The 56,404-nt window shown below is 62.4% G+C and carries 49 protein-coding genes and 3 pseudogenes (1 of these 52 cut by a window edge); 33 read left to right on the top strand and 19 right to left on the bottom strand.

Translation table 11 applies throughout. The features are described 5' to 3' along the window. The first annotated feature begins 241 nt into the window (after positions 1 to 241). The 3 genes from BQ8794_RS32530 (at position 242) to BQ8794_RS32520 (ending at position 1,885) form a co-directional block, all read left to right on the top strand. Positions 242 to 412 carry a hypothetical protein gene (locus BQ8794_RS32530; RefSeq protein ID WP_077383756.1) on the top strand — a complete coding sequence of 57 codons (171 nt, stop codon included), beginning with the start codon at positions 242 to 244 and terminating at the stop codon, positions 410 to 412. Positions 413 to 511: 99 nt separating this feature from the next. Beyond that, positions 512 to 1,345 (top strand): helix-turn-helix domain-containing protein, encoded by an 834-nt coding sequence (locus BQ8794_RS32525; protein ID WP_077383753.1) that lies wholly within the window; start codon positions 512 to 514, stop codon positions 1,343 to 1,345. Between the two features lie 120 nt (positions 1,346 to 1,465). Further along, on the top strand, positions 1,466 to 1,885 hold the full coding sequence (locus tag BQ8794_RS32520) for a VOC family protein (RefSeq protein WP_077383865.1): 420 nt from the start codon (positions 1,466 to 1,468) through the stop codon (positions 1,883 to 1,885). Positions 1,886 to 2,252: 367 nt separating this feature from the next. Here the strand turns inward: BQ8794_RS32520 and BQ8794_RS32515 are convergent, their stop codons facing one another. Next, the gene (locus tag BQ8794_RS32515; RefSeq protein ID WP_077383751.1) at positions 2,253 to 3,725 is read right to left on the bottom strand and encodes a cobyric acid synthase; all 1,473 of its coding nucleotides are present in this window, start codon (positions 3,723 to 3,725) and stop codon (positions 2,253 to 2,255) included. Next, positions 3,725 to 4,339: a dimethylsulfonioproprionate lyase family protein gene (locus tag BQ8794_RS32510; protein WP_077383749.1), complete on the bottom strand. Its 615-nt coding sequence runs from the start codon at positions 4,337 to 4,339 to the stop codon at positions 3,725 to 3,727. The genes BQ8794_RS32515 and BQ8794_RS32510 overlap by 1 nt, the downstream gene beginning before the upstream one ends. Positions 4,340 to 4,490: 151 nt before the next feature. Here BQ8794_RS32510 and BQ8794_RS32505 point away from each other — a divergent pair, with 151 nt between their 5' ends. From BQ8794_RS32505 to BQ8794_RS32485, 4 genes are all read left to right on the top strand, one after another. Then, positions 4,491 to 5,657 carry an isobutyryl-CoA dehydrogenase gene (locus tag BQ8794_RS32505; protein ID WP_077383747.1) on the top strand — a complete coding sequence of 389 codons (1,167 nt, stop codon included), beginning with the start codon at positions 4,491 to 4,493 and terminating at the stop codon, positions 5,655 to 5,657. A 16-nt stretch (positions 5,658 to 5,673) separates the two neighbouring features. Further along, positions 5,674 to 6,042: a four helix bundle protein gene (locus tag BQ8794_RS32500; RefSeq protein ID WP_077383745.1), complete on the top strand. Its 369-nt coding sequence runs from the start codon at positions 5,674 to 5,676 to the stop codon at positions 6,040 to 6,042. A 37-nt stretch (positions 6,043 to 6,079) separates the two neighbouring features. After that, positions 6,080 to 6,964 (top strand): 3-hydroxyisobutyrate dehydrogenase, encoded by an 885-nt coding sequence (gene mmsB / locus BQ8794_RS32495; protein WP_077383743.1) that lies wholly within the window; start codon positions 6,080 to 6,082, stop codon positions 6,962 to 6,964. Positions 6,965 to 7,990: 1,026 nt separating this feature from the next. Next, positions 7,991 to 10,027: an ABC transporter ATP-binding protein/permease gene (locus tag BQ8794_RS32485; RefSeq protein WP_143744809.1), complete on the top strand. Its 2,037-nt coding sequence runs from the start codon at positions 7,991 to 7,993 to the stop codon at positions 10,025 to 10,027. Positions 10,028 to 10,135: 108 nt separating this feature from the next. Here the strand turns inward: BQ8794_RS32485 and BQ8794_RS32480 are convergent, their stop codons facing one another. The 3 genes from BQ8794_RS32480 to BQ8794_RS32470 are packed head-to-tail and all read right to left on the bottom strand — an operon-like array spanning position 10,136 to position 13,804. Then, positions 10,136 to 11,515, bottom strand: a complete 1,380-nt coding sequence (locus BQ8794_RS32480) for an aspartate aminotransferase family protein (RefSeq protein WP_077383739.1) — start codon at positions 11,513 to 11,515, stop codon at positions 10,136 to 10,138. Positions 11,516 to 11,566: 51 nt separating this feature from the next. Then, positions 11,567 to 11,689: a capsid protein gene (locus tag BQ8794_RS32475; RefSeq protein ID WP_077383737.1), complete on the bottom strand. Its 123-nt coding sequence runs from the start codon at positions 11,687 to 11,689 to the stop codon at positions 11,567 to 11,569. A 45-nt stretch (positions 11,690 to 11,734) separates the two neighbouring features. Beyond that, positions 11,735 to 13,804: a prolyl oligopeptidase family serine peptidase gene (locus BQ8794_RS32470; protein WP_077383734.1), complete on the bottom strand. Its 2,070-nt coding sequence runs from the start codon at positions 13,802 to 13,804 to the stop codon at positions 11,735 to 11,737. 135 nt (positions 13,805 to 13,939) lie between these two features. On the opposite strand from BQ8794_RS32470, the gene BQ8794_RS32465 reads away from it, so the two are divergent. Next, a complete protein-coding gene (locus BQ8794_RS32465) occupies positions 13,940 to 14,476 on the top strand; it encodes a hypothetical protein (RefSeq protein WP_077383732.1) in 537 nt (178 codons plus the stop codon). A gap of 25 nt (positions 14,477 to 14,501) precedes the next feature. On the opposite strand, the gene BQ8794_RS32460 is transcribed toward BQ8794_RS32465, so the two are convergent. Then, complete coding sequence (locus BQ8794_RS32460; protein ID WP_077383730.1) at positions 14,502 to 15,662, bottom strand: MFS transporter; 1,161 nt, start codon at positions 15,660 to 15,662, stop codon at positions 14,502 to 14,504. Between the two features lie 205 nt (positions 15,663 to 15,867). Further along, positions 15,868 to 17,736, bottom strand: coding sequence for a phospholipase D-like domain-containing protein (locus BQ8794_RS32455; RefSeq protein WP_077383729.1), 1,869 nt, complete (start codon positions 17,734 to 17,736; stop codon positions 15,868 to 15,870). Positions 17,737 to 17,964: 228 nt separating this feature from the next. Here BQ8794_RS32455 and BQ8794_RS32450 point away from each other — a divergent pair, with 228 nt between their 5' ends. The 3 genes from BQ8794_RS32450 (at position 17,965) to BQ8794_RS32435 (ending at position 23,741) form a co-directional block, all read left to right on the top strand. After that, the gene (locus BQ8794_RS32450) at positions 17,965 to 19,542 is read left to right on the top strand and encodes a trimethylamine methyltransferase family protein (RefSeq protein ID WP_077383727.1); all 1,578 of its coding nucleotides are present in this window, start codon (positions 17,965 to 17,967) and stop codon (positions 19,540 to 19,542) included. Positions 19,543 to 19,720: 178 nt separating this feature from the next. Beyond that, on the top strand, positions 19,721 to 22,303 hold the full coding sequence (locus tag BQ8794_RS32440) for a GcvT family protein (protein ID WP_077383722.1): 2,583 nt from the start codon (positions 19,721 to 19,723) through the stop codon (positions 22,301 to 22,303). 70 nt (positions 22,304 to 22,373) lie between these two features. Further along, positions 22,374 to 23,741 (top strand): M24 family metallopeptidase, encoded by a 1,368-nt coding sequence (locus tag BQ8794_RS32435; protein ID WP_077383721.1) that lies wholly within the window; start codon positions 22,374 to 22,376, stop codon positions 23,739 to 23,741. Positions 23,742 to 23,747: 6 nt separating this feature from the next. On the opposite strand, the gene BQ8794_RS32430 is transcribed toward BQ8794_RS32435, so the two are convergent. Then, the gene (locus BQ8794_RS32430; RefSeq protein WP_077383863.1) at positions 23,748 to 24,548 is read right to left on the bottom strand and encodes a phosphate/phosphite/phosphonate ABC transporter substrate-binding protein; all 801 of its coding nucleotides are present in this window, start codon (positions 24,546 to 24,548) and stop codon (positions 23,748 to 23,750) included. Positions 24,549 to 24,633: 85 nt separating this feature from the next. Then, on the bottom strand, positions 24,634 to 25,638 hold the full coding sequence (locus tag BQ8794_RS32425; protein ID WP_077383719.1) for a fatty acid desaturase: 1,005 nt from the start codon (positions 25,636 to 25,638) through the stop codon (positions 24,634 to 24,636). A gap of 228 nt (positions 25,639 to 25,866) precedes the next feature. Here BQ8794_RS32425 and BQ8794_RS32420 point away from each other — a divergent pair, with 228 nt between their 5' ends. Further along, complete coding sequence (locus BQ8794_RS32420) at positions 25,867 to 26,709, top strand: helix-turn-helix domain-containing protein (RefSeq protein ID WP_077383717.1); 843 nt, start codon at positions 25,867 to 25,869, stop codon at positions 26,707 to 26,709. Between the two features lie 89 nt (positions 26,710 to 26,798). Next, positions 26,799 to 27,815, top strand: coding sequence for a betaine--homocysteine S-methyltransferase (gene bmt, locus BQ8794_RS32415; protein ID WP_077383715.1), 1,017 nt, complete (start codon positions 26,799 to 26,801; stop codon positions 27,813 to 27,815). 110 nt (positions 27,816 to 27,925) lie between these two features. Here bmt and BQ8794_RS32410 read toward each other — a convergent pair whose 3' ends face one another. The 4 genes from BQ8794_RS32410 to BQ8794_RS32395 all read right to left on the bottom strand — a co-directional run bounded on the left by BQ8794_RS32410 (position 27,926) and on the right by BQ8794_RS32395 (position 33,126). Beyond that, positions 27,926 to 30,073: a VWA domain-containing protein gene (locus BQ8794_RS32410; protein ID WP_077383713.1), complete on the bottom strand. Its 2,148-nt coding sequence runs from the start codon at positions 30,071 to 30,073 to the stop codon at positions 27,926 to 27,928. A 2-nt stretch (positions 30,074 to 30,075) separates the two neighbouring features. After that, positions 30,076 to 30,636, bottom strand: a complete 561-nt coding sequence (locus tag BQ8794_RS32405; protein ID WP_077383861.1) for an RNA polymerase sigma factor — start codon at positions 30,634 to 30,636, stop codon at positions 30,076 to 30,078. A 136-nt stretch (positions 30,637 to 30,772) separates the two neighbouring features. Next, positions 30,773 to 31,444, bottom strand: a complete 672-nt coding sequence (locus BQ8794_RS32400; RefSeq protein ID WP_077383711.1) for a hypothetical protein — start codon at positions 31,442 to 31,444, stop codon at positions 30,773 to 30,775. Positions 31,445 to 31,551: 107 nt separating this feature from the next. Next, the gene (locus tag BQ8794_RS32395; RefSeq protein ID WP_077383709.1) at positions 31,552 to 33,126 is read right to left on the bottom strand and encodes a trimethylamine methyltransferase family protein; all 1,575 of its coding nucleotides are present in this window, start codon (positions 33,124 to 33,126) and stop codon (positions 31,552 to 31,554) included. 270 nt (positions 33,127 to 33,396) lie between these two features. On the opposite strand from BQ8794_RS32395, the gene BQ8794_RS32390 reads away from it, so the two are divergent. Beyond that, positions 33,397 to 34,095 (top strand): corrinoid protein, encoded by a 699-nt coding sequence (locus tag BQ8794_RS32390; RefSeq protein ID WP_077383707.1) that lies wholly within the window; start codon positions 33,397 to 33,399, stop codon positions 34,093 to 34,095. 138 nt (positions 34,096 to 34,233) lie between these two features. Here the strand turns inward: BQ8794_RS32390 and BQ8794_RS32385 are convergent, their stop codons facing one another. Continuing rightward, entirely contained in the window at positions 34,234 to 34,443 is a 210-nt protein-coding gene (locus tag BQ8794_RS32385) for a hypothetical protein (RefSeq protein WP_077383705.1), read from the bottom strand. A 274-nt stretch (positions 34,444 to 34,717) separates the two neighbouring features. Next, positions 34,718 to 34,858, bottom strand: coding sequence for an entericidin A/B family lipoprotein (locus tag BQ8794_RS32380; RefSeq protein ID WP_077383703.1), 141 nt, complete (start codon positions 34,856 to 34,858; stop codon positions 34,718 to 34,720). A gap of 57 nt (positions 34,859 to 34,915) precedes the next feature. On the opposite strand from BQ8794_RS32380, the gene BQ8794_RS32375 reads away from it, so the two are divergent. After that, complete coding sequence (locus tag BQ8794_RS32375; protein ID WP_077383701.1) at positions 34,916 to 35,545, top strand: DUF1638 domain-containing protein; 630 nt, start codon at positions 34,916 to 34,918, stop codon at positions 35,543 to 35,545. Between the two features lie 8 nt (positions 35,546 to 35,553). Here the strand turns inward: BQ8794_RS32375 and BQ8794_RS32370 are convergent. Beyond that, positions 35,554 to 36,475 (bottom strand): annotated as a pseudogene (locus BQ8794_RS32370) (NAD-dependent epimerase/dehydratase family protein). A 123-nt stretch (positions 36,476 to 36,598) separates the two neighbouring features. On the opposite strand from BQ8794_RS32370, the pseudogene BQ8794_RS32365 reads away from it, so the two are divergent. Further along, positions 36,599 to 37,171 (top strand): annotated as a pseudogene (locus BQ8794_RS32365) (DUF4893 domain-containing protein). Between the two features lie 320 nt (positions 37,172 to 37,491). On the opposite strand, the pseudogene BQ8794_RS32360 reads toward BQ8794_RS32365, so the two are convergent. Continuing rightward, positions 37,492 to 37,770, bottom strand: a pseudogene (locus tag BQ8794_RS32360) (LysR substrate-binding domain-containing protein); the annotation flags it as partial. Positions 37,771 to 37,891: 121 nt separating this feature from the next. Here BQ8794_RS32360 and BQ8794_RS32355 point away from each other — a divergent pair. Then, positions 37,892 to 38,797, top strand: coding sequence for an alpha/beta fold hydrolase (locus BQ8794_RS32355; RefSeq protein ID WP_244555183.1), 906 nt, complete (start codon positions 37,892 to 37,894; stop codon positions 38,795 to 38,797). Between the two features lie 180 nt (positions 38,798 to 38,977). Here the strand turns inward: BQ8794_RS32355 and BQ8794_RS32350 are convergent, their stop codons facing one another. Then, entirely contained in the window at positions 38,978 to 39,868 is an 891-nt protein-coding gene (locus BQ8794_RS32350; RefSeq protein WP_077383695.1) for a LysR family transcriptional regulator, read from the bottom strand. Between the two features lie 134 nt (positions 39,869 to 40,002). Between BQ8794_RS32350 and BQ8794_RS32345 the strand changes: the two genes are divergently transcribed. The 13 genes from BQ8794_RS32345 (at position 40,003) to BQ8794_RS32285 (ending at position 53,170) form a co-directional block, all read left to right on the top strand. Next, positions 40,003 to 40,986: an aldo/keto reductase gene (locus BQ8794_RS32345; protein WP_077383859.1), complete on the top strand. Its 984-nt coding sequence runs from the start codon at positions 40,003 to 40,005 to the stop codon at positions 40,984 to 40,986. A gap of 93 nt (positions 40,987 to 41,079) precedes the next feature. Beyond that, a complete protein-coding gene (locus BQ8794_RS32340) occupies positions 41,080 to 42,234 on the top strand; it encodes an aldo/keto reductase (RefSeq protein ID WP_077383693.1) in 1,155 nt (384 codons plus the stop codon). Between the two features lie 31 nt (positions 42,235 to 42,265). After that, entirely contained in the window at positions 42,266 to 42,865 is a 600-nt protein-coding gene (locus BQ8794_RS32335) for a flavodoxin (RefSeq protein ID WP_077383691.1), read from the top strand. A 61-nt stretch (positions 42,866 to 42,926) separates the two neighbouring features. Then, positions 42,927 to 43,667, top strand: a complete 741-nt coding sequence (locus BQ8794_RS32330) for an SDR family oxidoreductase (RefSeq protein ID WP_077383690.1) — start codon at positions 42,927 to 42,929, stop codon at positions 43,665 to 43,667. A 34-nt stretch (positions 43,668 to 43,701) separates the two neighbouring features. Next, entirely contained in the window at positions 43,702 to 44,880 is a 1,179-nt protein-coding gene (locus BQ8794_RS32325) for a (R)-mandelonitrile lyase (protein ID WP_077383688.1), read from the top strand. 354 nt (positions 44,881 to 45,234) lie between these two features. Further along, a complete protein-coding gene (locus BQ8794_RS32320; RefSeq protein WP_244555182.1) occupies positions 45,235 to 46,194 on the top strand; it encodes a fatty acid desaturase in 960 nt (319 codons plus the stop codon). A gap of 243 nt (positions 46,195 to 46,437) precedes the next feature. Next, positions 46,438 to 46,737, top strand: coding sequence for a virulence factor (locus tag BQ8794_RS32315; RefSeq protein ID WP_077383686.1), 300 nt, complete (start codon positions 46,438 to 46,440; stop codon positions 46,735 to 46,737). Then, entirely contained in the window at positions 46,730 to 47,329 is a 600-nt protein-coding gene (locus tag BQ8794_RS32310; RefSeq protein ID WP_077383684.1) for a methylenetetrahydrofolate reductase C-terminal domain-containing protein, read from the top strand. Before BQ8794_RS32315 ends, BQ8794_RS32310 begins: the two co-directional genes overlap by 8 nt. Next, the gene (locus tag BQ8794_RS32305; protein ID WP_077383682.1) at positions 47,326 to 48,417 is read left to right on the top strand and encodes a methylenetetrahydrofolate reductase; all 1,092 of its coding nucleotides are present in this window, start codon (positions 47,326 to 47,328) and stop codon (positions 48,415 to 48,417) included. Before BQ8794_RS32310 ends, BQ8794_RS32305 begins: the two co-directional genes overlap by 4 nt. A 79-nt stretch (positions 48,418 to 48,496) precedes the next feature. Next, complete coding sequence (locus BQ8794_RS32300) at positions 48,497 to 49,471, top strand: methyltetrahydrofolate cobalamin methyltransferase (RefSeq protein WP_077383680.1); 975 nt, start codon at positions 48,497 to 48,499, stop codon at positions 49,469 to 49,471. Further along, positions 49,422 to 51,551 (top strand): ASKHA domain-containing protein, encoded by a 2,130-nt coding sequence (locus BQ8794_RS32295; protein WP_077383677.1) that lies wholly within the window; start codon positions 49,422 to 49,424, stop codon positions 51,549 to 51,551. Before BQ8794_RS32300 ends, BQ8794_RS32295 begins: the two co-directional genes overlap by 50 nt. A 190-nt stretch (positions 51,552 to 51,741) precedes the next feature. Beyond that, the gene (locus BQ8794_RS32290) at positions 51,742 to 51,927 is read left to right on the top strand and encodes a hypothetical protein (RefSeq protein ID WP_077383855.1); all 186 of its coding nucleotides are present in this window, start codon (positions 51,742 to 51,744) and stop codon (positions 51,925 to 51,927) included. 262 nt (positions 51,928 to 52,189) lie between these two features. Then, entirely contained in the window at positions 52,190 to 53,170 is a 981-nt protein-coding gene (locus tag BQ8794_RS32285) for an alpha/beta hydrolase (RefSeq protein ID WP_077383675.1), read from the top strand. Positions 53,171 to 53,423: 253 nt separating this feature from the next. On the opposite strand, the gene BQ8794_RS32280 is transcribed toward BQ8794_RS32285, so the two are convergent. Continuing rightward, positions 53,424 to 54,323 (bottom strand): LysR substrate-binding domain-containing protein, encoded by a 900-nt coding sequence (locus BQ8794_RS32280; RefSeq protein ID WP_029351948.1) that lies wholly within the window; start codon positions 54,321 to 54,323, stop codon positions 53,424 to 53,426. 228 nt (positions 54,324 to 54,551) lie between these two features. On the opposite strand from BQ8794_RS32280, the gene BQ8794_RS32275 reads away from it, so the two are divergent. The 3 genes from BQ8794_RS32275 to BQ8794_RS32265 form a co-directional block, all read left to right on the top strand. Further along, positions 54,552 to 54,740 carry a hypothetical protein gene (locus tag BQ8794_RS32275; protein ID WP_077383673.1) on the top strand — a complete coding sequence of 63 codons (189 nt, stop codon included), beginning with the start codon at positions 54,552 to 54,554 and terminating at the stop codon, positions 54,738 to 54,740. Between the two features lie 324 nt (positions 54,741 to 55,064). Beyond that, on the top strand, positions 55,065 to 55,211 hold the full coding sequence (locus BQ8794_RS36155) for a hypothetical protein (RefSeq protein ID WP_198032808.1): 147 nt from the start codon (positions 55,065 to 55,067) through the stop codon (positions 55,209 to 55,211). Between the two features lie 351 nt (positions 55,212 to 55,562). Then, on the top strand, positions 55,563 to 56,404 hold the 5' portion of the coding sequence (locus BQ8794_RS32265) for a GlxA family transcriptional regulator (RefSeq protein ID WP_425293609.1). Its footprint extends 97 nt past the window's final position; only the first 842 of its 939 coding nucleotides appear in the window; it begins with the start codon at positions 55,563 to 55,565; its stop codon lies beyond the right edge, outside the window.

Here is a 56,404-nt window from a genome sequence, read left to right as displayed (position 1 = left end):
CTTCCCACCCCCCTCTGTCCTGCCCTCCCTTTGCCAAAATTTGGCATCTCCCCCGCAAGGGGTCCGCAAGGGGTCCGCAAGGGGGGAGATTGGATGTCGCTTCAGCTTTCGCCAACCATCAACGCTGGAAGGCAGCGCAAACCTGAAGCAATGCCTTGAACCCGCTGCGCCCCGCTGATTGGTGTGTGAACGGGGCGCCTGATAGGATGCGGTTGTAAGAATCATGTCGGAGGAGCCACACATGAATCTCAGTGCGCCTACGCAGCTTATTTTCATCATATCCCTTGTTATCGCCATCATCGGCCTTCTCGCCGCTCTCGGCGTTTTTGCGTTCATTCCCCTGGCCGCGGTGTGGATTGTCCTCATCGCTTATATCGTGCTTGCCGGCGGCTGCCTGGTTCGCGGCGCCTAATCCCTCAGATCTCAGGCAACTCGGAGCGCCCGGCCACAGGCCGGGCGCTTTTGATTCTGAGGGCTGGTCTGCTACCATCCGCGGGCGGAAGGAAAGCCCATGTCTGCCCAGAGCGAAGACGGCAGCAACCACCACAGCCCTGGCCTCGACCGGTTCGAGATGGTGCGGCATGCGCCCGGCCCTTGGCTCCAGGGTTCAGTCACTGACATCTGCGGCTACCGCGAAACCATGCCCGGCCGGTTCCGCAACGTCGAGTATGCATCGCTGACCGTGCCGCTGGTCATCAGCTTTGCCGAACCCTTCGCCATCGGACTCGGCAAGGAGCCGGGCGACAACGACCGCTTCGCCAGTTTCGCCGCCGGCCTCTATGCCGGTCCGGTGGTGATCGAATCCCGAGGCGGCGCCTGCTGCGTCCAGGTCAATTTCACCCCGCTCGGCGCCCGACGCTTCTTCGGCCTTGCGATGAGCGAACTGACCGACCGCATGGTCGGCCTCGACGATGTGCTCGGGATCGAAGGCATCGCGCTGCGCGAAAGACTTGGCAATGCGCACGCCTGGAGCGCACGTTTTGCCATCGTCGAGACGTTCGTCGCCGCGCGGCTGGCCAAAGCCCGCGAAACCCAGGCCGAAATCGCCTGGGCCTATGACCGGATCATCGTCTCGGGCGGTCGCATTCGCGTCTCATCGCTCGCCGACAGGCTGGGCTGGAGCCGCAAGCATCTCTTGGGAAAATTCTCCAACGCGATCGGCGTCGGCCCCAAGACGCTGTCGCGTATCGTCCGCTTCAACCGGGCGCTGGGCCTGTCGAGGCAGGGCAAATCCGATTGGGCTGATATCGCCGCCGATTGCGGCTATGCCGACCAGGCGCATCTGGTGCGCGAATTCCGCGACTTTGCCGGCGAAACGCCGACGGCGCTGGCCGCCCAGGCATAGGTTCTGAAACGGCTCTTGCGACGCCCAAGGGGGCGCGCGGGCAGGTAACATTTCTTCAAGACGTGGGAACAGCCTTCGCCCAGACTGGATTATCGTCCAATCCAATTGAAGGAGATCGTCATGACCATGTCAGTCGAACCGCCCAGGCTCTATCCGACCTTGCGCTACCGCAATGCCGCCAAAATGATCGACTGGCTGGGTGAAGCCTTCGGCTTTAGCGTTCATGCCCGCTACGGCGAAGGCGACATCGTCCAACACGCCGAACTGACTTTCGGCTCCTCGATGATCATGCTGGGCACTGCACGCGACGACAAGTTTGGCCAGATGATCGGCGCGCCGGGCCCGGGTGGCGGCAAATCGATCTATGTTGCCGTCGACGATGCCGATACCGCTTATGCCCGAGCCAAGAAGGCCGGCGCCGAAATACTGGAAGAGCTGACCGACCGCGACTATGGCAGCCGCGAATTCATCTGCCGCGATCCGGAAGGCAATGTCTGGTCGTTCGGAACTTACTGGCCGAAGGTTGGTGAAAAGGCCTGAATTGGCAGTGCTGCTGCAGGCGAAGCAGGAGCGAAGCGACGTCGCGGTCAACGCTGGAGATTGGCGAAAGCCGAAGTGACAGCCAATCTCCCCCCTTGTGGGGGAGATGTCCGGCAGGACAGAGGGGGGCGCTGTCCCGCCGGCCTGTCAACCGTTAGTAGCTACGCCGGCAGAGTGGTTAGTGGCTGAGAATGAAGTTATAGCAAAGGCTGGCGATCCTTCGCGCCCCCCTCTGCCCTGCCGGGCATCTCCCCCACAAGGGGGGAGATCGGCAGCGTCGGCGACAGCGCCAACGTTCAACGCTCCCGCCAGGGCATGCGCTTCGTCAGCGCAACATCTGACCTGTCAAAGCTCCTTCGCCGAGCAGCTACCGCGCCAAACCAAAAATCGTGTCGCAGTCGAGGTGGGTTTCCAGCTCGGCTGCGATCTCGTCGAGCGCCCGTTCGACCTTGGCGCGATAATCGATGCCGCCGCCTTTGACGCCGAGATTTTCCAGGAATTTCGCCCGAAAAGCGTCGGCGGAAAACAGCCCGTGCAGATAGCTGCCCGACACCTTGCCGTCGGCCGAGACGGCGCCGTCATCGACGCCGTTGATGACGGCGGACGGCCGCAGCGTGTCGGGACCGGTGGTGCGGCCGAGATGAATCTCGTAGCCCTTGAGCGGCAGATCGAACTGGACCGAGCGAGCGCTGACATTGCGCACCGTCTTTTCCGGCTCCATCACCGTTTCGACGTCGAGCAGGCCGAGCCCGTCCGTCTCGGTAACGCTGCCCTCGATGCCGTCGGGATCGCGCACGACACGGCCGAGCATCTGGAAGCCGCCGCAGATGCCGACCACATGGCCGCCGCGCTTGCGATGGGCGGCAAGGTCGCGGTCCCAGCCGTTTTCACGGAATCTCAGGAGATCGCCGATCGTCGACTTTGAGCCGGGAATGATCACCAGCCCAGCGTCGTCCGGCAAATGCTGGCCGGGCGGCACGAAGACGACCTCGACCTGCGGCTCGGCCTTGAGCGGGTCGAGGTCGTCGAAATTGGCGATGCGCGAAAGCATCGGCACGGCGACCTTCAGCGCGCGCTTCTCGCCGGACGCCAGGCGTTCGAGCACCACGGAATCTTCCGAGGGCAGCCGCGCCGCCGCCTTCAGCCACGGCACGACGCCAAAGCAGCGCCAGCCGGTGAAGCTCTTGATCGCCTTGATGCCGTCGTCGAACAGCGAGACATCGCCGCGGAACTTGTTGATGAGATAGCCGACGATCATGCGCCGGTCCTCTTCAGGCAAGATCAGATGGGTGCCGGCGACCGAGGCGATGACGCCGCCGCGATCGATGTCGCCGACGAGGATCACCGGCACGTTGGCGCGCGTCGCAAAGCCCATATTGGCAATGTCTCGGCTCCTCAGATTGATCTCGGCCGGCGAGCCGGCGCCTTCGACGATGACGAGGTCGGCACCCTCGCCGACCTTGGCCCAGGAGTCGAGCACGGCAGCCATCAGACGGGCTTTCAGCGCCTGGTAGTCGCGTGCCCGCGCCTCGCCGAACACCTTGCCCTGCACCACCACTTGCGCGCCGATATCGGTCTGCGGCTTGAGCAGCACCGGGTTCATATGGACGGTGGGCACAACGCGACAGGCGATCGCCTGCAGCCATTGGGCACGGCCGATCTCGCCGCCGAGTTTGTCGCCCGGTATATCGGCGACGGCGGCGTTGTTCGACATGTTCTGCGGCTTGAACGGCCGCACCTTCAGCCCACGGTTCCTCGCCGCGCGGCAGAGGCCCGCGACCAGCACCGTCTTGCCGACATCGGAGCCTGTGCCCTGCAGCATGATCGCCTTGGCCGCCATTAATTCCTGCCCTGTGAAACGCTGCCGCTGATCGTGGATTTCGCGGCCAGTGGTCCGCCGCGCCAGATATAGAGCGCCAGCAGAGGCTCCTTGCCGGTGCGCATAGCATGGCTGACATCAGAGGCATGGTGGATCACCTCACCCGCCTCACGCCTGCGAAAGTCGCCTTCGCCCATGCGCCATTCGGTGCCGCCGGTCAGCGGAATGTAGATCTCCTCGGCGACATGATGGTGGTCGGGATAGACGATTTCAGGCCCGAGGATCAGCAGACCGGCCGCGACCTCGTCGTTGACGAAATGGCCGCGCATGCCGAAGACCTCCAGCCAGCCGTAATTGTCGATGAATGTCTGGCCGAGATCCGCCTCGCTGTAGGTCTGCCCCCAGCACAGATCGCCGCGACGCTCCGCAAGCAGCCGCGCCAGCGGCTGGGTGTTGGCCGGAGCGAGCTCGACGATGCGGTCGAGCTGGCGCAGGCAGGCGAGCGGACGCGGCTCGAGCCGACGCGCCGGCATGGCCCAGAAGATCCGGGCCACCGCATCGCGCACCAGCGCATCATCGAATGTTGCGAGAGTGGCGTGGAAACGCTCAAGCAGCTCATCGAAAATTGTTGTCACGCCTTGCCCCAGACACGCATTCTCGCACAGCCGCCCCCAAATCGTTGGATGGAGATGGTCGGCTTGCGCGGCGGCATCATTGGTCTAGATTGAACCGCGCGCAAAGCCAAAAACGACAGGCCAGCAGGCCGAAGACATCACGGAGCACGCCATGGACGCCGCTGTCGATGCGGGCACCAGCCAGTTCGAACTCAACGAGGACCAGCGCGCCATCCAGGAGATGGCCGAGGCCTTCGCTGCCGATCGCGTGGCACCGAACGCGCTCGACTGGGATCGCAACAAGCATTTTCCGGCAGACGTGATCCGCGAGACTGGCCCGCTCGGCCTTGGCGGCATCTATATCAGTGACGATGTCGGCGGCTCAGCGCTCGGCCGGCTCGACGCGGTGCTGATCTTCGAGGCGCTTTCGCGCGCCGATCCGGCCTTTTCCTCCTTCATCTCGATCCACAACATGGTGGCCTCGATGATCGACCGCTTCGGCAGTGACGAGCAGCGCCAACGCTTCCTGCCGAAGCTGACTTCGATGGAATGGCTGGCCAGCTATTGCCTTACCGAGCCAGGCTCGGGATCGGATGCTGCGGCGCTGAAGACGCGCGCGGTGAAGAGTGGCGGCGACTATGTGCTGAACGGCGTCAAGCAGTTCATCTCGGGCGCCGGCGACAGCGACCTCTACATCGTCATGGCGCGCACCGGCGCCGACGGGCCGAAGGGCATTTCGACCTTCGTCGTGCCGAAAGATGCGCCCGGCCTGTCTTTCGGCGCCAACGAGCACAAGATGGGCTGGCACATGCAGTCGACCCGCCAGGTCGTCTTCGAGGACTGCAAGGTGCCGGCGCAAAACCTGCTCTCGGACGAAGGCGCCGGCTTCGGCATCGCCATGGCCGGGCTCGACGGCGGCCGGCTCAACATCGCCGCCTGTTCGCTGGGCGGGGCGCAATCGGCGCTCGACAAGGCGCTGTCCTACACCGCCGAACGCAAGGCCTTCGGAGCCAAGATCAACCAGTTCCAGGCGCTGCAATTCAAGCTGGCCGACATGGAGACCGAACTGCAGGCTGCACGGATATTCCTTTACGCCGCTGCCTCGAAGCTCGACCGCAAGGCCCCTGACGCCTCAAAATGGTCGGCGATGGCCAAGCGCTTCGTCACCGACATCGGCTTCAACGTTGCCAACGACGCGCTGCAACTGCATGGCGGCTATGGCTACCTGCACGATTACGGCATCGAGAAGCTGGTGCGGGATTTGCGTGTCCACCAGATTCTCGAAGGCACCAACGAGATCATGCGCGTCATCATCGCACGCGCCCTGATCGGCCGGTAAGGCAATAGGCAATAGGATGACCGGCAAGATCAATTGGTACAAGGATCTTATCGTATGGCAGCAGGCGATGGATCTGGCCGTCGCCACCTACTCCTTGACCAAGGCATGGCCAAAAGAGGAATTGTATGGGTTGACCAGCCAAATCCGCCGCTCAGCAGCCTCTATCCCTGCAAACGTCGCGGAAGGTTACGGCCGAGACGACAGAGGCTCTTCTCAGCAATTTCTCCGGATAGCCCAAGGGTCGCTGAAGGCGTTCGAGACGCACCTCCAGATCGCTGAACGCATTGGCCTTGCTACGCATGATCAAGCTTATCAGATGCTGTTAGCGACCGAGGGCATCGGAAAAATGCTTCGCCAGCTTATTAGCAAACTCGCGCCAGAATAGGCTGCCTACTGCCTTACCCAAATCACGGAGTGCCATTATGACCACCATCGCCTTCATCGGCCTCGGCAATATGGGCAATCCGATGGCAGCCAACCTCGTCAAAGCTGGATATGCCGTTCACGGCTTCGACCTGATCCCGGAAAATCTCGTCATCGCCAAGGAGCATGGGGTCGTCGTCATGGCCAATGCCGTTGCCGCGGTGAAGGAGGCCGATGTGGTCATCACCATGCTGCCGGCCGGCAAACATGTCCTGTCGGTCTATGAAGACATCGCGCCCAAGGCGAAAAAAGGTGCGCTGTTCATCGATTCCTCGACCATCGACGTCGAATCGGCACGAAAAGCCCACGCCATTGCCGTCAGACACAAGCTGCTGTCGATCGACGCGCCGGTTTCCGGCGGCACCGGCGGCGCCACCGCCGGCACGCTGACCTTCATGGCCGGCGGCTCGAAGGAAGCCTTCGCCAGGGCCGAACCAATCCTCAAGCCGATGGCCGGCCGCATCGTCCATTGCGGCGATGACGGCGCCGGACAGGCGGCAAAGATATGCAACAACATGATCTTGGGCATTTCGATGATCGGCGTCGCCGAAGCCTTCGTTCTGGCGGAAAAGCTCGGCCTGTCGCATCAGGCGCTGTTCGACGTCGCCTCGAACTCGTCGGGCCAGTGCTGGTCGCTGACCACCTACTGCCCGGTCCCCGGCCCGGTGCCGACATCGCCGGCCAACAATGGCTACAGGCCGGGGTTTGCCGCGGCACTGATGCTGAAGGACCTGAAACTGTCGCAGGAAGCCGCGCAAAGCGCCGGTGCGGTGACGCCGCTCGGCGCCGAGGCCGCCCAGCTTTATGCGCTGTTCAACGCTCAGGGGCATGCCGCTGCCGACTTCTCCGGCATCATAAATTTCCTGCGCGGCACCCCGGCGTAATGCATGTCGCCCAAAAGCTTGCCCTTCAGACGCGACGCGCTTTAAGCCTCGAACTCGACCGGCCTCGGTTTCCGGCAAAGAAACATCGCAAATTTAGATTTGCTTAAACTATCGATAACCACCCGGTAACGATGTCCCTGTAGAACGGAGTGCGAGGCGGCATATCGCATCCGCCCGGCGCTCCGGATCAGGTCTCGCGTCCCGGAGCCCGTAAGTTTCGCCAAGTGTTCAGTCAGCGAAGCGCCATGCGTATCTGGCAAAGCCGCGTTCCCGATGGAGCGCGGTTTTTGCATTTCGCATTCTTCAACGACAGTGAGACGATTCGCCCCCGCGTCTCCAGATGGTCGTCGGCCTCGTGGCGAGCGCGATCTGAGATTCCGCTGCAATATGAAAGCCTCGGTCGAAAACGACCTCTTGTCGTACATTCGTGATTGCGACTCTGATCTCGCCAGGAGGTCGCTATAGCAAGAACCCGGTCATCCATTCCGCGCTGTAGAATCCTGCGGCAAGAATGATAGCGATGGCAACCAGTCCGGTCCAAACACCCCGCATAGCGAAGGGCGACAAAATTGCTATTGCGAGGATACCAACCCAGACCAATGCTGATCTCAGGTAGATTTCCTTGTTCGCATAGTTCCAGGAGCCGCCCTCCATCGGTCCCTCCGTCATTCCCCAGGGATAGCACCTCTGCGCAGCCGGTGGTGGCCAGCAACAGGAGGAAAGCGCAAAGAGATGCTTGGACTACCATTTCAATGAGGCTGGGCTTGCGGACCATCATGGCCATTACTGTATGTCGCCGCAGTTCCGCCTTCCACCCATGCCGGTCATGCCGAATTTATGAGTTCACAGCCTAACCCCTGAAGCTCATCAGTCCTGTCGGCAAGATTGTCGACAGGCTCACGAAGTGGCAGCCGATCAAGGAAGACGCCAGGAAACGAAGCCGACCGCATCCGCGCCGACGTGGAGATCAAGCGGCTTGAGCGGACATCATTGAAACCTTATGATTTCTAAGCCGTTATCGCCGGTATGTCCGGGGCAAAATCCAAGCCGAAATCGGTCTCCAAATCACGCGATGCCGAAAAGCCGCGCCAGGAGAAGCAATCGACTGTCGAAGTCGCGTCTGAGATCGTCGGCGCGGCCCCGTCGCCGCAGGATTTCATCGAACCCGATCCGGAGCTGACCCCTGAGGAGGCCCCTGAGGAGGCCGAGCAGGCGCGCAAGAGATACTTGCTGAGGCGTTTCTGGATCAGCGCGCGCGGCTACTGGGGCCGCGGAGGCGACAGGCGGGCTTGGCCGTACACGATCGGGTTATTGCTCCTAATCGTCATCAATGTCGGCTTCCAGTATGGGATCAATGTCTGGAATCGCGCAATTTTCGACGCCCTTGAGCAACGCAATGCGCGCACCGTCTATGTCCTGAGCGCCGTTTTCGTGCCGCTCGTGCTCGGAAGCGGAAGCCTTGTCGTTGCACAGGTCTTCCTTCGCATGACGATGCAGCGCCGCTGGCGTTCCTGGCTCACCAACGCGGTCATCGCGCGTTGGCTTGCAAGCGGCCGCTACTTTCAGTTGAACCTCGTCGGCGGCGACCACCAGAACCCCGAAGCCCGCATCACGGAGGATTTGCGGATTGCCACCGAATCCCCGGTCGACTTCATCGCCGGTGTCATCAACGCGTTTCTGTCGGCCTCGACCTTCATCGTGGTGCTCTGGACGATCGGCGGGGCCCTGACCCTGACGATCGCAGGTTCGACGGTGACCATTCCCGGCTTTCTCGTCATCACCGCGGTAGTCTATGCCGCGATCACATCCACCTCGATGGCGGTCATTGGCCGCCATTTCGTCCACCTCTCCGAGGAAAAAAATCAGGCGGAAGCCGAATTCCGCTACACGCTGACGCGCGTGCGGGAAAACGGCGAGAGTATCGCATTGCTCGGCGGCGAGGAGGAGGAGCGTAGCGGCATCGACAAGACGTTCGCCTATGTGCTCAGGCAATGGGCGCTCCTTACAGGTCAGCACATGCGCACAGCGCTGGTATCGCAGGGGGCGAGTCTGTTTGCGCCTGTCGTGCCGATTTTGCTTTGCGCTCCAAAGTTTCTCGAAGGCAGCATGACACTTGGCGAGGTAATGCAGGCTGCCTCTGCCTTTGCCATCGTGCAGGGCGCGTTCGGATGGCTGGTCGACAACTACCCCCGTCTCGCCAATTGGAACGCCTGTGCTCGGCGCATCGCCTCGCTGATGATGTCGCTCGACGGGCTCGAGCGCGCGGAACAGAGCAACACGCTCGGACGCATAAAGCGCGGCGAAGCTGCAGGCGATGCGATGCTCAGCCTGAACAATCTGTCCGTATCGCTCGACGACGGCACCGCCGTGGTCAAGGAAACCAAGGTCGTAATCAAATCAGGCGAGCGGGTGCTCGTCGCCGGCGAATCCGGTTCAGGCAAGAGTACGCTGGTGCGGGCCGTCGCAGGTCTTTGGCCGTGGGGTGGCGGCAGCGTCAACATCCACGCCGACAGACGGCTGTTCATGTTGCCGCAACGGCCTTATGTCCCCACCGGGACGCTTCGCCGCGCTGTCGCCTATCCAGGCGCCGCCGATCGCTGGACGCTGGACAAGATCAAGGCTGCCCTCGACAAGGTCGGACTCGATTATCTGAACGACAAGCTCGAGGACGACGCGCCATGGGACCAGACCCTGTCGGGTGGCGAAAAGCAGCGGCTCGCCTTCGCGCGTCTTCTGCTGCACAGTCCCGATATCATCGTGCTGGATGAAGCAACGTCAGCACTCGATGAAAAGAGCCAGGACAAGATGATGGAGATGATCGTTCACGAATTGCCGAAGGTCACCATCATAAGCGTGGCGCATCGCGCTGAGTTGGAAGCCTTTCATAGCCGCAAGATCACATTGGAGCGGCGCGAGGGCGGCGCAAAGCTTGTCAGCGATATCGATCTTGTCCAGCGCAAGAGAAGACGGAACTTGCTTGTGCGATTTATGGGGCGCCGGCTCGCCGTACCAAAACGCAGCACGACCTTGAGCAAAGCGGCGCTGCCCGAGACAAAAAAGTGAAGTCCGCCGATCGGGCCTCGGTCCTTGGTGAGCGGCTCCTCCGGCTGGCAGAATCCGGCATTCAAACGCCGGGCGTCGGGTTGCAGGGCGCCCGGCGATCGTTCTATCTTATTGCTTGCGCAAATCCGCTTGCGCCAGATCAAGCGCCTTGGCGATGCGGCCGCAGGCCAGGTCGATCGTCTCGCGCGTCCAGATCAGCGGCGGCGACAGGATCATCGTGTCGCCGGTGGCGCGCAGCATCATGCCCTGGGCAACTGCGTGGTCGCGGACGGTCACGGCCGCGCTCCCGGCCGGCAGGAAGCGCTCCCTGGTCGCCTTGTCGCTGACGATCTCGATCGCCCCCATCAGCCCGATCGAGCGCACCTCGCCGACCAGACCGTGCCCGCCGACGTGCTCCCGCAGCGCCTTGGCGAAATAGGGTCCGGTGTCGTTCTTGACCCGATCGACCAAACCTTCCCGCTCGATGATCTCGAGGTTCTTCAGCGCCACGGCGCAGGCCACGGGGTGGCCGGCATAGGTATAGCCGTGATTGAACTCGCCGCCCTTCTCGACCAGCGTCGCGGCGATGCGGTCACCGACCAGCAGTGCCGACAGCGGCTGATAACCGGAGGTCAGCGCCTTGGCGGTGGTGATGGTATCGGGCTCGATGTCGAATGTCTGAGCTGCGAACCACTCGCCGGTGCGGCCATAGCCGGTGATGACCTCGTCCAGCATCAGCAGGATATCGTATTTGCGGCAGATCCGCTGCACTTCCGGCCAATAGCTCATCGGCGGTATCTTCACGCCGCCTGCTCCCATCACCGGCTCGCCGATGAAGGCGGCGACCTTGTCGGCGCCGGCTTCGAGGATGGCATCCTCGACGGCCTTGGCCGCGCGCAGGCCGAAATCATGGTCGCTTTCGCCGGGCAGAGCCAGCTCATAGGCATAAGGCATCATCACATGAACGATGTTGGGAACCGCGCCGTTGAGCTGCTTGTGCATCGGCTCCATGCCGCCCAGCGACGTGCCGGCGATGGTCGAGCCGTGATAGGCGCTTTTGCGCGAGATGATGCGGTTCTTCTCCGGCTTGCCTTCCAATGCCCAATAGTGGCGCACGAGGCGCAGCGCTGTGTCGTTGGCCTCCGAACCGGACGAGCCGAAGAACATCTGGTTGACATGCTTCGGCGCCAGTTCCGCCAGCTTTTTGGCCAGCAGCACCGGTGTCGGGGTCGAGCATTTGAAGAAGGAGTTGTAGTAGGGCAGTTCCTTCATCTGGGCGTAAGCGGCGTCGGCCAGCTCATCGCGGCCGTAACCGATGTTGACGCACCACAGCCCGGCCATGCCGTCGAGGATTTCCGTGCCTTCGGAATCGTAGATGAACGGCCCGTTGGCGTGGGTGATGATGCGTGAGCCGGCCTCGCGCATCTCCTTGTGGTCGGTAAACGGATGAAGGTGATGCGCAGCATCGATCTGCTGAAGCTGCTTCAGCGAATAATTCTGATAGGTCATGTCTAATCTTCCTCTTGAACCAATCCGGCAATTGCAGCCGGGGCGGATTCGTCAGAGGAAGGCGGGCGGCGAATAGCCGATGCGGGCGCAAAGCCGCAAAAGCTCGGCGCGCAGCGTGCGCGGCGACGGCGTCACCGCCACCCCAAACGCGCATGATGCCTTCATCCGAGCCATGCAGCATCTTAGGCGGTCTGATGCGATCAGTTCAAGCCGTTCCGTTCAAGCCGTTCCAGTCAGCGCCCGTTGCAGGAAGACATACTTCATCGCCGCCTGTGCCGCTTGCGGCCGGCGATCGCCGCGCCCGCCATGGCCGCCCTCGGTCTCCTCGAAAAACAGCGTCTTCGCGTGGCCGGCAGCCTGCAGCCGCGCCGCCATCTTGCGCGCATGGCCGGGATGGACGCGGTCGTCGGCCGTCGATGTCGTCAGCAGCACCGGCGGATAGGCGGCATCGGGCTCGACATGCTGATAAGGCGAGTAAGCCGCCAGCGACGCGGCCTCTTCCGGCTTCGCCGGATCGCCATACTCGGCCATCCAGGATGCGCCGGGCGGCAGCTCGGTGTACCGCAGCATGTCGAGCAGCGGCACGTCTATGATCACCGCACCGAAAAGCTCCGGATGCTGGGTCAGCGAAACGCCGGTCAGCAGGCCGCCATTCGAGCCGCCCTGGATGCCGAGCGTCGCCGGCGTGGCGATGCCGCGTTTCACCAGGTCTTTCGCGACCGCGGCGAAATCGTCGAAGGCGTTCTGGCGATTGGCCTTGAGCGCGGCCTGATGCCAGTTCGGGCCGAACTCGCCGCCGCCGCGGATATTGGCCTGCACATAGGCATTGCCCTTTTCCAGCCACAGCCGGCCGCGCACGCCGGCATAGCCGGGCAGCAGCGGCACTTCGAAGCCGCCATAGCCGTAAAGCAGCGTCGGAACCGGCCCGTTCTGGTCGCGCCGCCTGACGACGAAATAAGGGATTCTGGTGCCGTCCTTCGAGCGTGCCTCGAACTGTTCCGAGACCAGCGACGACGCATCGAAACGCGCCGGCTGCGATTTCACCGTTGCCAGCGTCGCAGCGTTGTCGTCCGACCAGATGATCGAACTCGGCGTCAGGAAATCGGTGAAGGAGAAGGACACGCTGGAGCCGAAACGCTCGGCGTGGCTGATGCCGACACTGCCGTTTTCGGGCAGCGCCACCGGCTGCAGCGACCAGCCGTTGCCGCTGCGATCGCAGGCGACGACCTTGCCGCGCACATTGTCCATCAGATTGATGAACAACCGGTCCCGCGTGCGGGCAATCCCGGCAATCGAGACACGATCCGCCGGCTCGAGCACGGTCTCGATAGGCCCGAGCGCATTGGTCTCGATCCAGCGCGCGAAGCCCAGCGAATAGAGGCCATCAGGCTTGCACAGCGTGCCGTCCGGCGCCGTCCACGGGCTGCGCACCCCAAAGACGAGCTGATCCCTGAACAGCACCGTGTCGGAAACGTCGTCCGGCAACGGGATGCGCCTGTTTTCACCGGAGGCCAGACGTAGAAAACTGTGCGAGGCAAAGAAATCGAGCGTCCTGGTCAGCAACAGATGACGCTTGTCGCCGTCGAATTCGAGGGAACCGCCGGCGGCGAGATCCTGCTTCTGCGCCTCGAAAATCGGCGTCGCATCCTCCAGCCTGGTGCCGCGCTTCCAAAGCTTGACCACGCGCGGATAACCAGACTGGGTTTTTTCGTCCTCTTCGAAGGCAGCCGAGACGATGACCGTGTCCTTGTCCAGCCAGTTGAAGCCCGACTTCGAGGCAGGAGCACGAAAGCCGTCCTCGACAAAGGACTTGCTGTCGATGTCGAATTCGCGCATTTCGCTGGCGTCGCCGCCATCCGGCGACAGGCTGAGCAGGCAGCGGCTGAAATCGGGGTAAAGCCGGCTGGCGCCGCTGAACACCCATTTCACACCCTCTTTGGCTGACAGACTGTCGAAGTCGATGATCGTCTCCCAATCCGGCTTCTCGGTCTTGTAGGAAGCGACCGTCGTGCGCCGCCAGAGGCCGAGCACATTGGTCTTGTCCTGCCAGAAATTATAGACGTGGCCGTTGAGCGCAGACCCGACCGCAATGTTGTCTTCGGCCGTCATCAGGTCGAGCGCAGTTTGGAAGGAGGCCTGGTAGGACGGATCGCCCTGCAATTCACCTGTTGTAACCTCGTTCTGACGGTGAACCCAGTCGAGCGCTTCCTTGCCTGTTCTGTCCTCCAGCCAGAGAAAGGGATCTTCGGCCGATGAATTCGGCTGCCTCTGTGTGTTCGGTTTGGTCATGTGGTCTCCGAAAATTGGTCAAGCTCGGTGCCACACATCGGCATGGCGCTATCGAGATTCAACTGAAACACGTAAAACGAACGGCCTCCGTAATCACCACAGCCAAGCCTTCTGCGTGGGATACAAGGAAACTTCATGCAACGTCTCTACATTGCGAATGAGAAGTTTGATCCGGTCAACGGCACAGGATGGACGGAGTACATCCTGTGGTCGGGCCTCACCCAGTTGACCGAGGTCGTCACGCTCGATGGAATGCTCTGCCCGGTTGCACTGGCAGAGACGAAGGACAGCTACTGGCCTCATATTGTGAACGAGGACTACATGCTCGATTTCTTTGTGGACCTAGACTTCCTCCTTTCGGAGTTGGCGGATCCGAGCGACTTGAATGTCCTCGGTGTGATCCGAAGACCGTCGGTGGACGTGCGTGCACTCGACTGGAACGGATTTACCTTCCTGGGCTACGACTTGTTGGATCAAGACGTCTCCATAAGCGCCTTGACCAACTGCGGAGGATTTCCTGACGTGTTTGCGAACACGGAACTGTCTGATGTTGGATTGATACCCGATTTTGATCGTGCCGTTGAAATTCGAGACCTTCTACGCAGGATGCATCCCTCTGAACACCATGCCGATTGTGACCTCTGGGCTATGTTCAGACTGCAAGGCAATTGAGGGCTACAGCACTCCGATACGTATCTCACACGATCCGCCGCCGTATGACGGTTGTAAGCGCCAGCGCCAGGCAAATGGCGCCAAGCGTGATCGGCAGGCCGTTCGCACCGAGAATATCCATGGCGCCGCCCGCCAGCGGCGGCACGGCGATGCCGCCGACGCCCCACATCAGCGAGAAGGCGGCGTTGCCAGCGACCAGCGCCGAGCCGGTGAACCGTTCGCCGAGCTCGATGATCGACATCGTGTAGATGCCGTAGGAAACCGCGCCCCAGACAAAGACGCATGGCCAGATCAGCGGCGTCTCGATGAGAGCCGGCAACAGCACGCATCCGAGCACCGTTAGGGACACACAGATAAACCGCACCAGACGCGCCGTCAGGCGTTCCGCCAGCAGGCCGAGCGGCACCTGCATGGCGATATTGCCGGCGATCATCATCGACAGCAGCGCCGACATGCGGGTTTCCTCGATGCTATAATGCGCTCCGTAGACCGGCAGCAATGCCAGCACCGCCTGTTCGAAACCGGCGGCCACGACGACCGCCGACAACAGCAGCCATGCCATCGGCATGAACCTCATGACCGAAACCTGGTGTCCGGCCTCCTCGACCTTCGGTAGCCGTCCCAGCACCAGCGCCAGGCAGGCGCCGCAAAAGACGAATGCGGCGATGCCGACGAGAAACGGCGGCCATCCTTCGGTGCCGACGGCAAGCAGGCACAGCGGGCCAGCCGCGAAACCGGCCGAAATGACCGTGGAATAGATCCCCATCACGCGGCCGCGGCGCGCCGGTGGCGCCAGCGCGATCACCCAGATCTCGCTCAGCACATAGAGCGGATTGGTCACCACGCCGATCAGGAAGCGCAGCGGAAACCATAGATAGACATTTTGCGTCCAGCCAATCAGTGCCAGCATGATCGCGGAAAGAGCTGCGCAGGTGAGCGCCGTGCGCCCTGCCCCGAACCGGCGCGCCAGCGCCGGGATGAGCGGCGACGAGACGATAAAGCCGACCGGCGTCATTGCCGCCGAGAGGCCGATCATGGCCGGCGACACGCCCTGGCGCTGCAGGATGAAGCTCAACAGCGGGTAGCTCAGCCCTTGCGCGATGGCGAACACCGAAACGGTGGCGATCACGCCGGTGATCGCCGCCCACTGCATTGTCTCGTCGCTGTTCTGTTCCGCCAGGTCCATGATCCGCACCAATAGGGAACCTGCACGATTAGCGTTTCGGCGGCGTGCCGGGAAGCACCGGCGGCAAGAACCGCTTGCGCCAGCCAGCGGATGAAGTGTTCAAGAGCCCCGGCGCTTGAAGGACCGATACAAGGCGAACGCCACCAGCAGCACGTCGACCCTGGTTGGCACGACGCGGTCCGCACGTTTGGCGCCGTTCAGGCCACTACGGAAAATACCGGGCAATCGCCCCCTTCCTGCCCTGCGCGTAAGGCTTCAGCCACTTGTCGTCGATGGAGAGCCCGTCATTGTCCGACGGTCCTTCTCCAATCGTCCTGCGCCAGGCGCGGAACTTGTAGTGGTCGAACACGTCGAGCATATGCACCGCAAAGGCCGCAGCGAACGTCTTGTCGCCTTCCACGATCACCATGTTCTCGTCGTTTTCATAGGACGCCTTGTAGCCAAGGTTGTGGCTGCCGGCGATGACGGTCGCGTTGTCGGCCATCGGATCGATGATGACGATCTTGTCGTGCACGATCGCATGGCCGACGGTCAGCACTTCCGCCTGGAAATCGCGCGCAACGGAGGCCCCCGTCAGGTTGGCCGCCCTGACGATGGAGACGTTCGGCGCCTCCCAGACCTTCTCCGGAAAGACGAACGGCGATTTGCCGTCCTTGTGCGACTTGTTGGTGACCGGATCCCTGGTCGGGGCAACGTAGTTCGGCATGGCGGTGTGGTCGCTGATTGCGCCCTGCACGATCAGCTTTGGATTCGCCGTCGCCGCCGCGACCGCCTGGTCGATGACCGAATTGTTGCCGAGCCGCGAAGGATTGAACACGAGAAAGAGCACCGCCTCCTTCGCCGCCCTGATTCGTGCGAAAACGTCTTCGAGATCGACAGGCCGCACCGAGATGTCCTTTTTGCTGCGGTCGGGATCGTTTGGCGAGAACCAGATGGTGGTCCCATTGACATGGTTCGGTGTGCGATTCATCAGGCGAAACGGCCTGCCTTGCTTCTGCGCCACACGTCCGGCGGCGCTATTGCTCGCCGGCGGCGGGAACACGTCGGCCTTCATCCGCTCCCAATAGGCATCGAACACTTCGGCCATGGCGGGGTCATCGCGGATGAAGGCGTTGTTGGACTGTCCGCAAATGCCGGTCGACGTCCAGTTGGTGCTGCCGGTCATGACCGCTTGCGGATTGCCTTGGGCGTCGCGGTAAACGGCAAACTTGTTATGGCCGATATGGTTGTTGTTGAACAGACGATCGGTCAGCACGACGCCGGCGTCGCGCAGCCGCTTTCTGAACGGCGCGTTGCCCGCGTCCCAGGCCTTGGTTTGTTCATCCCTGCCCGAATTCGACAGAATGACGTCGACGACATCTTTGGCGTCGATGATCGCGTCGCACAACTCGTCATCGCCAAGTTCATAGAGGGCAAGCCTGACAGTGCCGCCCTCGGCCTTGGCCCGTTTCATCAGGCTGGTGAGCACATCCGGAACCTCGCCGTGAAGATAGGCGCGTATCTTGCTGCCGGGACGCTGAAGCTCGGCCCTGATCTTGTCGCGCTGCCCGACCTTGATGCCGGCGTCTTCCAGCGCGCGCGACAGCCATTGCGTCGAGAGCACGCCGTTGGTGAAGGCGAGCCGTGCCTTGCCGAACATCGATCCCAGAAAAATGGTCGGGCTGACGGCACCTTGTCCGAGATAGCCGAGCGGCCGCGCCGCTCCGGTATAGGCTTTCTCGGGGCGCACCGGCACCGGATCGAGGCCGGGCCGCATGTCGCCGACCGGACGCACCCGGTAGGCGACCATTTCGCCATCCGGCCTGATTTCAACGCTGTCGCGGCGCCGCCGCACCGTAAGATCGCGCCAGAATGTCTTCTGCACCGGCCAGACGCCGGTATCCTGCGGAATCCAATCCTTGTTGCGTTGCCCCCGGAAAGGCACCCAGGACGCCAGACAGCGTTCCTCGCCGGTGCCGGGATAGATGCGGACGATCTCGAAGCCGAGACAGCCGTCGATCATTCCGTCAATATCCCAGGCAATGAAAGCAACTTCGTTGTTGGTCGCCGCACGCACGCTGACAACATCCGACACGGAAATAGTCTCCCTCAGGACGGTTTGTATTCAATGTACTTACTCAATATGACGTGATCGCAACGTGACATGTTTCACGGTTCGGGCAGAGATCTGGTTTCGCCCTGGTGCGTCCGGCTGGCGAACGTCCATGTCGCTTCCCTCGTCCTAGTGGTCGCCGCCTCCGCAATGGCGGGACGGCGGTCGGTCCATTATGCCGCCGCACCGTCGCAGCGTACGAGGACTATCATGACCGCCGCCCTTCATCCCGCCGAACCGGCATTGGCAAACGACCGCGCCCGTCGCGGCGGCCGCGCGGGCAAGCGCGCCGGCGCAGCGGCGGCATTCGAGCAGCCGCCTTTCCGTCAGCTGAAAATCCCGCTGACGCCGACCAAGCTGGTCTCCGACGACGAGCTGGAATCGATCCACCTCGCCTCGCTGCGTGTTCTCAGGGAAATCGGCGTCGACGTGCTGCACGACGAGGCAAGGCGCATCATGAAGGCGCATGGCGCGGATGTCCGCGAAGGCAGCGAGCGGGTGCGCTTCGACAGCGACATGATCCTCGAGCTGGTTTCGCACTGCCCGTCGGAATTCACCATCCATGCCCGTAATCCGGCGCACAATGTCCGCTTCGGCGGCGACAATCTGATCATCTCGATGATGGCGTCGGCGCCCAATTGTTCCGACATCGATCGCGGCCGCCGGCCCGGCAACCAGCAGGACTACCGCAACTTCCTCAAGCTTGCGCAGATGCACAACATCCTGAACTGCACGGGCGGCTATCCGGTCGAGCCGATCGACATCCATCCGTCCGTCCGGCACCTCGAATGCATCCGCGATCTGAGCGTGCTCACCGACAAGGTGTTCCACATCTATTCGCTCGGCAAGGAGCGCAATGTCGACGGCATCGAGATCACCAGGATCGCGCGCGGCATCAGCGACGAACAGCTTCTCGAACAGCCGTCGGTGTTTACCATCATCAATACCAATTCGCCGCTCAAGCTCGACGTGCCGATGATGGAAGGCATCATCCAGATGTCGAGCAAGGGCCAGGTCGTCATCGTGACGCCGTTCACCCTGTCGGGCGCCATGGCGCCGGTGACCATCGCCGGTGCGCTGGTGCAGCAGAATGCCGAGGCACTGTCCGGCATTGCCTTCGCCCAGATGGTGCGCAAGGGCGCGCCCGTCGGCTATGGCGGCTTCACCTCCAACGTCGACATGAGGTCCGGCGCGCCGGCCTTCGGCACGCCGGAATACATGAAGGCGCAATTGGTCGGCGGCCAGCTCGCCCGCCGCTACAACATCCCCTACCGCACTTCCAACACCTGCGCCGCCAACACGGTCGACGCACAGGCCGCTTATGAAAGCGTGTTCTCGCTGTGGGGCGCCATACAGGGCGGCGGCAATCTGATGATGCATGCGGCCGGCTGGCTGGAAGGCGGCCTGCGCTGCTCCTACGAGAAGACCATCCTGGACATCGATCTGCTGCAGATGGTGGCCGAATTTTTGACCCCGCTCGACCTTTCGGAGGAAGCACTGGCTATCGACGCCATCCGCGACGTCGGTCCGGGCGGCCATTTCTTCGGCACCCAGCATACCCAGGACCGCTACAAGACCGCGTTCTATTCGCCTATCATCTCTGACTGGCGCAATTTCGAGACCTGGGCGGAAGCCGGATCGCCGACAGCTATCGAAAAAGCCAATCGGGTGTGGAAGGAGCGGCTGGCCTCCTATGAAGAGCCCTACATGGACCCGGCTGTCCGCGAGGAGCTCAACGCCTTCGTCGACAAACGTCGGTCCGAAGGCGGCGCGCCGACCGATTTTTGATCATCTGTATCGGTTTGATGAACAGTCGACTCCCACTCCGTCGAGCTTCGCTCGACACCTCTCCCCCGGTCGGCGGGGCAGAGGAAGGGCGTGAGATTATTCCAGCCGGCGCCCTTCTCCGCTTTGCTTTCACGCCCCGCTCACTCGATTCAATCTCTTCAAAAACGGAACTATCGTCATGAAATCTCATGCAAAAGCGGTTGTCATCGGTGGCGGTGTCGTCGGCTGCTCGGTGCTTTACCATCTGGCCAAGGCCGGCTGGACCGACATCATGCTGATCGAGCGTTCGGAGCTCACCTCCGGTTCGTCCTGGCATGCGGCGGGCGGCTTCCATACGCTCAACGGCGATCCCAATGTCGCCAAGCTGCAGGCCTACACGGTGCAGCTCTACAGGGAGATCGAGGAGCTTTCCGGCCAGTCCTGCTCGCTGCACCTGACCGGCGGCGTGATGATGGCCGACACACCCGAGCGCATGGACTTCCTGCGCCTTGCCCACGCCAAAGGCCGCTATCTCGGCATGGACACCGAGCTGATCACGCCGTCAGAGGCCAAGGCGATGTTCCCGCTGATGGACGAGACCAATTTCGTCGGCGCCATGTGGGATCCGGTCGAAGGCCATCTCGATCCTTCCGGCACCACCCACGCCTACGCCAAGGCCGCCAGGAAGCTCGGCGCCGAGATCGTGCTGCGCAACCGCGTCGTCGAGCTGACGCAGGAGGTCGACGGCACCTGGAACGTCGTTACCGAGCAAGGCACGGTCAATGCCGAGCATGTCGTCAACTGCGGCGGCCTGTGGGCGCGCGAGATCGGCCGCATGGTCGGCGTCGAACTGCCGCTGCTGGCCATGGAGCATATGTACCTTTTGACCGAGCCGATGCCGGAGGTCGAGGAATTCAACAAGTCGACCGGCCGCGAGATGATCGGCGTTATGGACTTCAAGGGCGAGATCTACACCCGCCAGGAACGCAACGGCATCCTGCTCGGCACCTATGAAAAAGCCTGCAAGCCGTGGTCTCCGGTCAACACGCCGTGGGATTTCGGCCACGAATTGCTGCAGCCCGACATCGATCGCATCGCGCCGTCGCTGGAAATCGGCTTCAAGCATTTTCCCGGCATCGAGAAGGCCGGTATAAAGCAGATCATCAACGGTCCCTTCACCTTCGCGCTCGACGGCAATCCGCTGGTCGGCCCGGTGCAGGGCCTGACCAATTTCTGGTGCGCCTGCGCCGTCATGGCCGGTTTCTCGCAGGGCGGCGGCGTCGGGCTGGCATTGTCGAACTGGATGGTCCATGGCGATCCCGGCTTCGACGTCTGGGGCATGGACGTCGCGCGTTTCGGCGAATGGGCGACACTGCGCTACACCAACGCCAAGGTGCGCGAAAACTATTCGCGCCGCTTTTCCATCCGCTTTCCCAACGAGGAACTGCCGGCGGCACGCCCGGCCCAGACCACCCCGCTTTACGACACGATGCTGGCCAACAACGCCGTCATGGGCGATAGCTGGGGCCTCGAAACCCCGCTCTGGTTCGCACCGAAAGGCACCGAGCCGAAGGACATCGTTTCCTTCCATCGCTCCAACGATTTCGGGCCGATCGGCGAGGAAGTGCGCGCCACCCGCGAGAAGGTCGGCGTCACCGAGATCGCCAACTTCGCCAAATACGAAGTCTCCGGGCCGGGATCGGAAGATTTCCTCAACCGGCTGATGACCAACCGCATGCCGAAGACCGGCCGCATTGTGCTGACCCCGATGCTGAACGAGTTCGGCAGGCTCATCGGCGACTTCACCATCGCCAAGGCGGGCGAAGAGCGCTTCATGATCTGGAGCTCGTCGGCCGCGCAGAAGTATCATATGCGCTGGTTCGAGAAGCACCTGCCGAAGGATGGTCCAGGGGCGTCACAGGTCCGCATTCACCGCTTCGACCAGACGCTGGTCGGCTTGTCGATCGCCGGGCCGAAATCACGCGACCTTCTGCAGAAACTGGTTGATGTCGACATCTCGACCAAGGCCTTCCGTTTCATGGATTTTCGCAAGATGGCGGTCGGCGGCGCGCCCTGCATGGTCAATCGCATTACCTATACCGGCGATCTCGGTTACGAGATCTGGATGGCGCCGGCCTACCAGCGTCTCGTCTACAAGGCGATCAAAGATGCCGGCGAAGAGTTTGGCCTGGTCGATTTCGGCATGCGCGCCCTGCTCTCGATGCGCCTGGAAAAGAATTTTCCGACCTGGTTCCGCGAACTGCGCCCGATCTACGGGCCGTTCGAGGGGGCGATGGACCGCTTCGTCAAGCTGGAGAAGAACGACTTCATCGGACGGGAAGCGGCAGCCAGGGAGCAGGCAGAAGGACCAAAACTGCGCCGAGTCTCCTTCATCGTCGATGCCGCGGACGCCGACGTCATGGGCGACGAACCAATCTGGGCCAAGGTCGGCAAGGACTACGGCACGGTGGAGAAGCCGCATGGCTACGGCGCGCCGCGTTTCGATACGGACGGCAAGGAAGTGCGCGGCTCCAGGGCCGCGGAAGGCGCTTCGGCCGTGCGCGGCATCGTCGACGGCGACTGGCGCGTGGTCGGCTGGATCACCTCCGGCGGCTATGCCCATTACGTCCAGGAATCGATGGCGCAAGGCTATGTGCCAGCGGCCTTGGCCGGGGACGAGAGCGCCGGACTGTTCGAGATCGAAATCCTCGGAAGCCGACGACCAGCCCGCATCAATGTCGAGCCGCCTTTCGACCCGAGCGGCGAAAAGATGCGATCCTGAAAGCTTTGGACCCAAAGGCCCGCCCTCGGGCCTGACCCACGCGGCCGATTGATATCGGGAGGATAGGAAAATGAGCGATCCGAGCGTCGAGCGACGGTTCGGTCGTCATCGCCGGATCGCGCCGTTCGAGCCGGACGCAGCAGGCTCAATCGATGCGTTGCGCCTGAAGTCGCGGCAGAAGGCCGCTGAACTCAACCAGCATGTGCTTGGCTACGGCGCACTGGCGGAAGCCGAGTGGCACGCCGCCGGCATTGCTGCTCCCGACCTGCCCGCCATGCGCCAATACCGGCTCGACCGCATCCGCGCCGAGCTGAAGCGCCGCGGCTATGCGGGAGCCTTGCTCTACGATCCGATCAACATCCGCTATGCGACCGACTCGACCAATATGCAGCTCTGGGTCGCGCACAATCCGACAAGACATTGTTTCGTTGCCACCGAAGGTCCGGTGGTGCTGTTCGACTATTTTTCCTGCGAGCACCTTTCCGACCACTCCGGCGTCGTCGACGAGGTTCGGCCGGCAGTGTCGTGGATGTATCTCTACAGCGGCGAACTCACCGAGCAAAAAGTCCGCCGCTGGGCCGCCGGGATCGCCGATCTGGTCAATGAGCATGGCGGCGGTGTCAGTCGCATCGCCGTCGATCACATCAATCCCGAGGGCGTCGAAGAGCTCGCCCGCCTCGGCATCTCGATCGGCAATGGCGAAGCGCTGATGGAAAACGCACGCCTGATCAAATCGCCCGACGAAATCCTGGCCATGCGCCGGTCGATCGTCGCCTGCGAGGCGACGATGGGCGAGATGGAAGCAGCATTGCGGCCAGGAATTTCCGAAAACGAACTGTGGGCCGAACTCCACCGCGGCAACATCGCGCGTGGCGGCGAATGGGTCGAAACCCGGCTCTTGACGTCTGGCCCGCGCACCAATCCCTGGTTCCAGGAATGCTCGTCGCGAACGATCGCAGCCGGCGATCTCGTCGCTTTCGATACCGATTTGATCGGCCCTTACGGTTTCTGCGCCGACCTGTCGCGCACCTGGCTCTGCGGCGACACCGAGCCGTCCAACGAGCAACGCGAGCTGTTTCGCATCGCCGCCGATCAGGTCGCCCACAACATCGGCCTGATGCAGCCGGGCACATCGTTCCGCGATCTTGTCGAACGCTCGGCGGTGCCGCCTGGAGATTGTTTCCCGACGCGTTACGGCGTGCTCTATCACGGCGTCGGCCTGGCAGACGAATACCCGACGCTGCCGCATGCGATCGACTGGACCGAAGACACGCCCGACGGCGTGCTTGTGTCGGGCATGGTGCTTTGCGTCGAGAGCTATATCGGCCGGCTTGGCGGACGCGAGGGCGTCAAGATCGAGGAGCAGATCCTGATCACCGAAACCGGCAACGAGCAGCTTTCGACCTATCCCCTCGATGAGCGGCTGCTCGGCGGCTGATTGATTTTACGCGGTCGCCGCGACCGCCTCGCGCAGCGCCTCCACGATCTTTTCCGGTGTCGTTCTGGCAGTGATGAACGGCAGGCCCATGCGCCGCCTTGCCCAGCCGACGACCGTGACCGCTTCCGCTGCCTGCTCGAAGCGCCGCGCCTTGGCCCAACTCTGGCAGTCGATGGCCGCGACATCGGCCTTGCCCTCCGCAATGGCGACGATCGAGGCGCGGTGGCCACCGCTTTCGCTGCGCTCAGAGAAGATGTTCAGGCTTTCGCCCAGCGCTTCCAGGTCACGCGTCAGCGCGATAATGCCCGACATGGAATCGAGGCTGTTGAAGGTAAAATGCTTGCCACGCAGGACATCGAGCGGGATGAGGGGGCTGCCGTCGGACGGTGAGGCAACCGTTGGCGCTTCACCTGCACGCATCACGAGCGCGCTCGAATAGAGTTCACCCTGCCCGCCCTCGAACGCGTCGTAACGCGGCTGGCCGATCAGTTGAACATGCGTCGCCAGCCCAAGTTCCATCGGACCCCAGCAGGCCTGTGCGAACAGCAGCGCCGGATGCAGCCAGAGGCCGTGAAAATCCAATTCGTCCGGCGGCAGCGTCGCCGGATCGGGCGCGATGACCCTTCCGGCGGCGTCGCGGATGCCGCCTTCTACTGGCCGCAGATCGGCATTGACGCGAGCGATGGTCTGCGGCGCGTCGATGCCTTTTTGCCGGAAGGCGTCCCGCAGCCGTGCCCATTGGGCATCGACCTCGCCCCTTTCTTCAGGCCAGTCATACATCGGCAAACCGGCAACGAAATCGCTCATGCCGGGACTTTGATCGATACGCTGAGAAAAATTGACGAGGCCATTGACGCGCACCTGGGCATCGCTGCCGGCGATGCCCAAAAATTCATTCTTTCGGCGGCTCGGCCGGCACCGGCGCACTGCCAAGCCCATTGAGGCTGCGCGCCCTGACGCGCGGCTTGAACGCCCGGCCCGGTTCCGGCGTGCGCCGCAGCACCGGGTGGACGATCGGCTCCTTGGCCTTGAAGGCATATGCCCTAAGCAGCGCGAAATAGTTCGGATAGGCGTAGCCATTGTTCATCCGCAGCCACTCGTCACGGCGCTCGCGAAACAGCTTCGGCAGCCGGTACCAGGCCACCGTCGGGCTCTTGTGATGAACGAAATGCAGATTGTTGTTGAGGAACAGGAACGACAGCGGCGAACGCTCGACGATCACCGTACGGCCTTCCGGATGCTCCGACCACTGATGCTCGGCGAAGGTGCGGATCGAGATCAGCGACTGGCCCAGCCACACCGGCACCAGGATGTAGAGCCATAGCGGGATGCCGAAGCCGAACTGCACGACCGGCAGCACCACGGCGAGGCCGATGGCGTGCAGCAGCCATGCCTTGCGGATCACCTTGTCGCCGGCGAGCATCTGCCTGGCATCGTCGATGAAGAAGCCGATGCATGACAGCCACGGGCCGAGAATGAGGCGGCCGATCATGGTGTTGTTGATCTTCAGCAGGAACTTCATCGCCGGCGGCAATTCGTCATGGCGCCACAGCGCCTTGTAGTAGCTTTCAGGATCGTCAAGCGGATCGGTCAGCCGTTCGTCGGCATGATGGCGCAGATGAATGGTCTTGAACCGCCGGAAAGGCCAGACGAGACCAATCGGCACGAAGACGAAAGCTTCGTTGAGCTGCGCATTGCGGGTCGGATGGCCGTGCAGGACTTCATGCGCCAGCGAGGATTGCAGCGCCGCCGTCAGGGCCAGAACGACCAGCGCCAGCAGCGGATAGGACGGCCACAGGGACAGGCCAGCTGCAAGCCAGGTGCCGTAGCAGAAAAACGCGAGGAAGACTGTCGGCCATTCGATGGCCGGTGCATTGCGTCGTCTGTTGCTTGTCATGGATCGACCACTGCCCTTCCAGTCGCCGGAACCGTTTTGATTCCTGACAGCATTGTGTCAGGAGCATCGTGATGCTGCAACGCGACAAAGCGCACAAAATGTTGCGATTGCGCATTTTCAGCCGCATATGTTATCTATTGTAAACAAGCTGGAGGATTCATTTACGCCCAAAGTGCCACGTTGGCGGATTCGGCGGATTTTTATCCTCCTAATGGCCGGAATGACGATATGGACAAACGCGACCTGTCGACGGTCTTTCGGGAGCGCCTGAAGATGCTCCTGACACGGTCCGATCTGAACCAGTCCGCTTTCGCGACTGCGGTGGGCATCGACCGCTCGGCGCTTTCGCAGCTGCTGTCCGGCGCCTCGACACGCCTTCCCCGCGCCGAAACGCTGCTCAACATCGCCGCCGAATTCAAAGTGTCGCTCGACTGGCTGCTCGGCCTCAGCCAGGACGAAGGCGTCACCGGTGAAATCCGCGAGAGCCTGGAGATCGAGGAAGCGCCTGACGGCTTCGACCGCACGCTGCTGGCCAGATGGCATGCCGAGGCCGCGGGCACGAAAATCCGTTACGTGCCGGCCGGCATTCCCGATCTTCTGCGCACCGAAGCGCTCGTCGATTACGAGGCCGGTATCGCCAACAAGAGCCGTGAGGCCCAGGCCGGCGAGACGCAGTACCGCATCGACTACAACCGGCGGCCGGAAACCGACATGGAAGTCTGCATGCCGCGCCACACGCTGGAGATCTTTGCGCGCGGCCTGGGCGTCTGGGACCGTTTCCCTGAGGCCGCCCGCCACCAGCAGCTTCTTCACATGGCGACGCTGCTCGACGACCTTTATCCCACCTTCCGCCTGTTTCTCTATGACGGACGGATGCGTTATTCGATCCCCTACACCATCTTCGGGCCTTATCGCGCCGCCATCTATGTCGGCGACATGTATCTGGTGCTGAACGCGACCCAGCCGGTCCGCACGCTGACCAGCCATTTCGACAATCTGATCCGCGCCGCCGATATCAATGCGCACGAAGCAGCCAGCTTCACGCAAAGGCTGGCGGAGATGCGATTTTGACGGCTTGCTTACCGCGCCGACATTGACGCCATATAAAGATTTCTTTATATCCTTATCTCGACAAAGAATCCCGGAAGGCGTATTTTCCAATGACCAATCCAATTGACGCTTTGCTTGCCGAAAAGGGCGTCCTGCTCGCCGATGGCGCCACCGGCACCAATCTGTTCGCCATGGGGCTCGAGGCCGGCGAGGCTCCAGAGTTGCTGAACGAGACGGCGCCGGACACCATCACCAGTCTGCACCAGAACTTCGTCGATGCCGGCGCCGACATCATCCTGACCAACTCCTTCGGCGGCACCCGGCACCGGCTGAAGCTGCACCATGCGCAAGACCGCGTGCATGCGCTGAACAAGCGCGCCGCCGAGATCGCCCGCGCCGTCGCCGATAAAGCCGGCCGCAAGGTCATCGTCGCCGGCTCGGTCGGCCCGACCGGCGAGTTGCTGGTGCCGCTCGGCGCCATGACCTATGACGAGGCGGTCGAGGCCTTTGCCGAACAGATTGAAGGCCTGAAGGCCGGCGGCGCCGAAGTCGCCTGGATCGAGACCATGTCGGCGCCGGATGAAATCCGCGCCGCAGCCGAAGCCGCGATCCGCGTCGGCCTGCCCTATACCTATACCGGTTCCTTCGACACCGCCGGCCGCACCATGATGGGGTTGTTGCCGAAGGACATCCACGGCGTCGCCGATGGCTTGTCGCAGGCGCCGCTCGGTGTCGGCGCCAATTGCGGCGTCGGCGCCTCCGACATCCTCGCCTCGCTGCTCGACATGACCGAGGCGAAGCCGGAGGCGACGGTGATCGTCAAGGGCAATTGCGGCATTCCGGAATTTCGCGGCGCCGAGATCCATTACTCCGGCACGCCCGAGCTGATGGCCGACTATGTCAGGCTGGCCGTCGATGCCGGCGCAAGGATCGTCGGCGGTTGCTGCGGCACCTCGTTCGCCCACCTCGCCGCCATGCGCAAGGCGCTCGATGCGCATACAAGGTCGGATCGCCCGACCGTCGAAAAAATCGTCGAGCGCATCGGCCCGATGCGCAACAAGCAGGCGACGGTCAACACCGTCGAGACCAGCGAAGCCCGCCGCGAGCGCCGGCGCAGCCGCGCCTGACGCAATTGAAAAGGCCGGCAAGGTTTTCCTCGCCGGCCTGCCTCACCGCCCGTCGGTCGGTTTCCCGTATCAGAACGATCCCATCTGATGAAAACCGGCCGTCACACCCACTACCGATTGCCGCCGAGCGCCGAGGCAAGGCGCACCAGCGAGAGGAACTCGGACCGGTAGCCGAACGGGTCGGCCCCCCGGGCGGCAGTGGCAATCTCCATGATCTTGTCGTAGCCGAACTTCGCGGTCGCATCCTCGTCGCGCAGCTTCTGGCCGAAGGCCGCGACGGCAACAGAGAAGCGCTGGTCGGTGCTGGCCTGGTCGAAACCAGCAACTTCGTTGGCAGATGTCACCGGCGTGGTGATCAGCTTCGAGGCATCCTCGTTCGGCAGCTTGTAGCGGATCTTGACGAAGGCATATTCGTCGGCATTGGCGACGCCGCCATTGTTCACTGAAGCCTGGCCGTAGCGCAGCGGATCGATCTTCTCGCCGCCGCTGTCCTTCGGCGTGATCTCGTAGATCGCGGTAACCGAATGCCCCGAACCGATCTCCCCGGCGTCGATGCGATCGTTGTTGAAGTCCTCGCGGTTCAAAGCGCGGGTCTCGTAGCCGATCAGCCGGTATTCCGAGACCTTTTGCGGGTTGAACTCGACCTGGATCTTGACGTCCTTGGCGATGGTGAACAGCGTCGAAGACGCATCCTCGACCAGCACCTTCTCCGCCTCGGCCAAAGTGTCGATATAGGCGGCGGTGCCGTTGCCGTTCTGGGCAATGGTCTGCATCATCTGATCGTTCAGGTTGCCGCGGCCGAAACCGAACACCGACAGGAACACCCCGGTCTTGCGCTCCTTTTCGATCAGCCGCTTCAGATCGTCGTCGTCGGTCTGGCCGACATTGAAGTCGCCGTCGGTGGCCAGCATCACCCGGTTGACGCCGTCCTTGACGAAGGATTTCTGCGCCAGCCGATAGGCTTGCCTGATACCCGCCTCGCCGGCCGTGCTGCCGCCGGGCGCCAACGTATCGATGGCATTGAGGATCTTGTCCTTCTCCGAAACCTTCGTCGGCTCCAGGACAGTGCCGGCATCGCCCGCATAGGTGACGATCGAGACGGTGTCCTCGGGCTTCAATTTGTTGACCAGAAGCCGGAAGGCCGACTGCAGGAGCGGCAACTTGTCCTGCTCGTTCATCGAGCCCGACACGTCGATCAGGAAGACCAGATTGGCCTTGGGCTGCTCTGCCGGCTTGGCGTCGAAGCCCTTGATCGCGACATGCATCAGCCTGGTGTGCTCGTTCCACGGCGTCGGCATGACGCTGACGGTCGAGTTGAACGGGATCGAGGCAGAGTCCGGACCTTTCCAGTCATAGGGGAAGTAGTTGATCATCTCCTCGACGCGGACCGTGTCGGCCTGCGGCAAAGCACCTTCCCTGAGCGAGCGCCGCACGAAGGAATAGGAGGCTGTGTCGACATCGATCGAGAAGGTCGATACCGGGTCTTCGAGCGCGGCACGCACCGGATTGGTCTTGAAATCCTCGACGCGGTCGCGGTTTTGCTCCTGCGGCAGCATCTGGTCGGCCGGCATGGCCTGCGGCTGTACCATCAGCTTGGATTCGGCGCCTGGCATGCGGCCAGCCTGCGTGGCTCCGTCGGCTTTCGGAGGAGATATGGACATCATCACTCTGCCAGACGGCGCAGCTCCACCATCCTGTGCGAACTCACCTTTCGGCGCAGGTGCCGGCTCGGGCGCCACATTGCGGGCCAGAGCGTCCTGCTGCGCCAGGCCACCCACCGCGTTCGATTCGGGCTTCGGCGGCGATGCCGGGGCAAGCGCCTCGGCTGCGACGCGGCTTTCGGCGTCGGCATCGGCTTTCTTCCGCTTGTCGGCCTCGGCTACGGTGAGCGGCCTCGCCGTGGCCGGCCCTTTAGCCAGCGGTTTATCGGCCAGCGTTTCGGTGATCTTCCCGTCCCCACCGGAATAGAACGGCTGCTCCTGCAGCATATAGATGGTGGCGTATCCGGCGATCGGCAGGGCGACGAGCCCGGCAATGGCCGGGGTGGCGAAGAGTTTCTTTTGCATGATTTCGCTCCAGAGCTTTTGTGCTCGCTCTGTGAGACGAAGGCCTTTCGCCGTTCCTTGGGCGGCAGGTGAAATTTTCTCGCCCATGTCGTAAGTCCGCATGGCGGCCTCGAAGGCACGCGCCTTCGCCGCGGTACCGGGCGGCGGTGCTGCGATGTCGCGCAGCCTGTTGAGTTCGTTGTCGTCGACCATGATCACACTTCCCCAGCTGAAAGCAGGAGCGCCTTCAACCGTTTCTTCGCTTCATGGATGTGCCAGGAAACCGTCGTCTCCGAGATGCCCATAGCCTCGGAAGCGAGTGCGTGGCTCAGCCCTTCGCCATAGACGAGCAGCACCGCGTCGCGCTGCTTGTCCGGCAGCATCCGCACCGCCGCCCAAAGCGCCTCGGCTGGATCTTCGGGCTCGGCCGGGGCCTCGCCCGAGATCAGCTCGTAAGCCCCGTAGGCTTCGGTCTTGATCGCCTCGCGGACGGTCTTGCGCATCATGTCGCGTGCCGCATTCAGCGTCATGGTGTAGAGCCACGTGGTGAACGCGCCGCCGCCATGATAGTCGCGGATCGCCCGGCCAAGCCGGACGCAGACTTCCTGGGCGATATCCTCGGCGTCGGCCTTTTTCCCGCACCAGCGATAGGCGGCGCGATAGACGAAGTCATAGTGCCTTTCGAGCAATTTGCCGAAAGCCCCCCTGTCACCGCCCTGCGCACGACCGATCAGCTCGGCGTCGGAGGCTTCGCTTTCATCCAGCATCATCGCCATCATTTGCCTGTTGGACGAAGGCTAATGGCGATTCCTTGGGATGATGGAAAGATTTTTTTGCAGGCGGTCAGATGACCGCCAGCGGTCTATCGGGGTCGCAATGCGGTGTTCAAGTTTCGTTCGGCATTCAGCGATGCTACAGGCCCGCGAACGCGGTCATGTGGAAGGCCTGAACCTCTGGCGGATAGCGATAGGCCGCGCCGTAGGGACAGGCGTTGCGGTCGAGACAACCGCCGGTTCGGCACGGCGCGCCGTTGTGCCCACGCACATGCGCCAGACATGTTCCATGCGCGAAACCATCCGCAGAATAGGCATCGACCGGACAGGATTTCAGGCAAGGTTTGTCGACACATGCATCGCAAAGGTGGACCACTTCGCGAGTTTCCCCAAACGCAATCTCGTCCTCGAACAGCAGCGCGCCGCGATAGGCGTGCCAGAGCCCGTATTGCGGATGCATGAGAATGCCGAGCGGTGACGGTTTCAGACCCTCCGCCTGCATCGCCCATTGCTGGAACGGCAGATAAGGCGTGTCGGACGGCGAAGCGGCGCGCGCCCCGAATGTCTCCGCCACTGCGCCGATGACTTCTCGCGACCATGTGTCGAGCGGATCGGCAATAGTTTGCGATCGGCCTTCCCGCCAGCGCAGGAAATGCGGCCACGGCGCGGCGCCCGCCTGCCCGACCAGCAGCACGGATCTGGCGGCAGCGCCGGAGAGACCGGAGGGTGTTTCCTCACCGCCTGCAAAATTGAAGCCGCCGCGAAGCAGGAGGCCGTGGGCGGCAAGGGCCGCCGCTATATCTTCGACCATGCTGCGCGCCGGAGTCACCCCTTCCTGTCCGGCTCGGAGAAGGCGCTCCGCCAGACTTCCTTGTGGATGATGTTGGCGACTTTAGCCCCGCCTGACTCGGGCTCCTTTCAGGTGAAGGCGTCGGCCATCGACGCCTTCTTGCTGGCGATGAAATCCTTCAGCCCGTCGTCGATGCCCTGATCGAGATGCGGCGCCTCGTAGCTTTCCAGCCAGCGGCGAGCGAGTTCGTTGGCGCGCTGCGGTGCCGACCTTTCGCCCTCGGCCAGCCACTGCTCGTAGGAGTTGTTATCGGCGATGCTGGAACGGTAGAAGGCCGTCTGGAAATTGGCCTGGGTGTGGTCACAGCCGAGATAGTGGCTGCCCGGGCCGACCTGGCGGATGGCATCCATCGCCTGGCCGTTCTCCGACAGGTCGACGCCTTCGGAGAACTTCTGGGTCATGCCGAGCTGGTCGATGTCCATCATGAACTTTTCGTAGCAGGAAGCGAGCCCGCCCTCGAGCCAGCCGGCCGAATGCAGCACGAAATTGGTGCCGGCGAGGATCGTCGAGTTCAGCGTGTTGGCGCTCTCATAGGCCGCCTGCGCGTCCGGGATTTTCGAGGCGCAGAGCGAGCCGCCGGTGCGGAACGGCAGGCCAAGCCGGCGGGCGAGCTGCGCCGCGCCATAGGAAACCAGTGACGGCTCCGGCGTGCCGAAGGTCGGCGCGCCCGACTGCATCGAGATCGACGAGGCGAAGGTGCCGAACAGCACCGGTGCGCCCGGCCGGATCAGCTGCGTGAACGACGCGCCGGCCAGCACTTCGGCCAGGACCTGGGTCAGCGTGCCGGCGACCGTCACCGGGCTCATCGCGCCGGCGAGGATGAACGGCGTGACGATACAGGCCTGGTTGTGGCGCGAATAGACTTTTAGCGCCCCCAGCATGGTCTCGTCGAACACCATCGGCGAATTGGCGTTGATCAGGCTGGTCAGCACCGTGTTGTTCTCGATGAAATCGTCGCCGAACACGATCTTGGCCATCGCCACCGTGTCTTCGGCGCGCTCCGGCGCGGTGACCGAGCCCATGAACGGCTTGTCCGAATATTTGATATGGCTGTAGATCATGTCGAGATGGCGCTTGTTGACCGGCACGTCGACCGGCTCGCACACCGTGCCGCCCGAATGGTGGATCGACGGCGCCATATAGGCGAGCTTCACGAAATTCTGGAAATCCTCGATCGTCGCATAGCGCCTGACGCCGTCGAGGTCGCGCACGAAGGGCGGGCCGTAGACCGGTGCGAAGACCGTGGCGTTGCCACCGATCTGCACCGAACGTTCGGCATTGCGGGCATGCTGGGTATAGACGGACGGCGCGGTTTTCAAAAGTGAGCGGCAGAGCCCCTTCGGAAAGTGCACGCGCTCGCCCTTGACGTCGGCGCCGGCCTCTTTCCACAGCTGCAGCGCCTCGGCGTCGTCGCGAAAGATGATGCCGATCTCTTCAAGCACCGTGTCGGTGTTCTTCTCGATCAGCGCCAGCCCTTCCTCGTCCAGCACCTCATAGACGTTGATCTTGCGCTTGATGTAGGTGAGCTGGGTGCCGGGGCCGCCACCCGAGCGCGCCGCCCGTCGGGCAGCGGCACCACCACTGGCGGCGCGTCCGCGCCGCGCGTTTGACGCTTCCTGGTCGACCGGCGCGTTCTCACTCATGATCGTTCTTCCCTGACTTTTGTTCTGGCACAATTATTACGGCCGCATACGCGGCTTCTGGCCGGATCGTAGCCATGCACCCTATTCGAAACGGCCCGCCAGCGCCAACGCCTGTCGCAAAATCGACAAGAATTCCAATAGATCTGCAGTCGCTTTCCTTTTGCGGGAAGTCGCAAATCAGCTATGGACGCTGGCCTGTAGCGGGTTAGGTATTGACGTGATATTTGAGGCCCCGCAATTGCATCTGTGCGGCAAGGAGCTGGATTAAAAATGGCCGACGACGAGATCATCCTTTCCGAGCTTTCCGACGACGAACTCGTGCAGCAGATGCACGACGACCTTTATGACGGGCTGAAGGAAGAGATCGAGGAAGGCACCAACATCCTTCTCGGGCGCGGCTGGGCGCCTTACAAGGTGCTGACCGAGGCACTGGTCGAAGGCATGCGCATCGTCGGCGAGGATTTTCGCGACGGCATCCTGTTCGTGCCGGAAGTGCTGTTGTCCGCCAACGCGATGAAGGCGGGCATGTTCATACTGCGTCCGCTGCTTGTCGCCACCGGCGCGCCTAAGCAGGGCAAGATGGTGATCGGCACCGTCAAGGGCGACATCCACGATATCGGCAAGAACCTTGTCGGGATGATGATGGAGGGCGCCGGCTTCGACGTCATCGACCTCGGCATCAACAATGCGGTGGAAAAATATCTCGACGCCATCGAACAGCACCAGCCTGACATCATCGGCATGTCGGCGCTTTTGACCACGACCATGCCCTACATGAAGGTCGTCATCGATACGATGAAGGAAAAGGGTATCCGCGACGACTATGTCGTGCTGGTCGGCGGCGCGCCGCTCAACGAGGAGTTCGGCAAGGCCGTCGGCGCTGACGCGTATTGCCGCGATGCGGCCGTGGCGGTCGAGACCGCCAAGGACTTCATGAAGCGCAAACACAACGTCCGCGCTTCGGCCTGAGCTGACGAGGAGACACAAGAGCATACAAGAGCATAAGTACGGAGCCCGTACTTATGCTCTGGCAGACGAGGCGCCGCGTAACGCCGGCATGTCAAGACATCAACAAGCAACAGCGATCCGCGTAGCGGCTTGAATCGCCTATTCTGACTCTTTCGCTTCTTCCTTTTTCAGAATCGGCGTGTCGACGGTTGTATTCGCGACGCTTGCGACTTTGGTTTGCTGATCTACGCTTGCAGCTTTGGTTTGCTGATCTACGGAAGCCGTCGTTTTGTTGTGGCCAACACATTCCGCTGCGGCGCCGGATACCGAAAGGCCCAGAGCGGCGACAACTAAGAGAGCGGTCTTCATTCTATGCTCCTAGCTTCGTTGTTGAGGTGCAGGGAAAGATTACCGGCATGTCCCGCATTCGAAAAGTCAACTTTTTGTGCCTGTCGTGACGATAGGGAATTTCGGATTAGGTGGACACCAAAGCCTGCGCTTCGGCCCATCTCCGCCAACTCGCATGGACAACAGACCGGACCGCGCCTTGCGGCGCGGCTTAGTTGCTCCCATATATTACAAGGGCTTAACGCGCATCGCTTGAACTTTCTCGATAGCGATGCGCTTGTTGATATCCGCGGGATCAGGGATTTTCGACCGTATCCTCGACCGCGTTGGCCGTCGATTTGACGTCCCTGCCGACGCCGCGAATGGTGTTGGCGCAGGCTGAAAGCGCCAGAGCGCAAGCGAGAATGGCGACGGGTGTCAGGCGCAACAGTTTCATGGACGGTGTCTCCCTCGTTCGATAGATTCGAAACCAATAGCAACGAAACCCGCTTCTATGGGCGCCATGCGAAAACTACAACCCGATCAAGGTGACAGGCTGCTCGTCATCGCCTGCGGGATGATTGCGCGCGAAATTCTGGCCGTCAAGGAACAGTTGCGGCTCGACCATCTCGACCTGACCTGCCTGCCGGCTGAGTTCCATTTCTACCCGGACCGCATCGCGCCGGCCATGGACAAGGCGATCGAAAAGGCCAAGGCGGACGGCTACAGAAACATCTTCGTCGGCTACGCCGATTGCGGCACCGGCGGCCTGCTTGACCGCGTCTGCGAGAAGCATGGCGTCGAGCGCATGGCCGGGCCACATTGCTTTGCCTTCTACCAGGGCATGGATGCCTATGCGACGGTCGCCGACGACGACATGATGTCGTTCTACATGACCGACTTCCTGTGCCGGCAGTTCGACGCCTTCTTCATGAAGCCGCTCGGCCTCGATCGGCATCCGGAGCTCATCAAGGACTATTTCGGCAATTACGAGAAGCTGGTCTATATCGCCCAGACCGACGATCCGGAACTCGACAAGGTCGCCGAGAAAGCGGCGAAAATGCTCGGCCTCGCCTATGAGCGCCGCTCGACCGGCTATGGCGACCTGACGAAGGAGCTGGCCAGCGCCGCCGGACACGGCTGACCGTTCGATCAGGCCGCCCCTTCTTCCGCTGCGAGCGCGGCGAGCACAGCGGCAAAGCTCGTCTTGCAGACGAAGCCCAGCCTGTCCCGCGCCCGCGAGGCGTCGTAGACACGGTCGATCGAGGGAAACATCGTCCAGCCCTTTCGCGCATAGAGCGCCGGAAACTCCGGAAAATAACGCGCCACGACGGGCGGCGCGTCGGCGATCAATGCCTCGCAATCATCAGGCCGGAACGGCGTTGGCGCCGAGATGATGAAGATTTCGAAGCCCAGTTGCGGCGCCTTCTCCAGCGCCGCGACATGGGCCTCGGCGGCATCTTCCACGGTCAGTCGGCGGAACAACAGCTCATTGGCCTTGGTGTTGGCGTCCGACTGCTCGATCGCATGCGCCATGTCGTCTGCCTCGGGAAAGAACCGGGCAGTGCGCAGCACGATCACCGGCAGTCCGGACTGGATGTGATAGAGGCGGCAAAGATGTTCGGCCGAAAGCTTGGTTACGCCGTAGATGTTGCGCGGCTCGGGCGACATGTCTTCCGTCAGCCAGGCGGCCTTGCGCGCACCGCCGGTCAGGCCGGCGCGTATCGCGTTCGAGATCATCAGCGAGGTCGTCGACGTGAAGACGAAGCGCTGAACGCCTGATTACACCCGCGTCGAGCAGGTTGAGCGTGCCGCGCACATTCGTCTCGATGAAATCCTCATTGCGGTGATGCTCGATATCAGGCTTGTGCAGCGCGCCGCTGTGGACGATCGCCTCGATGCGGTTTTCGCCGACCGTCCGCATCACCAGATCACGGTCGGCGATCGAGCCGATCATCTGCGTTTGCGCCGACGGGACCGGATCCAGCCCGATGACGTCATGGCCAAGCGCCCGCAGGCGCGGCGCGAGCGCGCTGCCCAGCCAGCCTGACGACCCCGTAAGCAAGATCCGCATCGGCAAAACCACGAGTTTTAAGCTGACCGCTGTTAAGCACGGATGACAGGCCGCCGCGAACGGGTAAGTTGTATGCCAAACGAGAAAACAGGCTGTTCCAGCCGTCGACCGGGAAACGCACCGATGATCGCTCGCCTCTTGATTGCCGCAGGCGTTTTCTGCTTCGCCCTGCCCGCGCTCGCCGATGGCGAGGTGCAGAAGCTGACCACGCCCGCCGACAAGGTGCGGCTCGACAAATATGACGAGACGCGCAAGGCAGCCCTTGATGAAGCCAGGGCCGGCGACGCCGCCGAGGTCAAGCAGCTCGACGCCTTGCTGGCAAGGCCGCTGGTCGCGTTTTCCGACAAGGACCTGACCGGCAACTGGCAATGCCGCACCATCAAGGCCGGCGGACTGAGCCCGCTCGTCATCTACGGCTGGTTCAAGTGCAAGGTGAGCGACGATGGTTCGGGCTGGATGCTGGAAAAACGCACCGGTTCGCAGCGCACCAAGGGCCGTTTCTTCGACGACGGCGAAAAGCGCGCGATCTATCTCGGCTCCTTCTTTGTCAACAACGATCCCGCAAAACCCTATGGCAGCGGCCCGCAAAGCGACCAGGTCGGCTAGGCCTTTCGCAACAGCGCCAACGAATGGCGCATCGAGTTCCCGGCTCCCTATCACGAATCGAAGCTCGACATCCTTGAGCTCAGGCGCTGAGCCCGCTGTCCTGAGGCCGATCATCGGGGTTAACCCGGCGGTCTAAAGCGAACCCATGCGCTAGTGGTGAAGACCTGACGCTTGGTACACACGCAGAAGGACGCGAGACGACCCCTTGCGGACCATCCCTGATGGGAGGTCAAGGGAACGTCGTGACCCGTTGTCGACGTTTCATGGTGACGCGTTGAACGTCCGGGACTACTGGTTTCGCGACCATAGCTCTTCCACCGCAACCGCTTGCTGGTGATAGCTGGAATTCGCGGCGGCTCCGCAATACAAGATTGCCAGCGGCACATTCCGGCGCGACGGTGACGGTTCTTCTAGGCTTCAAAGGGCGAACGCGTGTTGCGACTCGGCGGTTGGTCGGACGCTCGGTCCCAATAAGGCGGATCGCCGAAGCTTCGCCGCAGACTTTCGATGAGCGCGAGCACCTTGGCTGACGCACTGCGCTCACGCGGATAAGCGATGAACAGCTCTGCGCCTTCGGCCTCTACATCAATGTCGATTCGGGCGAGGGCCCGGTTTGCAAGCTGGCCGTGGACGAAGAAGGTAGGCAGCAGCGAAATGCCGAGGCCGGCGACAGCGGCGTCGCGCATGGTTTCGGCATTTGCAGACTAATCCGGACGATACAAAGCTGCTATCCATTGCTTATGCAGCGGGGACAGCGCCGGTCGGAATGACCGCCCTCCCGATGCCAGGAGATCTCCAATGTTCAGGTTCATGATTGGCGTTCTCGGAGCGCTTGCAACCGTATTGTCAGCAGCGGCTCAAGTGCAACCGTTTCCGCCGTCATTCCGCACAGAGCAAATCGAGACTAACGGCACGACGATTCATGTTCGCGTCGGTGGCGCAGGCCCGGCAGTCGTCCTGTTGCACGGTTATGGCGAGACCGGAGACATGTGGGCGCCGATGGCCGAAGATCTCGCGAGAGATCATACGGTGGTTGTCCCCGATCTTCGTGGGTTGGGTCTATCTTCCAAGCCCATCACAGGATACGACAAGAAGACTCAGGCCGGCGACGTGGCGGGTGTCCTCGACGCGCCCAAGATCGATCGCGCCGATCTAGTCACCCACGACATCGGCAATATGGTCGGCTACGCCTTCGCCATACAGTATCCGGAGCGGACAAAGCGCTTTGTCCTCATCGACGCTCCGGTGCCGGGGGTTGGGCCGTGGGAAGAGGTTCTGAAGAACCCGCTGTTGTGGCATTTCCGTTTTGGTGGCCCCGATATGGAACGCCTCGTCGCTGGCCGCGAGCGTATTTACCTCGATCGCTTCTGGAACGAGTTTTCCGCCACCCCGAGCCGCTTCACCGAGGCCTCGCGCGTGCACTACGCCAAGCTGTACGCCCTGCCTGGCGCGATGCATGCCGGTTTCGCGCAATTCGCGGCATTCGATCAGGATGCGCTCGACAACAAGCGGTTCATCGCCACCAAGGGCAAACTCACCATGCCGGTGCTGGCGATCGGCGGAGAGAAGTCGTTTGGACCGACGATGGCGACCATCATGCGCTTTGCCGCCAGCGACGTGACCGAAGGCGTGGTGCCCGATTCCGGACATTGGATCATGGAGGAGAATCCCAAGGCGACGATCGCTATCGTCAGCGACTTCCTCACTTCCAAGTGAACGAACTCTGTCACCCAATCGCACCTTGGAAGGAGCTCATATGCTACGTCTTGAGCATAAGGTCACACTCATTACCGGCGCTTCGGCGGGCATTGGTCGCGCCACGGCGAAGCTTTCGCCGCCGAAGGCGCGAGCTCATCGTCAGTGCAAGGCGCGCAAGGGGGCACAACGTCGCTTGTCCTAATCTCTGAAGCGCAGACCTTCCAGAAGCAGGCTGAAGGCTGGCGATGGCTGCCGCCGGCTGGGGTAGTAAAGATAGTAGCCGTCGAACGGCTCGCACCAGTCTTCAAGGACACGGACCAAAGCTCCCTCGGCCAGCAACGCTGCTGCGCGGTCCTCGACCAACAATGCAATGCCATGTCCTGCGACGGCGGCAGCAAGGATAAGTTCGATATTATTGAACGTCAGCTGACCCTCGACTTTGACCTTCAGCTCGCGCCCGTCCTTCTCGAACTCCCAAGCGTAGATGCTCCCGCTCACCATGCGGAGATTGATGCAGGAATGCTTCGCCAGATCGTGAGGCGTCAGCGGCCGCCCGTGCTGCGCAAAGTAGGCCGGAGAGCCAACTGCGGCCATCCGCAACCTGGGTCCGATCCGAACCGCGATCATATCCTTCTCCAACCGTTCCCCAAGGCGAACGCCCGCGTCGTAGCGCTCGGCGACGATGTCGGTCAGGCCCGACTCGATGTTGAGTTCGACCTGAATATCGGGATGCTCGGCTGTAAGCCGATTGACCACTGGCCAGAGGACCGTTTGAGCAGCGAGTTCCGACGTGGTGATCCGGATTGTGCCGGCCGGTCGCTCGCGCAGTTCTGTCAGCGCGGCAAGCTTGGCGTCGATGTCGTCCAGTGCAGGCCGGAGGGTCTCGACCAGCCGCTCGCCAGCCTCGGTCGGCGCAACACTGCGCGTCGTGCGGGTCAGCAGGCGCAGGCCCAGCTTGGCTTCCAGCCGCCGCATCGCGTGGCTGAGCGCCGACTGGGAGATGCCAAGCTTTGCAGCTGCTCTGGTGAAGCTCTGTTCTTCGGCGACCGCCAGGAACATTGCCAAACTGCCCAAATCCTCACGTCGCATGGCCGTCCCTCCGCTATTGATGACACGGAGTCATAAGCCCATACGACTTGCCCTGTCTAATCGCTAGGACACGGAGGGCATATCTTCTCCGGATGGAAGGCGCTGCGATGCCGACCACCAGCGAGAGGACGATCATGCAGAAACGAACATTAGGGCGGAACGGTCTGAGCGTATCAGCAATTGGTCTCGGCTGCATGGGCCTGAGCTACGGCTACGGGCCGGCGACCGATCGCGGTGAGGCCATCAAGCTCATCCGCGCTGCCCATGATCGAGGCGTCACGTTCTTTGACACCGCCGAGGCCTATGGCCCTGGCATCAACGAGGAGGTTGTGGGCGAGGCGCTTGAGCCTGTCCGTGACCAGGTGGTGATCGCGACCAAGTTCGGCTTCAAGGACGGCATTCCGGCGAATGGTCTCGACAGCCAACCTGAGCGAATCCGTCAGGTCGCGGACGAGGCGCTGAAGCGGCTGCGAACTGATGTGATTGACCTATTCTATCAACACCGGGTCGACCCGACTGTGCCGATCGAGGATGTCGCCGGTACGGTCCGGGATCTCATCGCCGAAGGCAAGGTCCGCCACTTCGGTCTGTCGGAGGCCGGCGCCGAGACGATCCGCCGCGCTCACGCGGTTCAGCCGGTCACCGCGCTTCAGAGCGAATTTTCGCTATGGTGGCGCGAGCCCGAGAAAGAAATCCTGCCGACGCTCGAGGCGCTTGGCATCGGGTTTGTGCCGTTCAGTCCTCTCGGCAAGGGCTTCCTGACCGGCAAGATCGACCCGAACACTGCCTTCGGTGAAAGTGATTTCCGCCGCATCGTGCCACGCTTCTCGCCCGAGGCGCTCAAGGCGAACCAGGCACTCGTCGATCTCATCGAATCGATCGCTTCGACCAAAGGTGTGACCCCCGCGCAGATCGCTCTCGCTTGGCTACTCGCCCAGCGTCCCTGGATCGCGCCGATCCCCGGCACCACGAAGCTCCACCGGCTGGAGGAGAATCTCGGCGCCGCGGACGTGGAACTGACGGCTGACGATCTCGCCCGCATCGAGCGGACGCTCGCCAGCGTCGAAGTGAAGGGCGATCGCTACCCCGCCTCGCTTCAGCGCTTCGTCAACCGCTGAACCGCGCCTGATACCCACCGCTAAGCGAGACCATCGATAAGAAATTCCCCTCGGATCGAGACGAATCCGAGCCCCGATAAAAGGACGATTGAGATGACAACCGAACGCATAACATTGAGACGACGTGGTTTTCTGGGAGCAGCGGCAACTCTCGCCGCTGCGCCACTCCTCGCAGGAACGGGTTCGCAGGCCTTCGCTCAGGCAACTGGTTCTGGCAGCGAGGGCGCAGCCCGGGCGAGCGGGCGGCGAAAGCTGGGTCAGCTAGAAGTCTCGAGCGTCGGCCTCGGTGTCCAGAACATGCACCGGACCTACCAGACGACGGTCCCCACCCGACCCGAGATGCTGAACATCATCCGAGCTGCCCACGACCATGGCGTCACCTTCTTCGACACCGCCGAGGCCTACGGGCCGCATGAGTGCGAGCGGATCCTCGGCGAAGCCATCGCGCCGTTCCGCGACCAAGTTGTGATTACCTCGAAGTTTGGCTGGAACATCGATCAGGAGACCGGCGAACGTCGGCCGGGGCTCATCAGCCGCCCGGACCACATCAAACGCGTGGTCGAGGGCATGCTCAAGCGCCTTCGCACCGACCGCATCGATCTCCTTTATCAGCACCGCGTCGACCCTGAAGTGCCGATCGAGGACGTCGCCGGCGCGGTCAAGGACCTGATGACGGAGGGGAAGGTTCTGCATTGGGGCCTTTCCGAGATGGGCCTTAAGACGCTGCGTCGTGCTCATGCCGCATTACCTGTCACCGCGGTTCAGAACGAATACTCGATGCTGTGGCGCGGGCCTGAGAAGGAAGTCATTCCACTTTGCGAAGAGCTAGGCATCGGCTTCGTGCCCTGGAGCCCGCTTGGGGTAGGATTCCTGACCGGCGCCATCGATGCCAGGACCCGGTTTGCCAAAGGCGACATCCGTGGGATCGAGTCCCGTTTCTCGCCGGACAACTTGCCACACAATCTGGCGCTGGTGGAGCTGGTGAAGAGCTGGGCCGAACGGAAGCAGGCCACATCCGCCCAGATCACGCTGGCCTGGCTGCTGGCGCAGAAGCCGTGGATCGTGCCGATCCCCGGGTCGACACAGATGCCGCACATGATCGAGAACATGGGCGCGGCTGAAGTCCAGTTCACGCCCGCAGAAGTGGCGGAGCTCAATGCGGCCGTGGCCTCGATCGAGATCAGGGGCGCGCGCCTTCCCGACCAAGTGCTGGTCTTCTCGGGCGTGGAAGCGCCTCCGAAAGTCTGATCGCATTCACTGGCCATAACGAGAGCCCTGGATGATTTCGACGACAACCATCTCGCGCCGGCAGGCCCTGCAACGCTCACTCCTGCTGCCTTTGGTGGCGGGAGTGAGTTCGGCGGCGGCAAGCGCCGAACCTGCTGCGGCCGGTCGCAGCGCCACGGTCCTGGTGGCCTACTTTACCCGGACCGGCAACACGCGCCTGATCGCCACCCAGATTGCCCGCACACTCGAAGCAACGCTGTTTCAGATCGTGCCGGCGGCGGCCTATCCGGAAGACTACGAGGCACAGGTCGCGCAGGCAGAGGACGAACGGCAGCGCGGCTACGAGCCGCCGTTGCAGGCGACGGTGCCGGATCTGAGCTCCTATGAGACCGTGTTTCTGGGCTTTCCGATCTGGGGGATGACCGCGCCTTCCGTCATCCGCTCGTTCCTGTCGCAGCACGACCTTTCGGGCAAGACGCTGGTGCCGTTCATCACGCATGGTGGCTACGGCCTCGGCAACAGCCTTGCCGTGGTCGCCGAGCATGCACCCGGCGCCCGTCCGATCGATGGGTTTTCCAAAGAATGCGACCAGGAGCGCGAGACGCTTCGAGAGGTCACACAGTGGCTCGGGAGCGTCGAGATACGCCGGTAGCCTTGGCTGCAAACCCTGGGCGTCGCGATCCGAGGCACCGACTAGATAAGGACTGAACAACATGACCCAAGGGATTCAAGGCAAAGTCGTCGTCATCACCGGCGCCAGCAGCGGCCTCGGTGAAGCGGCAGCACGGCGGCTTGCCGCAGATGGAGCTAGGCTGGTGCTTGGCGCTCGCCGCATCGATCGTCTCCAGACGATCGCAACAGAACTGGGTCTGGATAGGGAGGCGGTCGTCCAGACCGACGTCACTCAGGTCGATCAGGTTAGGCGCCTCGTTGACCACGCGGTGCAAACGCATGGCCGACTGGACGTCATCATCAACAATGCGGGTCTCATGCCCCATTCGCCGCTGGAGCGCTGCAAAGTCGATGACTGGGACCGCATGATCGACGTCAACATCAAGGGCGTGCTCTACGGCATCGCGGCTGCACTGCCGCACATGACCAAGCAAAAGAGCGGCCACATCATCAATGTGTCCTCCGTTGCCGGCCACAAGGTTGGAAAGGGCGGTGCCGTTTACTCCGCCACCAAGCACGCCGTGCGGGTGATCTCGGAGGGGCTGCGCCAGGAGGTCAAACCCTACAACATCCGGACCACTGTCATCTCGCCTGGAGCTGTTGCCACTGAGCTGCCCCAGAGCATCACGGAAGCTGATGTCGCCCAGGGCATCAAGCAGTTCTATGAGGCCGTCGCGATCCCTGCCGACAGCTTTGCCCGCATGGTGGCCTTCGCCATGAGCCAGCCGGAGGACGTGGACGTCAACGAAATCCTGTTCCGGCCGACCGCCCAAGAGCTCTGAAGAGACTGCATCCAGCCACACGGAAACCCGCAACATGAAAACCCTTTCAGCCTCCCTGGTGGCGGCCACACTCGCGGCCTCGGCCGCAGACGCGCAGGAACGTCCTGCAGGTCGGATCGCGCCCCCGGACGTCTATGTCGTAGCACCGGGCCTTGGGGACTACACAGACAATCTCCTGTTCGGGGATGTCTGGCTGCGCAAGGAACTCGCGCCGCGGGACCGCAGCATTGTTACTGTATCGGCGCTGATCGCCTCAGGTCGCATCGCGCAGGTGGGCGGACATGTCAGCCGGGCGCTGGACAACGGAGTCACGCCAGGGGAGATAGGCGAGATCATCACCCATCTTGCCTTCTACTCGGGCTGGCCGAACGCAATTTCCACAGTTCAGGCGACAAAGGGCGTGTTCGACCGGCGCGGCATCGGTGAAGTCGAGGCAAGCACAGCCGAACCACTCGAGCTCAACGCCGCCGCCGAAGCAGCGCGAGCGGCTACCGTGGACGACGCGGTGGCCCCGGCGGCTCCCGCACTGGCGGCCTACACCAACCGGGTGCTGTTCGGTGACCTTTGGCGTCGGCCGGGGCTTTCCGGGCGTGATCGCAGCCTTGTCACCATAGCCGCGCTTCTCGCTTCAGGAGACGTTGACCAGCTGCCGTTCCATGTCAAGCAAGGGCTGGACAATGGCCTGACGCAGACGGAAGTTGCTGAGGTTCCCACCCACCTGACCTTCTATGCGGGGTGGCCGAAGGCGATGGCAGCGATGCCTGCCTTGCGCGCGGCCTTCGAGGAGCAGGCTGCCGGCGGGTCTTCCGGCGCAGCAATCCGCGTGCAGAAATATGATCCCGCCAAGTCAACGACGGGATCGTCAGATCACTTTACCGGCTCGGTTCGAGTTGAGTCATCGTTCAAGGCTGACGAGCCGGCGCGCGTCGGCGGCGGAACGGTTCATTTCGAGGCCGGTGCCAGAACCGCGTGGCATACCCACCCCTTGGGCCAGACGCTAATCGTCACCGCCGGCAAGGGTCTTGTCCAACAATGGAGAGAGCCGATTGAAGAGATCGAGCCTGGCGATGTCGTTTGGATCCCGCCCGGCGTGAAGCATTGGCATGGCGCCAGTCCTACCGCCGACATGACGCATGTTGCTGTTGCCGAGGCACTGGACGGCGAGGCCGTCGAGTGGCTGGAACATGTGAGCGACGAGCAGTATCCCAAGTAAGAAGACTACTGGCTCCTTTCGTTGCCTCGTGGAATGCGCCAGATGAACCGGCCTGTAATCCTGGTGATGGTGTTCCGGATATCCGCTCTCGCCGAGCTTGAATGAGATCCGCCTCCGGTCATTCCACGGCACTCGCGCCAACGGCAGCTTCTGGCGCTGCCTGTGCGTTCCAATCGGCGACACGGAAGGCAGAAGACCGCTCATCGCTGCAATTCGATTTGGGTATCAACCGTCAGATTTTCACCACTAGCACTATGTCTTTACGGGCGCCGCATCGCGGCCTGCCTTGGAAACACTAGTACCACCGACGATCTGGGTCTATCTCTGGACCGGCGCAAAAACCGGCGTCTGGCAATGAGCGCCGATTTACCGGACATCGCCCCGGCGATAAGCTTGGCCCTTATGAGCGAAATCGACCACCGCACCATCATCGCCAGCCTTTCGGTCGAGGATCGTCGCGACCTCACCGCCAAACTGGACAGGCCCGGCATTGTCCGGCTGGCCGCCCACGGCGGGCTTGTTGTCGTGCTGGGTGCGCTGATCGCCGCCCGCATCCCGTTCTGGCCGGTTCTCGTGCTGCCGCAGGGGATCCTGATCGTCTTCTTCTTCACGCTGTTGCACGAGACGATCCACGAAACGGCCTTCAGGACGCCGTGGCTCAACCGCGCCATCGCCGCCGTGACCGGCTTCCTGATTCTGCTGCCGCCGGCATGGTTCCGTTATTTCCATTTCGCGCACCACCGCCATACGCACGATCCCGACAACGACCCCGAACTGATGGCCCCGAAACCGGAGACCATAGTTCAGTACCTGCGCCATCTCTCCGGCGTTCCTTACTGGACCGGCATGGCGCGCGTGATCGTCGTCAACGCCGCCGGCCGCAACCGCGACGGCTTCGTGCCGGAAAGGGGCCGCGACAAGGTGACGTCGGAAGCACGTTGGTTCCTGTTCGCCTATGCAGCGCTGCTGGTGGCCTCGCTGGCCGTGCAGTCGGCGCTGCTGCTGTGGGTGTGGATCGTGCCGGTGCTGGTCGGCCAGCCCTTCTTGCGGGCCTATCTGCTGGCCGAGCATGCGCTGTGCCCGCATGTCGCCAACATGCTCGAAAACACCCGCACCACCTTTACCACAAGGCTGGTGCGCTTCGTGGCATGGAACATGCCGTACCATTCCGAGCATCACTCCTATCCGGCTGTTCCCTTTCACCGCCTGCCGCGTTTCCATCAGATTGTCGCCGAACATCTGCGCACGACCGAGCGAGGCTATGTCCGCTTCCACAGGAAGCTTGTCGGCAGCTTCGATCGTCGCGCCGGCTGATCAAAACCAGGCCAAGCATCGAAAATTTTCGCGTTTCCTTTTGCGGCCGCCAATTGCGTCGCTTTTGAATGCGCGCGCGTCGTCCCATAACAAGCAGCCCAACAGCGCTTCCGGCAATGCTCGGAACCGCTGCATCGGCCCAAAGATCGGAGTCGGTCCCCGGTAAGCACGACGCAGCTTGAATCAAAATGGTAGAGCGTCCTTTCCGATTGGGCGCACGGCGCTCTACGGGAGTAGGAATTCATGGCCGATCTGATCGTCGTCTACTGGCGCGACATCCCCGCCCAGGTCATCGTCAAGAAGGGCCGGCAGAACGCCAAGCGCGAACTGCCGCTGCGTTTCACCGAGGCGATTGACATGTGCGCAATGCGCACCGGGGCCGGCGGCACCGACGATTATTTGGCCGAATGGCGCAAGGCCGACCCGGTGCCGGTCAGCGACGATCTTGAAGCCGAGGCGGAAAAAGCCCTTCAGGACATCGACGCGAAATACGACCGCGAACGGCTGGTCGCTCTGGTAAAGGCGGGCGGGAAAGATGTCTGAAACGAGCCCGGCGATTACCCAGGCCACCCTGGTCAAGAAGGCAGCGCCGAAATCCGACTACAAGCCGGCCGACGTGTCGCCGCAGCGGCGCGTGCAGCGCTCCTTCGCTGTCAGGCTGTGGTCCGTCCGCCACTCGCGACTGCTCGAATGGTTCTACGCCAGGTTTTCCGACATGTTCCTGGCTCTCCATCCGCTGTGGAAGCGCATCGGTTACGGCCGCGTCGAGGGTCCGATCAAATTCGTCGAAAAACGCGTCAAGGGTTTTATGTTCGACTGCCGCATGTGCGGCCAGTGCATCCTTTCTTCTACCGGCATGTCGTGCCCGATGAATTGCCCCAAGCAATTGCGCAACGGCCCTTGCGGCGGTGTGCGCGCCAACGGCAATTGCGAGGTCGAGCCTGATATGCCGTGCGTCTGGGTCAAGGCCTGGGAAGGTTCACGCAACATGGTGCATGGCGACAAGGTTCTCGACGTGCAGAAGCCGGTCGACCAGTCGCTGCGCGAAACCTCGGCCTGGCTGCGGGTGACGGCGCAGGCCGCCGCCGCCCGTGAAGCCGCGCGCAACCCTCCTAACCCCGGGGCACCGGCATGATCGGCCGCCAGCCCGACGAGAACCCGGCCGGCATCCATCTGCCGCTCGACCCGCTGCCCGGCCACACCTCGCGCGGCCGGCTGGAGCGCGTCCTGAGGCGCGGCGAATTCGCGGTGACCACCGAACTCAACCCGCCCGACAGCGCCGACCCGGAAGACGTCTACAACCGCGCCAAGATCTTCGACGGCTGGGTCGACGCCATCAACGCCGTCGACGCCTCGGGCGCCAACTGCCACATGTCGTCGGTCGGCATCTGTGCGCTGCTGACCCGCATGGGTTATGCCCCGATCATGCAGATCGCCTGCCGCGACAGGAACCGCATCGCCATCCAGGGCGACGTGCTGGGCGGGGCGGCGATGGGCGTCGCCAACATGCTGTGCCTGACCGGCGACGGCGTGCAGGCCGGCGACCAGCCAGGCGCCAAGCCGGTATTCGATCTCGACTGCATGTCGCTGCTGGAAACCTGCCGCATCATGCGCGACAACGGCAAGTTCCTTTCCGGCCGCCAGCTGACGACGCCGCCGCAGCTTTTCCTCGGCGCGGCGATCAACCCTTTCGCGCCGCCGATCGATTTCCGCCCCTACCGGCTGGGCAAGAAAATCGCCGCCGGCGCGCAGTTCGTGCAGAGCCAGTACTGCTTCGACGTGCCGATGTTCCGCACCTACATGCAGCAGGTCCGCGATCTCGGTTTCACCGAAAAATGCTTCATACTGTGCGGCGTCGGACCGCTGGCCTCGGCCAAGACCGCCAAATGGATCCGCTCCAACGTGCCCGGCATTCATATCCCCGATTCGATCGTCAAGCGGCTGGAAGGCGCCCAGGACCAGAAGAAGGAAGGCAAGCAGCTCTGCATCGACATCATCAACGAGGTGAAAGAAATTCCCGGCGTCTGCGGCGTCCATGTTATGGCCTATCGCCAGGAGGAATATGTCGCCGAGATCGTCGATGAATCGGGCGTGCTGAAGGGGCGCCAACCCTGGAAACGCGAAATCCGCCGCGACGACCAGCTCGTCGCCGAGCGGCTCGACCACATATTGCACGACGAGATCACCGAAACGCAGGTCGACATGGTCAAGACCGCGCATTGATGGCGCGGACGGCCACCATTCGCTTGATCGAAAACAGAAACGATATAAAGAAGTCTTTATATCACGAGGGAGAGATTTCATGACCCGGACGATCGTCGCCTCGGCGACACGAGAAATCATTATCGGCTTCGACCAGCCCTTCTGCGTGATCGGTGAGCGCATCAATCCAACCGGGCGCAAGAAGCTCGCGGCCGAGATGATCGCAGGCAATTTCGATACCGTCATCAGGGACGCGCTGGAACAGGCCGCCTGCGGCGCGACCATGCTCGACGTCAATGCCGGCGTCACCTCGGTCAATCCGAACGAGACCGAACCCGGCCTGCTGGTGCAGACGCTGGAGATCGTGCAGGGGCTGGTCGACCTGCCGCTGTCGATCGACAGTTCGGTGACCGCGGCGATCGAGGCGGCGCTCAAGGTCGCCAAGGGCAGGCCGCTGGTCAACTCCGTCACCGGCGAGGAAGAGAAGCTCGAAGCCATCCTGCCGCTGGTCAAGAAATACAATGTCCCGGTGGTTGCCATCTCCAACGACGAGACAGGCATTTCGATGGATCCGGATGTGCGCTTCGCCGTCGCCAAGAAGATCGTCGAGCGCTGCGCCGATTTCGGCATTCCGGCGCATGACGTGGTCGTCGATCCGCTGGTCATGCCGATCGGCGCGCTGGGCGACGCCGGCCGCCAGGTCTTTGCGCTGCTGCGCCGGCTGCGTGAAGAGCTCAAGGTCAACACCACCTGCGGCCTGTCAAACATCTCGTTCGGCCTGCCGCACCGCCACGGCATCAATGCTGCCTTCATCCCGATGGTGATCGGCGCCGGCATGACCTCGGCGATCATGAACCCGGTGCGGCCGCAAGAGATGGAAGCTGTGCGCGGCGCCAATGTGCTGAACGGCACCGACGAGAACTGCACCAACTGGATCAGGACCTACAAGGACTACAAGCCGGCCGAAGGCGGCCAGGCGATCGCGGCGCCCACGCAAGTCAACGCGCCGGGCGAAGGCAATGGCAATGGCGGCCGCCGGCGCGGCGGCCGTGAAGCCCGTATGGCCCGAGGATAAGCGCGCAATCGTGAACTCTCCTGCCAACATCACCGATCCGCTCGTGCTGTTCATGCCGTCCGGCAAGCGCGGGCGGTTTCCGGTCGGCACGCCGGTGCTCGATGCCGCACGCCAGCTCGGCGTCTATGTCGAGAGCGTGTGCGGTGGACGCGCCACCTGCGGGCGCTGCCAGGTCGAGGTGCAGGAAGGCAATTTCGCCAAGCACAAGATCGTCTCATCCAACGACCACATCTCGCCCAAGGGCGCCAAGGAGGAGCGCTATGAACGCGTGCGCGGCCTTCCCGAACGGCGCCGCCTGTCCTGCTCGGCGCAGATCCTCGGCGATCTCGTCGTCGACGTGCCGCAGGATACGGTCATCAACGCACAGACCATTCGCAAGGACGCCGACACCAGGGTCATTGCCCGCGATTCGGCAATCCACATGTGCTATGTCGAGATCGAAGAGCCCGACATGCACAATCCATCAGGCGATCTCGATCGCCTGAAGATCGCGCTGATGAAGGACTGGGGGCTCAAGAGCCTCGATTTCGATTTCCATCTGCTGCCGCAGGTGCAAGGCATCTTGCGCAAAGGCAACTGGACCGCGACCGCCGCCATCCACAAGGATGCCGACAGCGAAACCGCGCGGGTCATCTCGTTGTGGCCCGGCCTCAAGAACGAGGCCTACGGGCTTGCCTGCGATATCGGCTCGACCACCATCGCCATGCATCTGGTGTCGCTGCTGTCGGGCCGCGTCGCCGCCTCGTCGGGCACGTCGAACCCGCAGATCCGCTTCGGCGAGGATCTGATGAGCCGCGTTTCCTATGTGATGATGAACCCGGACGGTCGCGAAGGCATGACGGTCGCGGTGCGCGAGGCGATCTCGGGTCTTGTCGACAAGGTTTGCGCGAAAGGCAACGTCCAGCGCAACGACATCCTGGATTGCGTCTTCGTCGGCAATCCGATCATGCACCATCTGTTCCTCGGCATCGACCCGACCGAACTCGGCGGCGCGCCCTTCGCGTTGGCTGTCTCGGGCGCGGTGCACATCAAGGCGTCGGATATCGGCCTGAAGCTCAACCAGGGCGCCAGGCTCTATATGCTGCCGTGCATCGCCGGCCATGTCGGCGCCGACGCGGCTGCGGTGACGCTGTCGGAAGGCCCGCACCGCCAGGACGAGATGATGTTGATCGTCGACGTCGGCACCAATGCCGAGATCGTGCTCGGCAATCGCCAGCGGGTCGTGGCGGCCTCCTCGCCCACCGGTCCGGCCTTCGAGGGCGCGGAAATCTCCGGCGGCCAGCGCGCCGCTCCTGGCGCCATCGAGCGCGTCCGCATCGATCCCGACACGCTGGAGCCGAAATACCGCGTCATCGGCTCGGAACTATGGTCCGACGAGCCCGACTTCCTCGACAGCGTGCAGGCAACCGGCGTCACCGGCATCTGCGGCTCGGGCATCATCGAGGTGGTCGCCGAGATGTACCTGGCCGGCATCATCTCCGAGGACGGCGTCATCGACGGTGGGCTCTGCGCCCGCTCGCCGCGCGTCACCGCCAATGGCCGCACCTTCTCCTACGTGCTGAAGGAAGGCGAGCCGAGGATCACCATCACACAGACCGACGTGCGCGCCATCCAGCTCGCCAAGGCCGCACTCTATGCCGGCACCAAGCTGTTGATGGAAAAGCAGCACACCGATCATGTCGACCGCATCCACTTCGCCGGCGCCTTCGGCTCCTTCATCGATCCGAAATACGCCATGGTGCTGGGACTGATTCCCGACTGCGATCTCGACAAGGTCTCGGCCGTCGGCAACGCCGCCGGCGCCGGTGCGCGCATGGCGCTGCTCAATCGCGGCTATCGCCGCGAGATCGAGGAAACGGTGAGCCGGATCGAGAAGATCGAGACCGCGCTGGAGCCGAGATTCCAGGAGCATTTCGTCTATGCCATGGCGCTGCCGAACAAGATCGACCCGTTCCCGAAACTATCGGCGGCGGTGAAGCTGCCACCGCGCAAGACCGTCAGCGAGGACGGCATTGCCGGCGATGCCGCCCCACGGCGTCGTTCGCGCGAGGGCCACGCCGCCCGGCGCGGCCGGGGGTAGCCCCACTGCTAAAAAGCAGCACTTCGCCCTTATTCTCGTTTGCATGCACATGTTTCCGGATCAGCCCGAACTGAAACAAGGCGCTGTTTTTCGTGAAATCCACCAGATACACGCGCGGCGCATTTAACCGGCATCGAACGGCAGGCAGGAAATAACTTTCAGCCGCCGCAGCACTCCAAGGGAGATGAAGATGTCGATGTTCGAAAGCCTCGGCCGCTTTGGTACGGCCATCAAGCATGCGCACAACAGGAACAGGTCGGTCCGGGCCCTGAACAGCCTGCCGCCCGAAATTCAGAAGGACATCGGCTGGCCCGTGTCGCCGCGCAACGACCCGCAGGTCACCTTCTCGGCCCTGCTTCTGGGTTCGGCGCGCTGATGACCTTCGCCGACAAATGCAAGCTGCTGGCCAAGCGCCGGAGCCGTCATCCGGCTCCGGCAGCAAGCGACCGTCGGCTGCGCGCCGCACTGCTGCTCCAGCGCTGAGCATTGCGGCTTGCCACGACCAGATGCTCGCCTTGATTGCCAGCCAGATCACACCGCCGTGTTGGAGCCGCGCAAATCTTGACATTCTGGGCGAAGGCACGATCTTCGATAGCGGGGGTTCTCTTAGTCGGCTCAGCCGAGATCCGTGTGTCCGCATGCCCAGTTTGAAAAGCCACGTCGTGTCCTTTGTGCTCAGGCACAGCCGCAAGCAGGCTTTTTCCAGCCCGGAAAACCTGCAGCGCTGGATCGCCTATGCCCGCAAGACCGAGGACCCCCGGCCGCCTGCCTCGCTGCATCAGCGCTTCGATATCACGACGCGCAGCGTCGGCGGTTTTCCGGTCTATGACATCGCACCCAAGACCGGCGAGAAGAAGCGTATCCTTTACCTGCATGGCGGCGCCTATGTCTTTCAAATTACGTCCTATCATTGGGGGCTGATCGCCGAAATAGCCAACCGGCTGGGCTTCGGCATCACAGTGCCGATCTATCCCATCGCCCCCGAACACGATTTCCATGCCATGTTCGGGATGGTCGGCGAGGTCTACCGGCAGATGCTCGACGAGACGGAAGCCGAGGACATCGTCTTCGTGGGCGATTCCGCCGGCGGCAACATGGCCGTGGTGCTGACCATGATGGCCGCGGAAGCCGCCCTGCCCTTGCCGTCGAGTCATGTGCTGATTTCGCCCGGCCTCGACATGTCGCTCGCCAACCCCGAAGTGTTCGAGGCCGAGCGCAACGATCCGTGGCTGGGCATTTCGGGTGGGCTGGAGGCGGTCCGGCTCTACAGCGCCGGCATCGATCGCAGCGACTGGCGCATCAGCCCGCTTTACGGCGACCTGTCGGTGCTGCCGAAAACGCTGCTACTGACCGGTTCGCACGATCTGCTCAGCCCCGACAATCTGATCTTCGCCCAGAAGGCCCGCGCCGCCGGCGTCGAGGTGGAGGTCGTCTACGAGCAAGGCATGTTCCATGTCTGGCCGCTGATCGACATGCCGGAAGCGCGGCGCGCGCGGGACTGCATCGTGACGTTCTTGGCCAGCGAAAAACCCACTGATCAGGTCGAGAGCGAGGCCATCACCTGGTCGGCCAAGGCTTTGTCAAGCGAGCCATTCAAGACCGGATTGGCCAGCACGTAGATCGCCTCCAATATTTCTTCGTCTCGTTCCGGCTGGTAGTCGATGTCTTCCCTGCATTCGATCAGGTCCGCCCATGCCTCCATATCAGCAGCGGTGAGTTCTCCTGCCTGGAATCGGCGGAGCACGCTCAAGATAATGATCAGCAACCAGGATGACTACTGGCGTCTCGGACCAACTGCAGCCAGAAGATCAATCGGCTTCCCGAACGCAATAAGATCGCTGAGCACTGAAACGCGGCCCACCGCAAGGCTCATCAAAATTTCCCGGTTTCCCTGAACACTTCGAAGGTCGCACGGATGTGGTCGGCGACCGCCTTCACCGGCGCGCTGGCGTCCGGCGCCACGACCATGGCCAGATTGTAGGTGCCGATATCGGGCATGCCGTCCTTCGGGCAAAGCTCGACCATGTCGCTGCCGAGGAAAGATTTCGGCAGCGGCGCCACCGCGAGGTCGGACATGATTGCGGCGCGCTGGCCGGCCGTATGCGCGCTCATATAGGCGACGCGATAGTTGCGGCCCTCACGCCCGAGCGCCTCGAGCGCCCCGGCCCGCCAGGCGCAGCCCTCTTCCCACAAGGACACCGGCAGCGGTTCGCGCAGATGCGCGCAGCCACCCTTGGCGCCGGCCCAGACGATCGGTTCGGTGAGCAGCACTTCGGCGCCGAGCGCGCTGGTCTTGTAGGAATTGGTGAGTAGCGTGATGTCGAGCGCCCGGTCGTCCATGCGCCGGCGCAGATTGCTGCTCTGGTCGATGGTGACGTCGACCGCGATCGAGGGATGCGACTGCGCAAAACGCTTCAAGACATGCGGCAACACGCGCTCGCCATAATCGTCTGGCGAGCCGAGCCGCACCACCCCGACAATGTCGGGGATGATGAACTTCGACACCACCTCGCGGTTGATCGACAACAGCCGGCGGGCGTAGCCGAGCAGCATCTCGCCATCCGTGGTCAGCGTCACCGAGCGCGCGTCGCGCGCGAACACGGAGCGGCCGAGAATGTCCTCCAACTTCTTGATCTGCATGGAGACGGCCGACGGCGTGCGGAAGACGGCATTGGCGGCGGTGGTAAAACTGCCGGTTTCGGCGATCGCCACAAAGGTGCGCAAAACGTCGAGATCGAGCAGCGGCAACGGATGATTGAGTGGGGCGTTCATTGGGATCGACCTTCAATTTTTCTGATGCAAACTATCATTCCATTTCGTTTGATTGAACATCACTTTGGGAGGATAGTCAACTCCATCGAAGGCAGACGCATCGAAGGCGGCCTTGAAACGACTGCGACACTGATCTGCAATCGACACGAAATGAAGCTGAAACAAACCGGATGTAGCGCTTGGTCCGCCGAGCGACCGGCACCCGACCCAACCCTAAGGAGAATTAAAATGTCTATCCTGTCATCCATCGGCCGCATCGCGACCGAATTCAGCGCGGCCCGCGCCCGCTACCAGACCGAACGCGCCATCCGCTCTCTGCCGATCGAACTGCAGAAGGATATCGGCTGGCCTGAAGCCGCCGACACCAAGACCGGCACTCGCCACGGTGTTGGATCCTGGGCTGGCGGAGCAAAATAGATCGTGTGTATCAAAAGCTGAAGGCCTGCCGCACAGACCATGTCCGGCAGGCCTTTATTATTTGCGATCAAACGTTTTCTAGAGCCATGTCGCCGTTGCATGGCGCATATGAACAAGCTGCATAGCAGCCCACATTTCGAGCCAACGCCTTGTAACTGATTACAAATCCTGGGCAGAATGCCCAAACTTATCGCATTCCGTGTCGCTTTTCATATCAAGTGCTTCGCATTTGCGATTTAGTTTCCCCGCACGTAAGCCTATATCAGCGCCAGCCAACGAGCTGCCCCACTCCATCACGCGAAGGCGACCCGTCTGAGCAACCGAATGGAGATGATGATGAAGCTTTTTGCCCGCCTTTTTGCTCGCCGTGAAATGAGCCTGACGACCGCGCTCGAGCGCCAGCGCCTTGCCAACACCATGCCGGGCCAGACCGGCGCCGTGGCCGCCGCGCGCCTCGGCTTCGTCGCCTGATCTGCCAAGCTCGCAAGCGGCGCTCGCTGTTGCTGCTTCGAAGTTGATCACAGCGCCGCTTCGGTTTGCCGAGGCGGCGTGCTTGATCATGCCCCGACCACATGCGCATACGCTCAATCCGGCAGCATGTTGGGGTCCGTCATCGCATAGCGATTGCCCATTTGCGACCCATGTCGCAAATAAAGTCTTTCCGTTGCCGCCTAGCCGATTGACAGGAAAAGTTTTTCCTGATGTCGCTATGCTGATCGCGACATCCTGTTCGCGCCATTGCAGCGTGAGGGTTACCCTGTGAACGTCGTAAATCATCCGATCAGGCGGTCGTTTGTATTCTTCCTGGTCCCCGATTTCACCATGATCGCCTTTGCAACGGCGCTCGATCCGTTGCGCTCGGCCAACCGGATGCTCGGCTACGAGGCCTACCGCTGGCGGCTCGCCAGCATCGACGGCAAGCCGGTGCGCGCCTCGAACGGCGTCGAATGCGCGGTCGACACTTCGCTGGAGGACGAACGCAAGAAGATGTCCGGCTCCGAACGGCCGAACATGGCGGTCGTTTGCAGCGGCATCAATGTCGAGCGCTACCAGAACAAATCGGCCTTCGCCTGGTTGCGCGAGGAATACAATCGCGGCGTCGCCATCGGCGGCTTGTGCACTGGCGCTCATATACTGGCCGCCGCCGGCCTGTTGTCCAACAAGCGCTGCGCCATTCATTGGGAGAACCTGCCGGGCTTTTCCGAAGCGTTCCCGAAGGCCAATGTCTTTGCCGACCTCTTCGAGATCGACCAGAACATCTACACCTGCGCCGGCGGCACCGCGGCGCTCGATATGATGCTGAAGCTGATCGGCGACGATTTCGACGACAATCTCGTTAACCGGGTCTGCGAGCAGGTCTTGACTGACCGCGTGCGCAGCCCGACCGATCGCCAACGCCTGCCGCTGCGCGCACGTCTTGGCGTGCAGAACTCCAAGGTGCTGACCATCATCGAATTGATGGAAGCGAACCTGTCCGAGCCGCTGTCGTTGATCGAGATCGCCGACCATGTCGACCTGTCACGCCGGCAGATCGAGCGCCTGTTCCGCACTGAGATGGGACGATCCCCTGCCCGCTACTATCTAGAAATCCGCCTCGACCGTGCCCGGCACTTGCTGATCCAATCATCGATGCCGGTGGTCGAAGTGGCGGTCGCTTGCGGCTT

The sequence above is a fragment of the Mesorhizobium prunaredense genome (assembly GCF_900156895.1).
Classification (GTDB): domain Bacteria; phylum Pseudomonadota; class Alphaproteobacteria; order Rhizobiales; family Rhizobiaceae; genus Mesorhizobium; species Mesorhizobium prunaredense.
This window is presented reverse-complemented; position numbering and strand designations above follow the sequence as displayed.

Excerpts from the sequence above, each read along its gene's own strand:
- mmsB (WP_077383743.1), top strand. The coding sequence starts at position 6,080 with ATGACCACCATCGCCTTCATCGGCCTCGGCAATATGGGCAATCCGATG.
- BQ8794_RS32515 (WP_077383751.1), bottom strand. The coding sequence starts at position 3,725 with ATGGCGGCCAAGGCGATCATGCTGCAGGGCACAGGCTCCGATGTCGGC.
- BQ8794_RS32340 (WP_077383693.1), top strand. The coding sequence starts at position 41,080 with ATGACAACCGAACGCATAACATTGAGACGACGTGGTTTTCTGGGAGCA.
- BQ8794_RS32520 (WP_077383865.1), top strand. The coding sequence starts at position 1,466 with ATGACCATGTCAGTCGAACCGCCCAGGCTCTATCCGACCTTGCGCTAC.
- BQ8794_RS32485 (WP_143744809.1), top strand. The coding sequence starts at position 7,991 with ATGTCCGGGGCAAAATCCAAGCCGAAATCGGTCTCCAAATCACGCGAT.
- BQ8794_RS32385 (WP_077383705.1), bottom strand. The coding sequence starts at position 34,443 with ATGAAGACCGCTCTCTTAGTTGTCGCCGCTCTGGGCCTTTCGGTATCC.
- BQ8794_RS32480 (WP_077383739.1), bottom strand. The coding sequence starts at position 11,515 with ATGACCTATCAGAATTATTCGCTGAAGCAGCTTCAGCAGATCGATGCT.
- BQ8794_RS32300 (WP_077383680.1), top strand. The coding sequence starts at position 48,497 with ATGACCCGGACGATCGTCGCCTCGGCGACACGAGAAATCATTATCGGC.
- BQ8794_RS32390 (WP_077383707.1), top strand. The coding sequence starts at position 33,397 with ATGGCCGACGACGAGATCATCCTTTCCGAGCTTTCCGACGACGAACTC.
- BQ8794_RS32430 (WP_077383863.1), bottom strand. The coding sequence starts at position 24,548 with ATGAGCGATTTCGTTGCCGGTTTGCCGATGTATGACTGGCCTGAAGAA.
- BQ8794_RS32310 (WP_077383684.1), top strand. The coding sequence starts at position 46,730 with ATGTCTGAAACGAGCCCGGCGATTACCCAGGCCACCCTGGTCAAGAAG.
- BQ8794_RS32355 (WP_244555183.1), top strand. The coding sequence starts at position 37,892 with ATGATTGGCGTTCTCGGAGCGCTTGCAACCGTATTGTCAGCAGCGGCT.
- BQ8794_RS32305 (WP_077383682.1), top strand. The coding sequence starts at position 47,326 with ATGATCGGCCGCCAGCCCGACGAGAACCCGGCCGGCATCCATCTGCCG.
- BQ8794_RS32465 (WP_077383732.1), top strand. The coding sequence starts at position 13,940 with ATGCAACGTCTCTACATTGCGAATGAGAAGTTTGATCCGGTCAACGGC.
- BQ8794_RS32280 (WP_029351948.1), bottom strand. The coding sequence starts at position 54,323 with ATGAACGCCCCACTCAATCATCCGTTGCCGCTGCTCGATCTCGACGTT.
- BQ8794_RS32395 (WP_077383709.1), bottom strand. The coding sequence starts at position 33,126 with ATGAGTGAGAACGCGCCGGTCGACCAGGAAGCGTCAAACGCGCGGCGC.
- BQ8794_RS32505 (WP_077383747.1), top strand. The coding sequence starts at position 4,491 with ATGGACGCCGCTGTCGATGCGGGCACCAGCCAGTTCGAACTCAACGAG.
- BQ8794_RS32470 (WP_077383734.1), bottom strand. The coding sequence starts at position 13,804 with ATGACCAAACCGAACACACAGAGGCAGCCGAATTCATCGGCCGAAGAT.
- BQ8794_RS32500 (WP_077383745.1), top strand. The coding sequence starts at position 5,674 with ATGACCGGCAAGATCAATTGGTACAAGGATCTTATCGTATGGCAGCAG.
- BQ8794_RS32410 (WP_077383713.1), bottom strand. The coding sequence starts at position 30,073 with ATGGTCGACGACAACGAACTCAACAGGCTGCGCGACATCGCAGCACCG.
- BQ8794_RS32400 (WP_077383711.1), bottom strand. The coding sequence starts at position 31,444 with ATGGTCGAAGATATAGCGGCGGCCCTTGCCGCCCACGGCCTCCTGCTT.
- BQ8794_RS32320 (WP_244555182.1), top strand. The coding sequence starts at position 45,235 with ATGAGCGCCGATTTACCGGACATCGCCCCGGCGATAAGCTTGGCCCTT.
- BQ8794_RS32475 (WP_077383737.1), bottom strand. The coding sequence starts at position 11,689 with ATGGCTCGGATGAAGGCATCATGCGCGTTTGGGGTGGCGGTGACGCCG.
- BQ8794_RS32420 (WP_077383717.1), top strand. The coding sequence starts at position 25,867 with ATGGACAAACGCGACCTGTCGACGGTCTTTCGGGAGCGCCTGAAGATG.
- BQ8794_RS32275 (WP_077383673.1), top strand. The coding sequence starts at position 54,552 with ATGTCTATCCTGTCATCCATCGGCCGCATCGCGACCGAATTCAGCGCG.
- BQ8794_RS36155 (WP_198032808.1), top strand. The coding sequence starts at position 55,065 with ATGGAGATGATGATGAAGCTTTTTGCCCGCCTTTTTGCTCGCCGTGAA.
- BQ8794_RS32530 (WP_077383756.1), top strand. The coding sequence starts at position 242 with ATGAATCTCAGTGCGCCTACGCAGCTTATTTTCATCATATCCCTTGTT.
- bmt (WP_077383715.1), top strand. The coding sequence starts at position 26,799 with ATGACCAATCCAATTGACGCTTTGCTTGCCGAAAAGGGCGTCCTGCTC.
- BQ8794_RS32315 (WP_077383686.1), top strand. The coding sequence starts at position 46,438 with ATGGCCGATCTGATCGTCGTCTACTGGCGCGACATCCCCGCCCAGGTC.
- BQ8794_RS32345 (WP_077383859.1), top strand. The coding sequence starts at position 40,003 with ATGCAGAAACGAACATTAGGGCGGAACGGTCTGAGCGTATCAGCAATT.
- BQ8794_RS32295 (WP_077383677.1), top strand. The coding sequence starts at position 49,422 with ATGGCGGCCGCCGGCGCGGCGGCCGTGAAGCCCGTATGGCCCGAGGAT.
- BQ8794_RS32525 (WP_077383753.1), top strand. The coding sequence starts at position 512 with ATGTCTGCCCAGAGCGAAGACGGCAGCAACCACCACAGCCCTGGCCTC.
- BQ8794_RS32435 (WP_077383721.1), top strand. The coding sequence starts at position 22,374 with ATGAGCGATCCGAGCGTCGAGCGACGGTTCGGTCGTCATCGCCGGATC.
- BQ8794_RS32375 (WP_077383701.1), top strand. The coding sequence starts at position 34,916 with ATGGGCGCCATGCGAAAACTACAACCCGATCAAGGTGACAGGCTGCTC.
- BQ8794_RS32460 (WP_077383730.1), bottom strand. The coding sequence starts at position 15,662 with ATGGACCTGGCGGAACAGAACAGCGACGAGACAATGCAGTGGGCGGCG.
- BQ8794_RS32285 (WP_077383675.1), top strand. The coding sequence starts at position 52,190 with ATGCCCAGTTTGAAAAGCCACGTCGTGTCCTTTGTGCTCAGGCACAGC.
- BQ8794_RS32440 (WP_077383722.1), top strand. The coding sequence starts at position 19,721 with ATGAAATCTCATGCAAAAGCGGTTGTCATCGGTGGCGGTGTCGTCGGC.
- BQ8794_RS32335 (WP_077383691.1), top strand. The coding sequence starts at position 42,266 with ATGATTTCGACGACAACCATCTCGCGCCGGCAGGCCCTGCAACGCTCA.
- BQ8794_RS32450 (WP_077383727.1), top strand. The coding sequence starts at position 17,965 with ATGACCGCCGCCCTTCATCCCGCCGAACCGGCATTGGCAAACGACCGC.
- BQ8794_RS32290 (WP_077383855.1), top strand. The coding sequence starts at position 51,742 with ATGTCGATGTTCGAAAGCCTCGGCCGCTTTGGTACGGCCATCAAGCAT.
- BQ8794_RS32325 (WP_077383688.1), top strand. The coding sequence starts at position 43,702 with ATGAAAACCCTTTCAGCCTCCCTGGTGGCGGCCACACTCGCGGCCTCG.
- BQ8794_RS32380 (WP_077383703.1), bottom strand. The coding sequence starts at position 34,858 with ATGAAACTGTTGCGCCTGACACCCGTCGCCATTCTCGCTTGCGCTCTG.
- BQ8794_RS32405 (WP_077383861.1), bottom strand. The coding sequence starts at position 30,636 with ATGGCGATGATGCTGGATGAAAGCGAAGCCTCCGACGCCGAGCTGATC.
- BQ8794_RS32425 (WP_077383719.1), bottom strand. The coding sequence starts at position 25,638 with ATGACAAGCAACAGACGACGCAATGCACCGGCCATCGAATGGCCGACA.
- BQ8794_RS32350 (WP_077383695.1), bottom strand. The coding sequence starts at position 39,868 with ATGCGACGTGAGGATTTGGGCAGTTTGGCAATGTTCCTGGCGGTCGCC.
- BQ8794_RS32330 (WP_077383690.1), top strand. The coding sequence starts at position 42,927 with ATGACCCAAGGGATTCAAGGCAAAGTCGTCGTCATCACCGGCGCCAGC.